The sequence below is a fragment of the Streptomyces sp. JLYT201 genome (assembly GCF_059448825.1).
The window spans coordinates 8,690,938-8,748,453 of record NZ_CM182551.1; the positions used below are offsets into that span (position 1 = coordinate 8,690,938).

General features: G+C 71.4%; 49 protein-coding genes and 2 pseudogenes (2 of these 51 cut by a window edge). 31 read left to right on the forward strand and 20 right to left on the reverse strand.

Going from position 1 to position 57,516, the window contains the following annotated elements; genetic code table 11:
- A protein-coding gene (locus AC5WAM_RS37045) for a LysM peptidoglycan-binding domain-containing protein (protein WP_495520234.1) crosses the window boundary here: on the reverse strand, positions 1–222 show its start. Its footprint begins 270 nt before the window's first position; only the first 222 of its 492 coding nucleotides appear in the window; the start codon lies at positions 220–222; its stop codon lies beyond the left edge, outside the window.
- A gap of 213 nt (positions 223–435) precedes the next feature.
- Here AC5WAM_RS37045 and AC5WAM_RS37050 point away from each other — a divergent pair, with 213 nt between their 5' ends.
- A complete protein-coding gene (locus AC5WAM_RS37050; protein ID WP_495520235.1) occupies positions 436–942 on the forward strand; it encodes a hypothetical protein in 507 nt (168 codons plus the stop codon).
- Between the two features lie 281 nt (positions 943–1,223).
- Here the strand turns inward: AC5WAM_RS37050 and AC5WAM_RS37055 are convergent, their stop codons facing one another.
- Entirely contained in the window at positions 1,224–1,508 is a 285-nt protein-coding gene (locus AC5WAM_RS37055) for a hypothetical protein (RefSeq protein ID WP_495520236.1), read from the reverse strand.
- Between the two features lie 384 nt (positions 1,509–1,892).
- Between AC5WAM_RS37055 and AC5WAM_RS37060 the strand changes: the two genes are divergently transcribed.
- Positions 1,893–2,762: a universal stress protein gene (locus AC5WAM_RS37060; protein ID WP_495520237.1), complete on the forward strand. Its 870-nt coding sequence runs from the start codon at positions 1,893–1,895 to the stop codon at positions 2,760–2,762.
- Positions 2,763–2,790: 28 nt separating this feature from the next.
- Here the strand turns inward: AC5WAM_RS37060 and AC5WAM_RS37065 are convergent, their stop codons facing one another.
- Complete coding sequence (locus AC5WAM_RS37065; RefSeq protein WP_495520238.1) at positions 2,791–3,816, reverse strand: Acg family FMN-binding oxidoreductase; 1,026 nt, start codon at positions 3,814–3,816, stop codon at positions 2,791–2,793.
- A 508-nt stretch (positions 3,817–4,324) separates the two neighbouring features.
- Here AC5WAM_RS37065 and AC5WAM_RS37070 point away from each other — a divergent pair.
- The 6 genes from AC5WAM_RS37070 to AC5WAM_RS37095 all read left to right on the forward strand — a co-directional run bounded on the left by AC5WAM_RS37070 (position 4,325) and on the right by AC5WAM_RS37095 (position 11,286).
- Entirely contained in the window at positions 4,325–4,789 is a 465-nt protein-coding gene (locus tag AC5WAM_RS37070) for an OsmC family protein (protein WP_495520239.1), read from the forward strand.
- A 298-nt stretch (positions 4,790–5,087) separates the two neighbouring features.
- Positions 5,088–5,423: a hypothetical protein gene (locus tag AC5WAM_RS37075; protein ID WP_495520240.1), complete on the forward strand. Its 336-nt coding sequence runs from the start codon at positions 5,088–5,090 to the stop codon at positions 5,421–5,423.
- Between the two features lie 96 nt (positions 5,424–5,519).
- Positions 5,520–6,038: a universal stress protein gene (locus AC5WAM_RS37080; RefSeq protein ID WP_495520241.1), complete on the forward strand. Its 519-nt coding sequence runs from the start codon at positions 5,520–5,522 to the stop codon at positions 6,036–6,038.
- 212 nt (positions 6,039–6,250) lie between these two features.
- On the forward strand, positions 6,251–6,583 hold the full coding sequence (locus tag AC5WAM_RS37085) for a CU044_2847 family protein (protein WP_495520242.1): 333 nt from the start codon (positions 6,251–6,253) through the stop codon (positions 6,581–6,583).
- A complete protein-coding gene (locus AC5WAM_RS37090) occupies positions 6,570–8,480 on the forward strand; it encodes a S1 family peptidase (protein ID WP_495520243.1) in 1,911 nt (636 codons plus the stop codon). Before AC5WAM_RS37085 ends, AC5WAM_RS37090 begins: the two co-directional genes overlap by 14 nt.
- Positions 8,464–11,286, forward strand: a complete 2,823-nt coding sequence (locus AC5WAM_RS37095; RefSeq protein ID WP_495520244.1) for a tetratricopeptide repeat protein — start codon at positions 8,464–8,466, stop codon at positions 11,284–11,286. Before AC5WAM_RS37090 ends, AC5WAM_RS37095 begins: the two co-directional genes overlap by 17 nt.
- Positions 11,287–11,316: 30 nt before the next feature.
- On the opposite strand, the gene AC5WAM_RS37100 is transcribed toward AC5WAM_RS37095, so the two are convergent.
- Both AC5WAM_RS37100 and AC5WAM_RS37105 read right to left on the reverse strand, forming a co-directional pair.
- Positions 11,317–11,706: a DUF2934 domain-containing protein gene (locus tag AC5WAM_RS37100; RefSeq protein ID WP_495520245.1), complete on the reverse strand. Its 390-nt coding sequence runs from the start codon at positions 11,704–11,706 to the stop codon at positions 11,317–11,319.
- A gap of 183 nt (positions 11,707–11,889) precedes the next feature.
- Entirely contained in the window at positions 11,890–12,786 is an 897-nt protein-coding gene (locus AC5WAM_RS37105; protein WP_495520246.1) for a universal stress protein, read from the reverse strand.
- A 636-nt stretch (positions 12,787–13,422) separates the two neighbouring features.
- Here AC5WAM_RS37105 and pflB point away from each other — a divergent pair.
- The 3 genes from pflB to AC5WAM_RS37120 all read left to right on the forward strand — a co-directional run bounded on the left by pflB (position 13,423) and on the right by AC5WAM_RS37120 (position 17,069).
- A complete protein-coding gene (gene pflB, locus AC5WAM_RS37110; protein WP_495520247.1) occupies positions 13,423–15,684 on the forward strand; it encodes a formate C-acetyltransferase in 2,262 nt (753 codons plus the stop codon).
- The gene (gene pflA / locus AC5WAM_RS37115) at positions 15,681–16,427 is read left to right on the forward strand and encodes a pyruvate formate-lyase-activating protein (RefSeq protein ID WP_495520248.1); all 747 of its coding nucleotides are present in this window, start codon (positions 15,681–15,683) and stop codon (positions 16,425–16,427) included. Before pflB ends, pflA begins: the two co-directional genes overlap by 4 nt.
- A 129-nt stretch (positions 16,428–16,556) precedes the next feature.
- A complete protein-coding gene (locus tag AC5WAM_RS37120; protein ID WP_495520249.1) occupies positions 16,557–17,069 on the forward strand; it encodes a DUF2231 domain-containing protein in 513 nt (170 codons plus the stop codon).
- A 14-nt stretch (positions 17,070–17,083) separates the two neighbouring features.
- Here AC5WAM_RS37120 and adhE read toward each other — a convergent pair whose 3' ends face one another.
- Positions 17,084–19,753, reverse strand: coding sequence for a bifunctional acetaldehyde-CoA/alcohol dehydrogenase (gene adhE / locus AC5WAM_RS37125; RefSeq protein ID WP_495520250.1), 2,670 nt, complete (start codon positions 19,751–19,753; stop codon positions 17,084–17,086).
- Between the two features lie 188 nt (positions 19,754–19,941).
- Positions 19,942–22,626 (reverse strand): pyruvate, phosphate dikinase, encoded by a 2,685-nt coding sequence (ppdK, locus tag AC5WAM_RS37130; RefSeq protein ID WP_495520251.1) that lies wholly within the window; start codon positions 22,624–22,626, stop codon positions 19,942–19,944.
- 614 nt (positions 22,627–23,240) lie between these two features.
- Between ppdK and AC5WAM_RS37135 the strand changes: the two genes are divergently transcribed.
- The 3 genes from AC5WAM_RS37135 (at position 23,241) to AC5WAM_RS37145 (ending at position 25,236) form a co-directional block, all read left to right on the forward strand.
- Positions 23,241–24,233 (forward strand): CapA family protein, encoded by a 993-nt coding sequence (locus tag AC5WAM_RS37135; protein WP_495520252.1) that lies wholly within the window; start codon positions 23,241–23,243, stop codon positions 24,231–24,233.
- Positions 24,230–24,664: an Hsp20/alpha crystallin family protein gene (locus AC5WAM_RS37140; protein WP_495520253.1), complete on the forward strand. Its 435-nt coding sequence runs from the start codon at positions 24,230–24,232 to the stop codon at positions 24,662–24,664. Before AC5WAM_RS37135 ends, AC5WAM_RS37140 begins: the two co-directional genes overlap by 4 nt.
- A gap of 155 nt (positions 24,665–24,819) precedes the next feature.
- Positions 24,820–25,236, forward strand: a complete 417-nt coding sequence (locus tag AC5WAM_RS37145; RefSeq protein WP_495520254.1) for a CBS domain-containing protein — start codon at positions 24,820–24,822, stop codon at positions 25,234–25,236.
- On the opposite strand, the gene AC5WAM_RS37150 is transcribed toward AC5WAM_RS37145, so the two are convergent.
- The 5 genes and pseudogenes from AC5WAM_RS37150 to AC5WAM_RS37170 all read right to left on the reverse strand — a co-directional run bounded on the left by AC5WAM_RS37150 (position 25,182) and on the right by AC5WAM_RS37170 (position 29,737).
- Positions 25,182–25,754 carry an STAS domain-containing protein gene (locus tag AC5WAM_RS37150; protein ID WP_495520255.1) on the reverse strand — a complete coding sequence of 191 codons (573 nt, stop codon included), beginning with the start codon at positions 25,752–25,754 and terminating at the stop codon, positions 25,182–25,184. The genes AC5WAM_RS37145 and AC5WAM_RS37150 overlap by 55 nt on opposite strands.
- A gap of 76 nt (positions 25,755–25,830) precedes the next feature.
- Positions 25,831–26,805, reverse strand: coding sequence for a hypothetical protein (locus AC5WAM_RS37155; protein ID WP_495523789.1), 975 nt, complete (start codon positions 26,803–26,805; stop codon positions 25,831–25,833).
- Positions 26,806–27,742: 937 nt separating this feature from the next.
- Positions 27,743–28,207 (reverse strand): annotated as a pseudogene (locus AC5WAM_RS37160) (S8 family serine peptidase); the annotation flags it as partial.
- A complete protein-coding gene (locus tag AC5WAM_RS37165; protein ID WP_495520256.1) occupies positions 28,188–28,643 on the reverse strand; it encodes a S8 family serine peptidase in 456 nt (151 codons plus the stop codon). The gene AC5WAM_RS37165 and the pseudogene AC5WAM_RS37160, both read right to left, overlap by 20 nt.
- Positions 28,644–29,377: 734 nt before the next feature.
- Complete coding sequence (locus AC5WAM_RS37170) at positions 29,378–29,737, reverse strand: hypothetical protein (RefSeq protein ID WP_495520257.1); 360 nt, start codon at positions 29,735–29,737, stop codon at positions 29,378–29,380.
- 520 nt (positions 29,738–30,257) lie between these two features.
- On the opposite strand from AC5WAM_RS37170, the gene AC5WAM_RS37175 reads away from it, so the two are divergent.
- Positions 30,258–30,755, forward strand: coding sequence for a hypothetical protein (locus AC5WAM_RS37175; protein ID WP_495520258.1), 498 nt, complete (start codon positions 30,258–30,260; stop codon positions 30,753–30,755).
- A gap of 1,472 nt (positions 30,756–32,227) precedes the next feature.
- On the opposite strand, the gene AC5WAM_RS37180 is transcribed toward AC5WAM_RS37175, so the two are convergent.
- From AC5WAM_RS37180 to AC5WAM_RS37200, 5 genes are all read right to left on the reverse strand, one after another.
- Entirely contained in the window at positions 32,228–32,596 is a 369-nt protein-coding gene (locus AC5WAM_RS37180; RefSeq protein ID WP_495523728.1) for a DUF190 domain-containing protein, read from the reverse strand.
- Positions 32,597–33,274: 678 nt separating this feature from the next.
- Entirely contained in the window at positions 33,275–33,904 is a 630-nt protein-coding gene (locus AC5WAM_RS37185) for a nitroreductase/quinone reductase family protein (RefSeq protein ID WP_495520259.1), read from the reverse strand.
- 40 nt (positions 33,905–33,944) lie between these two features.
- The gene (locus AC5WAM_RS37190) at positions 33,945–35,453 is read right to left on the reverse strand and encodes a zinc-binding dehydrogenase (protein WP_495520260.1); all 1,509 of its coding nucleotides are present in this window, start codon (positions 35,451–35,453) and stop codon (positions 33,945–33,947) included.
- 263 nt (positions 35,454–35,716) lie between these two features.
- On the reverse strand, positions 35,717–36,304 hold the full coding sequence (locus AC5WAM_RS37195; protein WP_495520261.1) for an Rv1733c family protein: 588 nt from the start codon (positions 36,302–36,304) through the stop codon (positions 35,717–35,719).
- Between the two features lie 60 nt (positions 36,305–36,364).
- Entirely contained in the window at positions 36,365–37,261 is an 897-nt protein-coding gene (locus AC5WAM_RS37200; protein WP_495520262.1) for a universal stress protein, read from the reverse strand.
- A 125-nt stretch (positions 37,262–37,386) separates the two neighbouring features.
- On the opposite strand from AC5WAM_RS37200, the gene AC5WAM_RS37205 reads away from it, so the two are divergent.
- The 14 genes from AC5WAM_RS37205 to hypE all read left to right on the forward strand — a co-directional run bounded on the left by AC5WAM_RS37205 (position 37,387) and on the right by hypE (position 52,061).
- The gene (locus tag AC5WAM_RS37205) at positions 37,387–37,893 is read left to right on the forward strand and encodes a hydrogenase maturation protease (protein ID WP_495520263.1); all 507 of its coding nucleotides are present in this window, start codon (positions 37,387–37,389) and stop codon (positions 37,891–37,893) included.
- Positions 37,890–40,280: a carbamoyltransferase HypF gene (hypF, locus tag AC5WAM_RS37210; RefSeq protein ID WP_495520264.1), complete on the forward strand. Its 2,391-nt coding sequence runs from the start codon at positions 37,890–37,892 to the stop codon at positions 40,278–40,280. Before AC5WAM_RS37205 ends, hypF begins: the two co-directional genes overlap by 4 nt.
- A 6-nt stretch (positions 40,281–40,286) precedes the next feature.
- Entirely contained in the window at positions 40,287–40,544 is a 258-nt protein-coding gene (locus AC5WAM_RS37215; RefSeq protein WP_495520265.1) for a HypC/HybG/HupF family hydrogenase formation chaperone, read from the forward strand.
- Between the two features lie 126 nt (positions 40,545–40,670).
- Entirely contained in the window at positions 40,671–43,457 is a 2,787-nt protein-coding gene (locus AC5WAM_RS37220; protein ID WP_495520266.1) for a bifunctional acetate--CoA ligase family protein/GNAT family N-acetyltransferase, read from the forward strand.
- A 32-nt stretch (positions 43,458–43,489) separates the two neighbouring features.
- Entirely contained in the window at positions 43,490–44,221 is a 732-nt protein-coding gene (locus AC5WAM_RS37225) for a CBS domain-containing protein (protein WP_495520267.1), read from the forward strand.
- Positions 44,222–44,234: 13 nt separating this feature from the next.
- Positions 44,235–44,747, forward strand: coding sequence for a flavodoxin domain-containing protein (locus AC5WAM_RS37230; protein ID WP_495520268.1), 513 nt, complete (start codon positions 44,235–44,237; stop codon positions 44,745–44,747).
- A 167-nt stretch (positions 44,748–44,914) separates the two neighbouring features.
- Entirely contained in the window at positions 44,915–46,093 is a 1,179-nt protein-coding gene (locus tag AC5WAM_RS37235) for a 4Fe-4S dicluster domain-containing protein (RefSeq protein ID WP_495520269.1), read from the forward strand.
- Complete coding sequence (locus AC5WAM_RS37240) at positions 46,090–46,242, forward strand: hypothetical protein (RefSeq protein WP_495520270.1); 153 nt, start codon at positions 46,090–46,092, stop codon at positions 46,240–46,242. Before AC5WAM_RS37235 ends, AC5WAM_RS37240 begins: the two co-directional genes overlap by 4 nt.
- Positions 46,239–47,099 (forward strand): FAD/NAD(P)-binding protein, encoded by an 861-nt coding sequence (locus AC5WAM_RS37245; RefSeq protein WP_495520271.1) that lies wholly within the window; start codon positions 46,239–46,241, stop codon positions 47,097–47,099. The genes AC5WAM_RS37240 and AC5WAM_RS37245 overlap by 4 nt, the downstream gene beginning before the upstream one ends.
- Complete coding sequence (locus AC5WAM_RS37250; RefSeq protein ID WP_495520272.1) at positions 47,099–47,881, forward strand: NADH-quinone oxidoreductase subunit B family protein; 783 nt, start codon at positions 47,099–47,101, stop codon at positions 47,879–47,881. The genes AC5WAM_RS37245 and AC5WAM_RS37250 overlap by 1 nt, the downstream gene beginning before the upstream one ends.
- A complete protein-coding gene (locus tag AC5WAM_RS37255; RefSeq protein ID WP_495520273.1) occupies positions 47,878–49,227 on the forward strand; it encodes a Ni/Fe hydrogenase subunit alpha in 1,350 nt (449 codons plus the stop codon). The genes AC5WAM_RS37250 and AC5WAM_RS37255 overlap by 4 nt, the downstream gene beginning before the upstream one ends.
- A complete protein-coding gene (locus AC5WAM_RS37260) occupies positions 49,220–49,900 on the forward strand; it encodes a CBS domain-containing protein (RefSeq protein ID WP_495520274.1) in 681 nt (226 codons plus the stop codon). The genes AC5WAM_RS37255 and AC5WAM_RS37260 overlap by 8 nt, the downstream gene beginning before the upstream one ends.
- Positions 49,897–51,030: a hydrogenase formation protein HypD gene (hypD, locus tag AC5WAM_RS37265; RefSeq protein ID WP_495520275.1), complete on the forward strand. Its 1,134-nt coding sequence runs from the start codon at positions 49,897–49,899 to the stop codon at positions 51,028–51,030. Before AC5WAM_RS37260 ends, hypD begins: the two co-directional genes overlap by 4 nt.
- The gene (gene hypE, locus AC5WAM_RS37270) at positions 51,027–52,061 is read left to right on the forward strand and encodes a hydrogenase expression/formation protein HypE (protein WP_495520276.1); all 1,035 of its coding nucleotides are present in this window, start codon (positions 51,027–51,029) and stop codon (positions 52,059–52,061) included. The genes hypD and hypE overlap by 4 nt, the downstream gene beginning before the upstream one ends.
- Before the next feature lie 326 nt (positions 52,062–52,387).
- Here the strand turns inward: hypE and AC5WAM_RS37275 are convergent, their stop codons facing one another.
- The gene (locus AC5WAM_RS37275) at positions 52,388–52,975 is read right to left on the reverse strand and encodes an Rv1733c family protein (RefSeq protein WP_495520277.1); all 588 of its coding nucleotides are present in this window, start codon (positions 52,973–52,975) and stop codon (positions 52,388–52,390) included.
- Positions 52,976–54,086: 1,111 nt separating this feature from the next.
- Here AC5WAM_RS37275 and AC5WAM_RS37280 point away from each other — a divergent pair.
- A complete protein-coding gene (locus AC5WAM_RS37280) occupies positions 54,087–54,791 on the forward strand; it encodes a DUF2637 domain-containing protein (protein WP_495523729.1) in 705 nt (234 codons plus the stop codon).
- On the opposite strand, the pseudogene AC5WAM_RS37285 reads toward AC5WAM_RS37280, so the two are convergent.
- Positions 54,771–55,600: pseudogene (locus tag AC5WAM_RS37285) on the reverse strand (IS5 family transposase). The gene AC5WAM_RS37280 and the pseudogene AC5WAM_RS37285 sit on opposite strands and share 21 nt — an antisense overlap.
- A 101-nt stretch (positions 55,601–55,701) precedes the next feature.
- On the opposite strand from AC5WAM_RS37285, the gene AC5WAM_RS37290 reads away from it, so the two are divergent.
- Entirely contained in the window at positions 55,702–56,886 is a 1,185-nt protein-coding gene (locus AC5WAM_RS37290) for an IS701 family transposase (RefSeq protein WP_495523730.1), read from the forward strand.
- 537 nt (positions 56,887–57,423) lie between these two features.
- Here AC5WAM_RS37290 and AC5WAM_RS37295 read toward each other — a convergent pair.
- On the reverse strand, positions 57,424–57,516 hold the final stretch of the coding sequence (locus AC5WAM_RS37295) for an NsdA family TPR-like regulatory protein (RefSeq protein WP_495520278.1). 1,239 nt of this gene lie beyond the right edge of the window; the window shows 93 of its 1,332 coding nt (coding positions 1,240–1,332); its start codon lies off the right edge, out of view; its stop codon occupies positions 57,424–57,426.

Below are 57,516 nucleotides of genomic sequence, written 5' to 3' on the forward strand. Positions count from 1 at the left end.
CAGTTGGTCGGCCTTGAACGAGGCCTTGCGCACGTCGACCTGGACATGGAACTGTCCGTGCTCGCCCGTGCCGCCGCCGACCGTGAAGTGGCCGGTCACCTCGTCGTGACCGTCACCGACGCGGTACTGCAGCGTGGCCTCGTGGCCCGTGCCGATGCCGCCCACGTGGATCAGGCTGGCCACGAGGTCGAGCTTGCGCGGCTGGTCGACCCGGTTCGTCATGAGCCCTCCTGTGAGGAGAAGGAACGTGCTCCTTCCTGCCCACTCAACTCCTTTCCTCGAGTGAGGCAAGGGCATCTTTCGGGCGCGGTGAGGACAACCGCCGAACGACCCGCGGCACGGGCCGGTCGGCCCGCCCCGCTCGTGGCCCCGGCGCGCTGTAGTGGATGGTGAGGAACGCATCCGTTCCGCTTTCGAGAGGGAAGGGGAGACGAAATGGCCACGTCAGGCACGCACCGTCGCGTCACGCTCCCTGCCGTGCTGCTGGTCACCGGAGCACTCGTGACCGTGACCGCGACGAGCGGCGCGGCGCACCCGCAGTCCTCCGGGCGCACCGGAGCCCCGCCCGCGGCGCCCAGCCGCAGTGGCACTCCGATGTCCACCGTCGACCGGGTCGCCGACTTCTACGGCGCGTACGTCGACGTCCTGTACGACGCGGGCAAGGGGCGGCTGCCCCAGGCCCTGCGCGGCCACTACCTGACCGCCGGGCTGCGGCACGACCTGGCCCGCTGGGAATCCACCCATCACAAGGACGGAGTGCTGCGCGTCAAGGGCGTCCCGACCGCCTGGAAGGTCGACTACAACGACAGCGGTATGGGGCGATGCTGGAGCAGGGTGACTCTCACCTGGAAGGACTCCGGCAACCACGTCCACCACACCCGTCTGATGGTCCAGTCCGACCTGACGACCAGGTTGATCTCCGCCATCGAGGCCGATGCGTGACGGTCGCGCCGTGGGGCCGGAGCAGCCCCCGCACCCGCTTCTCGACGGTGTGCGGGGCCTGCTCCGGCGACAGGACAGGCGGCCTTCCGCCCACGTGGACCGCTGCTCCGGCGCGGCGTCGGCGGGGGCGGCGCGCAAAGTGGGGTAGGGGCGGAAGACGCCGCAGAGCCGGGCGACGCGCAGGAGAGCCAGGACGCGCGGACGCGGGCAGACCAGCAGGAGCCGTCCGCGCTGCGCCAAGACACGCGCCCTGGCGCGGCAGAGCGGTCGTCCGCTCGGAGTCACCGGCCGCTCGACGTCGACGACGGGTGCCTGCGGCGGTACTTGCGCTCCCAGCGTTCCTTGCGCTTCCGGCGATCGCTGTACTCGCGATACGTCTTGGGGCCGCTGCCCCGGCCGCCTTCGCCGCGGTCCGTGCTCCTGTTGTCGAGGTCGGTCTTGATGGAGCCCCGGTCGCGCCCCCGGACCAGCAGGTAGACCAGTGCCGCGGCGAGCAGCCAGAGCAGGGGGGCTTTGAAGCCGAGGAGGATCAGGAACAGGAGTAGGGCGATGATCAGAACGGACATGGCTCTCCCTCCGCACTCGGGGCGCGATCCGCCGTACGACGTCGTACGGCGAAGGGTCCGCGCGGGCCGGAGCAGATGTGGCGTCGGCTCGGCCTGCGGTGTCGTACGAGGGCCCGTATCGGCCTCTCACGGCAAGTCAACGCCCGTGTGAAGACCGGCCACAGGACCTGATCGGCCCGGCGAAGGGGCCTGTGGGGCCACCTGTCAGGGGCCGGCTGGTGCCGACGCCGTTGGCGGTCCCGCTACGGAGGTGCCCGCACCTCAGGGGCCGGTCGGCCCCTTCCGCGGCCGGTGAGCCTCTGCCTCGCTGGAGGAGGGCGCCCCGCCGCGCCGCGAGACGTGCGGCGGAACGGCGACGACCGGACGAGGGAGGGACTGAGGGCCGTGGAGCGAGAGTTGATCGTCGGTGCGGACGGCTCGGAGGAGAGCCTGTCAGCCGTCGACTGGGCCGTGGACGAAGCCGGGCGGCGAGGGAGCCCGCTGCGGATCGTGTACGCCTCGGCCTGGGAGCGGTACGAAGGGCACAAGCCGTCCTTCGGCATCCACCGCGGTGCGGCGCGCACCTACACCGAGCACATCCCGGCTCAGGCGGTCGCACGGGCGCGCACCCGCGCGCCTGCGCTGAAGGTCACGAGCGATGTACTCGCGGAGGATCCGGTGGCCGCGCTCGTTCGCGAGAGCGCGGGGGCCGAGGCGATCGTCGTCGGCTGCCGGGGCAGGGGCGAACTGGCGGGGCTCCTGCTGGGGTCCGTGAGCCTGTCGGTGGCCGCGCACGCCGTGTCACCCGTGATCGTGGTCCGCAGTGGCCGGCAGCACCGCGACGGCGGCTTCCAGCGGGTCGTCGTGGGCATCGACGAGGCCGACGAGGCCGAGGCCGTCGTCGCCTTCGCCCTACGCGCCGCCGAGCTGCGGGGTGGCGAACTGCACGCGGTGCACGCCTGGCGGTGCCCCGCCCACCAGGCGCCCGAACCGCCCCGCGCGGCGGACGCGACGGACTTCCACCAGATGCGCGCCGAGATGCGGCTCGACGAGGCGCTGCGGGCCATCGGGCAGCGGCACCCCGCCGTGAGCGTGCGACGGGACGCCGTGGAGGGCCTGGCCCGTGCGGCGTTGCTCGACGCGTCCGCGACGGCCGACCTGCTCGTGGTCGGCGCGAAGCGTGGCAAAGGACGTATCGGCATGCAACTGGGCCTGGTCAACCACGCGGTCCTGCATCACTCCGCGTGCCCCGTCGCGGTGGTACCGCACGGTTGACCGCCGACCGGGGTGCCGGGCGCAGGCCTCAGGCGGTGCGGCCCCCGGTGGAAGCCGCACCGTCGTGGGGCAGCACCTCGGCGAGGGAACGCCGAGGCACGGGCACCTGCCAGTTGACCCGGCCGAGACGCAGGACCATCTGCGGGTGCTGCCCCGAAGGGCCCAGGGTGCGCACCAGAGCCCGCAAGTCCGCGAACTCCAGGGGCTGGGTGTGGAATCCGGCAGCGAACTCGTGGCCCGCGGCGCACAGCAGCACGCGCTGTAGGGCCTGACCCGCGCGCAACCAGTCCTGGCGGGTGTCGTGGGGAGTGGTGAGCACGACCATGAGGCCGGTGCGCGCGGGCCACGCTTCGCGGGGCCCGGTCGTGGCCCGGCGCCGGGTGAGGCCGGTGAAGTCGCGTCCGGCAAGGGCGACGCAGTCCGGATGGAACGCGCAGGCCTCGGCGGGCACACCGTCGCCGCGGTCGTCTCCGAACGGACGGGCCCAGCGGTGCAGCTCCTCGGCGAAACCGGGTACGCGACGCTCGCGCGCCTCGGCCTCGTGGACGAGTCGGCTGAGACGCCCGCGCACCGCTGTGTCCTCCAAGGCGATCAACTGGACGCCCTCGGCCCGTGCGTGCCGCGCGAGGGCCTCGATCAACGAGGTGGGCACGCAGGCACCCGAGAAGGGGCCGCGGTGCGTGTGCCGCCGCCGCAGGGCCTGGTGCATGAGTGCCACGTCAGGCGTCGCCCGAGCATGCGCTCCCCACTCCACGCGTGCCAGCAGCCAGGGCGTCCTCATATCCGGGAAGAGGTGGATCACGGGCCTGAAGCCCAGGTGCCGCATGGCGAGCCGAAGGTTGAACAGCGCCGCACCACAGCTGATCATCAGTTGCCGCCCGTAGGGGTCGCAGAGCCGCAGCCGCCGTCGGTAGTCGGCGTACAGCAGCAACGCGTTGTCGGAGCACGCGAACAGCCAGGGCTGGGAGTTGTGCAGCGAAGGCGCCAGTACGGCGGCGCGCACCAGGTGGCGGGCCGCATGGACATGGGGCGAAGGATTTCGCTCGGTGGTCACAGCCTGCCACCCTTCTCCCGGCCCACGTCGCGATGGGCCACTCCGTCCGAGCTGGTGCCTTCAGCGTGAGGTGAGCCCTGGAACCGGATGAGGGGCCGAGTGTCCCCGGACTCGGCCCGAGCGGCCTGTCCGGTGCCGAGGGGCGCCAGCGGGAGGATGGAGGAAGGGAAGAGGGGGCGTATTGGGCACCCCCCCCGGGGATGGCTGGTTCGGCGGGCCTCCTTGGGGCCCGCCGTGGGGTTCCCGCATCCGGATCACCGCCGTTCATCGGCGGACGGCGTGGGGCAATGGCAGCTCCAGGGCCTGAGGAGGCGAGGCGCGCGGTGTTCGTGATGGGCCCATCGGCACCAGCGCGGGCCGCCCGGCCCGTGGCGGATCGAACCCCCACGCGCTGGGCTGGAAGCAGGAGGAGCTGAACGTGTGCGGTACGGCCGACAGACAGCTCCCGGACCGCGACCGGGCCACCGGCCGCACGTCGTGAGACGTCGTGTGTGAAGGAGGCACAGAGATGAACGACCAGGCCACCGTGGCTGCGTCAGCAGAGCCGGGCCGCACGCCGCTGTTGTCGGTGCCGACGGCACAGCACGTCGACATCACCCACATCTCCGGGCAGGCGTACGGGGTGTTCATCCGTGACCACGAGCTGACCGTCGACCAGCCCTTCGCGGCAGGCGGTGACGACGACGGGCCCACCCCCGTCGAACTCTTCGTCTCTTCGCTCGCCACCTGCGTCGCCTACTATGCTGGCCGGTTCCTTCAGCGCCACCACCTGCCGTACGAAAACCTCCGCGTGCGCTGCGAGTTCGACATGGCCGACGACCGGCCAGCCCGCGTCGCGGCCGTCCGCATGCGGATCGTGCTGCCCGCACGACTCACAACGACCGAGCGCAGGGCACTGCTGGCGGTGGTCGACCACTGCACGGTCCACAACACTCTGCGCCAGCTGCCCGACGTCAGCGTCGCCGTGGCCTGAGTCCGAGCTCGGGCGCTCGGGGCGGAAGGCCGACAGCCGGGGGAGGAGTGGCGCACGCTGCCGCAGTAGGCACGATCGTCAGCGCGCGTGGACTGACGGCGACGGCCCAGCGGTGTCTCCATCAGGCCTCGTTGGTCCTCCGGATGGGGCCAGGAGGCCCTTGCCGAGCTCGTCCGGCCCGCGCGACGCTGGAACCGGAACGTCAGCTTGCGGCCAGACCGGGCCCCGCGTGGGTCCGCGCGTCCGGCGCCGCACCTTGGAAACGCCAGGTACCGGAAAAGGAAAGGCGGAAGACCTCATGTACGGGTTCGGAATGCTGGTCCTTCTGGGCCTTGCTGTACTGGTCGTGGGAAACGTGGTGCACCGCTACCTGTCCGTGGCCCAGGAGTTCTGGGCGTTCGCGCTGACAGCGCTGGGGGTGGGTGTGGCCTGGCTCGCCGACTTCAGCCTCTTCGAGGCCTGGGGGCTCGACGTGCGCACCGGGGCCATCGGCACCACGCTCACCGGATTCCTCATCGCGGGAGCGGGTTACTTCTGGCACGAGGTACTGCGCTTCTTCGCCGGCCTCGCACGGAAGTTCACCGACGAGGCGAAGACCATCGAGAAGACCGAGCAGCTGCGGCGCGTCGCCTGAACCGGAGCTGGAGGACGGGGCGGGGGCCGGGGCGACGAGCCCCGGTCCTGCCCGAACGGTTCGTACCCAGAGTCAGGAGGGGAAGTGAGGCTGGCCATGGTGGAAGACGTGGCCAACGCGGGACTGGTCGTGGGCGTGGACGGCTCGGCCGCCGCGCTCGCCGCGCTGCGCTGGTCGGCGGAGAGGGCCCGGCTGCTGCACACGCGGGTGCTGGCGATTCACGCCTGGCTGCCCTGCGGCTCCCTGCGTGCGCCCTACGCGTCCGCACTCGAGCGGTCCACACCCGAGGAGGACCGTGCCCGTGCTGCGGCGACGCTGGAGGAGAACGTGGCCCGGCTGCTTCGCACGCACCCCGACGCCGACGTTGCGATGCTCCTGCACGAAGGTCCTGCCGCCGCGGTCCTGCTGAGGTTCGCCCAGGACGCGTTGTTCCTCGCTCTCGGCCGCAAACCCAGGACGGACGTCACCCAGCCCGCGCTCGGCGCGGTCGCCCGCGCCTGCGTGAGGCTGGCGCCATGTCCCGTGGTGACCGTGCCCGAGCCGCCGCCGGATGCCGAGGAGTCCGGACTTCCGTGGCTGCGGGACAACATGGCGGTCGGCTCGGGACGTGCCTGAACCCCACGGTTCCGCCTGGGTGCGGCGCCTGCTTCGTCCCGGCCCGTCGGAGGCACGTGCCACGGCGGGCCGGGATCGTCCGCATCCATACGCTTGATCCGTGCTGGGACAGGACCACTGACACAGAGCAGAGCCCTTCGGCCCCTCGCAGGTCGCACTCGCGCCTCCTACCGTCAGCAGAGACAAGGCCCCGCGGGTGCCGGAGGTGCGCCATGGCCGGTGAGCAGAGAGTCGTAGTGGATCTGGGCGACGCTGGCACGATGGTCGTCGTGGCGGAGACCATGGGCAGCACGCTGGTCGCCGACAGGAAGGTGGCCGGAAAGTTCGGCGAGATCACCTCCTCCATCGAGCGGGTGGGCCAGGACGTCCTCAAGGCCGCCCGTCGTGCCGGTCCGTCCAAAGCCGTGGTGGAACTGGGATTCGGCCTCGCCGTCGAGTCCGGTCAGCTGGTGGCGCTCCTCGGAAGGGGCCGGGGCGAGACCACCATCAAGGTGACCCTGGAATGGGAGCGTGACGGACGGGAGGCGCCCGATGTCTCTGCCTGATGCGACGATCAGTCGACTGAAGGACGTGCTGAAGAAGGCGACCGCCCGTGTCTACGCCGACGGAGAGTTTCGCGGGACGGCGTTCTACGTGGACACGCATCTCCTGCTCACCTGCGCACATGTGGTCGGCCGGGAAGCGGGGATCGAGATCCGGCCCGACGGCCGTGACCGCCGCGAAGCCCAAGTGGTCGAATGGGACGACGCCATCGACCTCGCGTTGCTGCGGGCGCAAGCCCGTGATGAACCCGCCGTACCTTGCGCGGTGCTGGACACGACGTTGCACGACGGCGAGTACTGGCTGGTCGGCTTCCCACGTGAGGAGGGGACGAGCCCGGGCTACGAGCCGCGCAAATTCACGGGGCACGGCCGCGAGGACCCACGAGGCGGGTACCAGATGCTGCAGCTCGGCGCCGGCGAGATCATCACGTGGGGGATGAGCGGCGGCCCCGCCCTCAGCACCGAAAGCGGCGCCGTGGTCGCGGTGACGCGCGCGAGTCGGAACACGGACGACGCTCTCGGCGGCAACGCGGTGCCGATCGGCTTGGCGGCCGCGAAGTTCGAGGAAGTCGCCCGTGTCCTTCAGGAGTCGACTCCGCAGATGGTGCCGTGGCGCGAGGCGCTCGGTCGCTCCGACTGGCAGCGCCTCGGCCGGTCCCGGACCGTCGACGCCCTCTTCGACCTGTGGATCAGCGGCAGCCGAAACTCCTGGCAGGTCTCCCTGGAGGAGCCGGGGCGCGGCCACGAGCTGACCGGCCGCGACCTCGGTGAGGGCGTCGCGGAAGCGCTGTTCCGATGGGTGCAGCGGCGACGAGTTCACTCCAACGAGGAGGTTGAACTGATCGGCCCACTGCTCGCGAGTGCCCTCTTCCCCAGCGAGGTGGCCCGGCGGTTCGAGCAGGTCCGGTCGGCCGACGACCTGCTGGTCCGGCTGCACTTGAAGAGCGGCTGCGACCTGGCCGACATTCCGTGGGAGCTCGCTGCTGCCCCTCGCGCACGAGAGCGGGCGCGGTTCCTGGCGGCCGAGGAGAAGTTCGGGTTCGTTCGGGTCCCGGACACGGATCGTGTGAACGGTGGCACGCCGTCGTCTGCCGCCCCTGCCCGCGTCGCCTCCGATGTCCGGGTGCTGGCTGCTGTCGCACAACCCAAGCACTGGCGCAACAGATACCCCGTGATCCTTCCCCGGCACCGGGGCCCGCCCTACAAATGGGTCGGCCTGACGGAGATGCGAGCCTCACTCCGGGAGAGCATCGAGCGTGCCGGATTCACCCCCGAACTCGACTTGCTGAACGCGCCGCCGCGGTGGAGCGTCGTCAAGGACGCGCTCAAGTCCGGAAGCTTCTCCGTGCTGCACTTCATGGGAGTGGGCCAGCGTGAGATCGACGGAACCCCCCTCATCGCCTTCGTCGACGACGACGGCAACGGAGAGGCGTGGCAGGACCCACGAGAGGTGATAGACACGGCAGCGGCCAGCGGGGTGCGTCTCGTGGTCCTGGAACTGCTGCTGCCTCCCATCGACTGCGATTTCGAGCCGCTGTCCCCCAGCGCGCTCGGCGAGATCATCACCCGGAGCGTGACCGCGGTGGTGCTCACACAGCTTCCGGTCCATCCCGTGCAGTGCCGCGCGTTCAACTCCTCCTGCTACGAGGCGCTGGGCCGTGGCGAGCGGATCGAGAGCGCCGTGCAGGCGGGCCGCAGGACCCTCAAGCTCGACCGGCCCGTCGAGGACGCGGCCGGCTTCGGCTGGTTCGCCCTCACCACCGGCTCCCAGTCGGACATGCGGCTGGTGAGCCAGGAGCCGCCTGATGCTACGAAGCCCGCTGTCCAGCCGCCCGTGGCGGAGCGGCCCGTGCGACACGAGCCTCACCCGAGGGAGCCCCTGGATGTCCTTCATCGCTGAGATGATCCGGCGCGCCGACGGACACATCCGCGAACGGTGCGGCGTGGACGCCGGGCTGAAGGAGGTGGCCGCCCGTGCGGACGGCATCGCGCACACGGACGGCAACGGGCAGGAGGCGATGTTACGACTGCTGGCCGAGCGACGCAGGGACATGGAGAAGGCCTCCGCGAGCCTGGACCAGCTCTCCGCTGATGTGCAGCACCGCCTCGCGGTCCTGCCGTTCCTCCCTGAAGGCTGGCCCGAGCAACGCGACCGGCTCCAGGGAGCGCTCGCCTCCGACGTGCGCACAGGCCGGGGCCACTGGCTGGGCTATTGGTTCACCGCCGCGAGCCGATGTCGCGTCGAGGCGATGGATCGGCTCCGCACCGGCGTTCCACCGCCCGTGGGTGTGCTGTTCACCCGACGTGTCTCCCTGGCCACCCGCGCTCTGGCCCGCAGCGACTGGGACCTGTGTCACGAGGTGCTCGAACTCGGCTGCCAGGACCTGGGCATCGGTCATGGGAAAGGCCTCGACGACGGTGTGCGGGACGACATCCGGCTGCTTCTGGCACGACTGGCCCTGCTGCACCACCTCCCCGACGAGTCCGACAAGGCTCTCAGCGGCTCCCAGTCGTCCAGCGCGGCCCACTTCGCCCTGCGGTCACGCACCGCACGCCTACGGGGCGCCACGGAGCAGTCCGACCGGCTGTTCAGAGAGGCCCGTGAGCTCGACCCTCGCGATCTTGACACCACCGTCGAAGCGATCACGCGAGCCCGGCAGAACGGCATGCCCGAACTCGCGCTCGACGAGGCGAGGACCGCGGCTGAGGCGTTCTCCTCACTCAGCGACGTCGAGGGGGACATCGACCGCCTCGTGGATATACCGGGCGAGTTGTACGTCGCGCTCGCCGAGCGCTTGCGTCGCGAGGGCAACCTGTCCTCTGCACTGCATCTCCTCGACCGTGCGGCCGAGGACCGCGACGACAAGACCATGGCCATGGTGCAGGAGCAGCGAGCCGACCTCCTCAGCTCGACTTCCGCGCGTCGCCGCGCCCTGCTGTGCGCGGGAAGGTGGCATCTGGGCGCGGGCCGTCTGGAACGCGCACGCCGGGACTTCGACGCTGCCGTCCGGAGCCGACCGGAGAGCCGGGAGGACGAGCGCACCCGGGCCATGGCGCAGATGCACCTGGCGGACATCGCCGCACGGACCGGGAGCCGCTGGCCCGCGCGGCAGCGCGCGGCACGCCTGGCGGACGCCCTGGCGAAGCTGCTCGACGCGCGTCAACAGGCGGGCGCCGCTGGGGGCGAGTCCTGGAACTACCTCACCGAGAGCCACCTGAGGGACCAACTCGCCGAGGCATCGGACGCCGACAGACAGCGTCAGGGGTGGTGCGCACTGCTCGCGGCGGCTCGTGCGGTGGCACTGGACCCCCAGTGGGCGCCGCCCTGGCAACAACTGGCCCACACCGCCCAGAAACTCCGCCTGTTCCGGCTCGGCGAGACCGCGGCCGGACGCAGTTACCGGATCAGCCAGGACCGACCGGCGGTAGCCCGCCGCGTCGAGGCGCTCGCCAACGTCGGCCGCTACGACGAAGCACTGGTGCTCCTGCACAACGCCCTGCACGACGACGATCTCCACGACTGGAGCAGGTGCGTGCGCGGCTACACGGCCCTGCAGGTCGGCAAACCGGACGAGGCGGTACGATACTTCGCCGCCGGGGCCATCGACCCCAGTTGGCACTGGGCCTGGCACCCCTACGTGGTCGCCTTGCTCCTCACCGGCGACACCGCCTCCGCACGCCATCAGTCGTGTTCCTTCCTGCAGGCCTCAGCGGGCATGCTGTCCCCACGGGAGCACCTCAAGGCGACTGCCTACGACGCCTGTGTCCAGGGCCGACCCGCCGACGCGGTGCGGCCGGCCCGGCTGCTCCGGGAGACGGATCTGCCGGGGGAGACCGAAGGCGCGATGGCGCTCGGGGTCACGCGGGCCCTGTTGGGCGACCCGGCGGCTTGGGACCTGCTCGCCACGGCGATCGAGACCGATCAGCAGCCGACAGCCGTCGACACATGGGAGCACTGCGTGCGCCCGCTCCTCATCGTCCTCGCCGACGCATGCGGCAGCGCGCTCAGCCTCAGTCGCACGGACGCGGCGGTGGAGCGCGCCCGGCTCCGCGGAGGAGACGCGCTGTCCGAACTGCGGAATGCGGCAGCACACCGCGTACCCTGCGAAGCAGGCCCCGCCGTCCGCCTCACGGAAGCCGTTCTGCGCTCCTCCGGTACACCCGAAGGATGGGACGAGCTGCTGGACACGCTCGCGACCGAGGACGGGCTGGCCGCCGAGGCGGAGTCACTCCGGCGTCACCGCTCCACTGACGAGGACACGGCGGACGCGCCTCAGCCCCCACCGCTCACGCTGCGGCTGCGGCTGCCCGGTTCGTGGTTCGCCGAGTACGACGACCCCGTCCGTCAGCACCCTTTGTTCACCAGGCACTTGCCCGCGCTGCGGAGCAGGGCCGACTGGGAAGTGCCCCCGGTGCAGGTGGAAGCGGGAGATGATCTGGAACCGGACGGCTACCAGATCCTCGCCGGTGGCGAACTGCTGGCAGAAGGCCACGTGGATCCGGAGCTGCGCTACTGCGCCGAGGAGGTGCTGGCACTGTTGCCCACGGTGCTCGACGACATGCCGACCGTGATCCGAACCGAACACGGTCCGGCTGTGCGCGCGGAAGCGATCGCGGCCATGGGCGGGCTGGCGGAACTGCTCACCGAGTCCGCCGACGAAGTGGTGGTGGACCACTTCGGCGACGTGGTGCGAGGGCACGGGTGACGCAGGGACTCCGAGCTGCTGGTGACGGAGTCACCAGGCCCGGAGCCCGTCTTCGGACGCAGAGGCACGCGACTCGGCCGCGTGCCAGTCGGCCTCCGGATCTCCGTCCACCCGCCCCCGCCGCAGCCACTCGTGGTAGGCGGCCACCTCAATGGCCTCCCGACGCACGTGGCCGGGGGCGAACACATCACCCACAGCGGCTGTCTGCTGTGTGTACTCCGCCTCAGCGGCGAACCAATCGGCCCACGCGTCGCCCATCGGTCTGCCCCTGTTCAGCCAGCGGAAGTAGGCGGTTTCAGCGACCCACCGGCGGTGCATCTCCAGGCTCTTGGCCACGTATTCGTCGGGCGTTCGGCCCTGCCGTCCGCCTGCCGTCCACAGGGCCTGAGAGAGCTCGTGCACATCGAAGGTCACCTGCATGCGTTCGTCCCCCTCCCCTCGGCTGCGGCCTCGGGACTTTCCACGGGCAGAAAGCCGCACGTTCAACGTCGCAGAGAGTGATGGCCGCGCCTATACGCTTTCGGGTCACGTCGGCCTGGTCCAGGGGCCGAAGAAGACCACGCTCGGCGGCTCGATCGCCTGTTCCGTGCTCGGCGCGCACCGTCACGCGTGCGGCACCACGACGACCGGGCAGGTGGCATGGTGCATGACCGCGTGCGTGACCGGCCCGGTGCGAGTGCCGATCCGTGGCCGACGCCGCCTGCGGCCCACAATGAGCAGACCGGCACCGCCGGCTTCCTTGGGCACCTCGTGCGCGGGGCGCCCCTCGGTCAGCGTCTCGCGGACGTAGACCGCGGGAAACTTCTCCCGCCAAGGCTCGATGGCCTCGGCCAAGGCGTGCTCCACGGCGGCGCGGACGCGGGCGCGTTCGTCCGCGTCCGGCAGACCGAGGCCGTGGGGGTGGTGCCAGGCATGGATCACGCGGAGCGGCGCCCTGCGATATTCCGCGGTGCGGAAACCGAACTCCAACAGTTCGTCGCTGGGGCGCGACAGATCGACGGCCAGGGCCACGTCTCGGTAGGGGGCTCGTGCGGAGGCTGAGCCCGTGCTGTCCGGGAGGCGTTCGTCGGTTTCGGAGCACCCCGCCCGGACGAGGGCGACCGGGCAGGAGGAGTGGGCCACGGTCGTCAGGGCGACGGAGCCGGCGAACACTCCGCTGACGCCGCTGTATCCCTGACTGCCGAGCACCAGCAGCTCCGCCTTCTCCATCTCGGCGCGAAGCGCCGGCTCCGGCGCCTTCCTGACCTGTTCCGCGGACACGTACAGCTCGGGGTGACGGGAGGTCAGGCGGTCGAGTGCGGCGCGCAGCACACGACGCGCCCAGTAGTGCGGGGCGCACAGCTCGCTGGGCGACGGGGACGCGGCCGACTCGGACGGTCCTTCCCAGGCGTGGACGACGCGCAGGGGCAGACCGCGCCGCAGGGCCTCTCTCGCGGCCCACTGCGCCGCGTCCGTGCTTTCCCGAGAACCGTCGACGCCGACGACGACGGGCTTGGGCATGGTGGCCACTTCATTCACCCGCTCTCGCTGGAGCACTGAGGGTCGTGCGGTGGGGGCGTGGGGTCCGGCCCGCCCCCGGGGCCGGGCGGGCCGAGCGGAGTCAGGAGCCCGGACGTGGCAGGGCTCGGTTCTCGCGTCCCTTCGCCCGCTGTCGCGGCGGCCCGTCCGTACCGCGCTGCCGCAGCCGGACCGCGAGAGCATCGAGTGTGGCACTGAGCGCCACGGTGGCCGCTACCGCGACGGTCAGAAGGACGACGAAAATCCTCCAGAATTCCGGCGTCAACGACGTGCCCATCACGCCCTCCGTTCGCCGTGCGTCCGTGTTCTCTTCCGTTTCCATCGCACCGCGTGGGGGCTGACGGCACAGGGTGCCGAAGGGCTCGAGCACGGTGCCGATCGGGCAGACCTGGTCGGCCCGAGGCTCTGATCCGCAGAGCCTGACCGCTTTCCCTCGTGGACCCGTAGAGATATGGACGCACTGGCACATGGGCCCGGCGCCCCTTCGAAACCGGGGCCGGTCGGCCCGTGAAGGGCCCCCACGGACCCTGCCGGCGCCTCACCACGGGGACGAGTATCGACACCGGGACGCCCGCGGACCCCCGTGGGCGGCGATGCCAGTCGATGCGGAGGCAAGTGATGACGACGGTTGCTCCGACGAACGCGGCAGCTCCCGTGACCGCGTGGCGCGGCTTCACGGGCCGGCGGTGGCGCGAGCGCGTCGACGTACGCGACTTCGTCCAGGCCAACTACACGCCGTACGAGGGCGACGCGGCCTTCCTGACCGGCCCCACGGGCCGCACCCGCGCGGTGTGGGAGAAGGTCAGTGCCCTGTTCCCCGAGGAGCGGCGCAAGGGAATCCTGGACGTCGACACGGCCACGCCCTCGACGATCACCTCACACGCTCCCGGCTACATCGACCGCGACCTGGAGCTCGTCGTAGGTCTGCAGACGGACGCCCCGCTGAAGCGAGCGATCATGCCGAACGGCGGCCTGCGCATGGTCGAGAACGGGCTGCGCGCCTACGGCCGCGAACCCGATCCGTTCGTGACGAAGGTCTTCGGCACCTACCGCAAGACCCACAACGACGGCGTCTTCGACGCCTACACACCCGACATGCGAGCGGCCCGCAAGGCCGGAATCATCACCGGCCTGCCGGACGCCTACGGCCGCGGCCGCATCATCGGTGACTACCGGCGCGTGGCCCTGTACGGCACCGACCGGCTGATCGCCGCCAAACGTGCCGAACGCGCCTTCCTGGACACCCGCCCCTCCACGGAACACGTGATCCGCGACCGCGAGGAGCTCGCCGAGCAGCTGCGGGCGCTGACGGAGCTCGCGGCCATGGCGGCCACGTACGGCTGTGACGTCACCCGCCCCGCCGTCACCGCGCACGAGGCGGTGCAGTGGCTGTACCTCGGCTACCTCGCCGCTGTGAAGGAGCAGAACGGCGCCGCGATGTCGTTGGGCCGCACCTCGACCTTCCTGGACGTCTACCTCCAGCGGGACCTGGACGAAGGAACCCTCGACGAGCGCCGCGCCCAGGAACTCGTCGACGACTTCGTGATCAAGCTGCGGATCGTACGGTTCCTGCGCACGCCCGAGTACGACGCCCTGTTCTCCGGCGACCCGACCTGGGTGACGGAGTCCATCGGCGGCATCGGTGTCGACGGCCGCCCACTGGTCACCCGCACCTCCTTCCGCTTCCTGCAGACCCTCTACAACCTCGGCCCCGCGCCCGAACCCAACCTCACCGTGCTGTGGTCGTCCCGACTGCCCACCGGCTTCAAGGAGTTCTGCGCCCGCGTGTCCATCGACACCAGTGCGGTGCAGTACGAGTCCGACGAGCTGACGCGGCCGCGCACAGGTGACGACACCGCGATCGCCTGCTGCGTGTCAGCGATGGCGGTGGGCCGGCAGATGCAGTTCTTCGGGGCACGCGTCAACCTCGCCAAGGCCCTGCTGTACGCGATCAACGGCGGTCGCGACGAGTTGACCGGTGAGCAGATCGCCCCCGAGGCGCCCGCGCTGCGCAGCGAGTACCTGGAGTACGCCAAGCTGCGGGCCGCGTACGACCGCATGCTCGACTGGCTGGCGCAGACCTATGTCGACGCGCTCAACGTCATCCACTACATGCACGACAAGTACGCCTACGAACGCATCGAGATGGCGCTCCACGACCATCCCGTGCACCGCTTCATGGCCTGCGGGATCGCCGGGCTCTCGGTGGCCGTCGACAGTCTGTCCGCCGTCAAGTACGCCCGGGTGAAGGTGATCCGGGACGCCACCGGGCTGGCCGTCGACTACGAGACGGAGGGCGAGTACCCGGCCTACGGCAACAACGACGACCGCGCCGACGCGATCGCCGTCGACCTCGTGGAGTCCTTCATGGCGAAGGTGCGCAAGCACCCCACCTACCGCGGAGCCGAGCACACCCAGTCCGTCCTGACCATCACCTCCAACGTGGTCTACGGCAAGCACACCGGCAACACCCCCGACGGACGCCGCGCCGGACAGCCCTTCGCGCCCGGCGCCAACCCGATGAACGGACGCGACCGGCACGGAGTGGCTGCCTCCGCGCTCTCCGTGGCGAAGATCCCCTACGAGCACGCGCGCGACGGCATCTCCCTGACCACCACGGTCACGCCCGAGGGCCTGGGCCACCACCCGGACGACCGGCCCGGCAACCTGGTCGGCATCCTCGACGCCTACACGGCCTCCGGCGGCTTCCACATGAACGTCAACGTCATGGACCGGGCCGTGCTCCAGGACGCCATGGACCACCCGGAGAAGTACCCCGAGCTGACCATCCGCGTCTCCGGCTACGCGGTCAACTTCGTCCGTCTGACCCGCGAGCAGCAGCTCGACGTGATCAGCCGCACCTTCCACGGAGCGCTGTGAGCACCGAGACCGACCAGGTGACGGGGCGCGTCCACTCCTGGGACCTGTCCACGGGGGTGGACGGCCCCGGCACCCGCTTCGTGCTCTTCGTCAGCGGATGCCCGCTGCGCTGCCTCTACTGCGCCAACCCTGACACCTGGCACCTGCGCGACGGGCGGCGGACCACCGTCGACGACGTCATGGCCCGGATCGACAGCTACCGGGCGTTCGTCACCGTCGCCGGGGGAGGGGTGACGCTCACCGGCGGCGAGCCCCTGCTCCAGCCCGCCTTCACCGCCTCGGTCCTGCGTCGCTGCAAGGAGGCCGGGCTGCACACCGCCCTGGACACCTCCGGCTTCCTCGGCGCCCGCGCCGACGACGCCCTGCTGGCCGCCACGGACCTGGTGCTCCTGGACATCAAGTCCTTCGACGCCGCGGTGTACCGTCGGCTCACCGGAGGCGAACTCGCTCCCACCCTCCGCTTCGCCACCCGCCTGGACCGCCTCGGCGTCCCGATGTGGATCCGCTACGTCCTGGTCCCCGGCTGGACCGACGACGAGGCCTGCGTGGACGGCCTGGGTGCCTTCCTGGCCGGCCTGGATCACGTCGACCGGGTGGACGTCCTTCCGTTCCACCATCTCGGGTCCCACAAGTACTCTGCCCTCGGCCTTCCGTTCCCCTTGCATGACGTGTCCGGGCCGGCTCCCGAACTCGTCGAGCGGGTACGCCACCAGTTCCGGAAGCACGGGCTGCGGGCGCACTGACTCCGCGCGAGTCAACGCTTCATCACGAACACCCCCGCATTGTCCCTTGCCGTCGACTCGTGCCGACTCGGTCGAGTTGACTGTCCGCAATCGCTGTGGAACGTGCCGTGAAGGGTTGGGTGAACTGCCATGGGACCTGTTGAGATCAACGGACTGCCCGCGCACGTGCTGTTGGTGCACGCCGTCGTGGTCCTCCTCCCGCTGACCTGCCTGCTGCTGGTCGGCGGAGCCGCGTGGCCGCCGTGGCTGCGGCGGATGGGCCTCGCACTCCCCCTGCTGGCTGCGGCCTCGCTGGCTCTCGTGCCCCTGACCACGCATGCGGGCGAGTGGCTGGAGGAACGGGTTCCCGAGGACCCGCTGGTGGAGCGGCACGCCGACCTCGGGGACACCCTGCTGCCGTGGGCGGTGGCCGTGTTCGTCGTGGCTGCCCTGTTGTGGTGGGCAGGGAGGACCTGGCTCCTGCCGACGGTCGGGGAGGGACGCGAAGGCCCTTCCGCTGCCCGGTACTTCGTCGCGGTACGCGTCGCGGCCGTCGTCGTCGCGCTCGTCGTGGCCGTCGGGTGCTGCGTGCAGGTGTACAGGATCGGCGAGTCCGGATCGAAGGCCGTTTGGCACGACAGCGTGTCCAGCACGTCCAGCTGACGGCCTGTGCCCGGCTACGGGCAGGACGCCGTGGTTGTCCCGTAGTAGGCCGCTCGCATGAGCCCTTGCATGTCGTCCAGCATCGGCATCCGCGGGTTCGCGGGCGCGCACTGGTCCTCGTAGGCGTTCAGGGCCTGTTGGGGCAGTGCGTCGAGGAAGGCCTGCTCGTCGACGCCGAGGGACTGGAAGGACGGTTCGATGCCCACGGCGTCGCGTAGCCGCTCCACCGCGTGAGCGAGCGACTCCACGCCCTCCTGCGGGGTGGCGGCGGGCAGGCCGAGGGCACGGGCGATGTCCTGGAAGCGCTCGGGGGCGCGGTAGTGCTCGTACTTGGGCCAGCCGGTGAGCTTCGCGGGGACCGTGCCGTTGTAGCGGATGACGTGCGGCAGCAGCACGGCGTTGGTGCGCCCGTGCGCGATGTGGAAGGTGGCGCCCAGCGTGTGCGACATCGCGTGGACGATGCCGAGGAAGGCGTTGCCGAACGCCATGCCCGCGATGGTGCCCGCGTTGTGCATCTTCTCCCTGGCCTCCGGCTGTCGGGCACGGTCGTTGACCGCGGCCTCGATGTGGTCGAAGACCATGCGGATCGCGTGCAGGGCCAGGCCGTCGGTGAAGTCGTTGGCGTACACGGACACGTACGCCTCGATGGCGTGGGTGAGCGCGTCGAAGCCGCTGTCCGCAGCCAGCGCGGAGGGAAGTTCGGTGGTCAGCAGCGGGTCGATGATGGCCACGCTGGGGGTGAGTGCGTAGTCGGCCAGGGGGTACTTCTTGCCGGTGGCCGGGTCGGAGATGACCGCGAAGGGGGTGACTTCGGCACCGGTGCCGGACGTCGTGGGGACGCACACCAGCCGGGCCCGTTCGCCGAGGACCGGGAAGCGGAAGGCGCGCTTGCGGATGTCGAAGAACTTGTGCCGCATGTCGGCGAAGGCGATGTCCTTGCCGTCGGCCTGCTGCTCGTACAGCAGCCACATCACCTTCGCCGCGTCCATGGGCGAGCCGCCGCCCAGCGCGATGATGGTGTCCGGGCGGAAGTCCCGCATGAGGCGCGCGCCGCGCTGGACGGAGTCGATGCTCGGCTCGGGCTCGACGTCGTCGATGACCTGGACGGTGACGGTCTGGGGGCGGCCGCGCAGGACGTGCCTGATCCGGTCGACGAAGCCGAGGCGGGTCATGGTCGCGTCGGTGACGACGGTGACGCGGTGGACGTCCGGCATGTCGGCGAGGTAGCGGATGGCCTGCGGCTCGAAGTAGATCTTCGGCGGGACCTTGAACCACTGGAGGTTGTTGCGGCGCGTGGTCAGGCGCTTGACGTTCAACAGCTGCCCGGCGGAGACGTTGTTGGACACCGAGGTGCTGCCCCATGAGCCGCAGCCGAGGGTGAGCGACGGCAGGAGGCTGTTGTAGACGCCGCCGATGGCGCCTTGCGAGGACGGGGCGTTGACGATGATCCGCACGGCTCGCAGGCGCCTGCCGTACGCCTCCGCGAGTTCCTGGTCCTCGGTGTGGATGACGGCGCTGTGCCCCTGGCCGTGGAAGGCGACCATGGCGGCGGCCAGGTCGAAGCCCTCCTGCTCGGATCCGGCCCGCAGGACGGTGAGCACCGGGCACAGCTTCTCGCGCGTCAGCGGCTCCTGAGGGCCGACCCCTTCGGCCTCGACCAGGATGAGCGAGGTGTCGGCGGGCACATTGAAGCCCGCCTGCTCGGCGATCCAGACCGGGCTCTGACCCACGGCCGCGGGGTTCACCTTGGGCGAGCAGCCCGTCCCCGCGGCCCCCGCGGGGAACAGGAACGCTTCCAGCTTCCTCTTCTCCTCGGCCGTGGCCAGGTGCGCGTGCAGGGTGCGGAACTCCGCCAGTGCCGCGTCGTGGACCGCGTCGTCCAGGATGACGGCCTGCTCTGAAGCGCAGATCATGCCGTTGTCGAACGCCTTCGACAGCACCAGGTCGTTGACGGCCCGGCGCAGCCGCGCGCTCTTGTGGACGTAGGCGGGTACGTTGCCCGCGCCCACGCCCAGAGCCGGCTTGCCCGCGGAGTAGGCGGCCTTGACCATGCTGTTGCCGCCGGTGGCCAGGATCAGTGCCACGTCTGGGTGGCGCATCAGCGCACCGGTCGCATCGAGCGACGGATCCTCGATCCACTGGACGCAGTGTTCCGGCGCACCCGCGGCGACCGCCGCGTCGCGCACGATCCGCGCCGCCTCGGCGCTGCACCGCTGGGCGGCGGGATGGAAGGCGAAGACGACGGGGTTGCGGGTCTTCAGGGCGAGGAGCGCCTTGAAGATCGTGGTGGAGGTGGGGTTCGTGACGGGGGTGATCGCACACACCACACCCACCGGTTCCGCGATCTCGACCATGCCCTCGGTGTCGTCACGGGAGATGACACCCACCGTCTTCATCGGGCCCATGCTGTGCGTGACGTGCTCGCAGGCGAACATGTTCTTGACGGCCTTGTCCTCGAAGACGCCGCGCCCGGTCTCCTCGACCGCGAGCCGCGCCAGCGCGGTGTGCTGGTCCAGGGCGGCGACGGAGGCCTTGTTGACGATGTGGTCGACCTGTTCCTGGGTGAGGTGCTCGTACGCGGTGAGGGCGGTGAGCCCGGCCGACACCAGTCGGTCGATCGTGGCAGCGGTGCCCGACGGCTCACCCGTGCCGGAAGCGGTCGCGGAGTCGGTGTGGAGAGTCATGAGAGGGGGCCTCCGTCGTCGAGGGCCGGGCCGCGGCGCGGCTGGCGAGAAAGGTGGGGCTCCGGGACGCCGGAGCCCCACCACCAGCAGCGTCGTTCATGTCCCGGGCCCGAGCCGATCCCCCCTTGGGCCACGAGTGATGGGCTGACGGCCCTGAGAGGAAGGGCCGATCGGCCCCGTGAGGGACGTCACCTGCTGTCGCTCGTGTCCGTACCGGCGAGCGCCGCCCGGCCCGCCTCCAGACGGGCCACCGGCACGCGGAACGGGGAGCAGGACACGTAGTCGAGCCCCGCCGCGTGGAAGAAGCCGACCGAGTCGGGGTCGCCGCCGTGCTCGCCGCAGACACCGATCTTCAGTCCGGGCCGGGCCGCCCGGCCCTCGGCGACGGCGATCCGGACCAGTCGGCCCACGCCCTCGCGGTCGATCGTCTCGAACGGGGAGACCTTGAAGATGCCCTTGTCGAGGTAGGCGGAGAAGAAGGCCGCCTCGACGTCGTCGCGGGAGAAGCCCCACGTGGTCTGGGTGAGGTCGTTCGTACCGAAGGAGAAGAACGCGGCCTCGCGGGCGATGCGCCCCGCGGTGAGCGCCGCCCGGGGAAGCTCGATCATGGTGCCGACCGGGCACGACACCGGGACGCCCGTGGCCGCCGAGATGTCGGCGAGCACCTGTTCCACTTCCTCGCGTACGAGGCGCAGTTCCTCGACCGTGTCGATGAGGGGGACCATGATCTCGGCCTGCGGGTCTCCTCCGGCCCGCTTGCGCTCCACGACCGCTTCGGCGACGGCCCGCACCTGCATGGCGACCAGGCCCGGAGCCACCAGACCGAGGCGTACGCCGCGCAGGCCGAGCATCGGGTTCTCCTCGTGCATGCGGTTCACGGCGTCGAGCAGTTCGGCGTCGTGTTCGCTGCATCCGTCACCGTGCGCCTCGGCGGCGGCGATGCGGACGGCGAGGTCGGTGCGGTCGGGCAGGAACTCGTGCAGCGGCGGATCGAGGAGGCGGATGGTGACCGGCAGGCCGTCCATGGCCTCCAGAATGCCGACGAAGTCCTGCCGCTGCAGCGGCAGCAGCGCGTCGAGGGCTCGCTCGCGGTCCTCCTCGGTACGGGCCAGGATCATCGCCTCCACGAGCCGTCGCCGGTCACCCAGGAACATGTGCTCGGTGCGGCACAGGCCGATCCCCTGCGCACCGAAGCGGCGGGCCCGCGCCGCGTCCTGAGGGGTGTCGGCGTTCGCCCGCACTTCCATGCGCCGGGCACCGTCGGCCCGCTCCAGGGCGCGGGCCACGGCGTCGACGAGCCCGGCGGAGCGCTCGCCCGTCTCGAAGTACCGCATGACCACGGAGTCGACGAGCGGGACCGCCCCGGCGTACACGGCCCCCGTGGAGCCGTCGACGGAGATGACGGTGCCCTCCTCGACGGTGACGCCGCTCACCGTGAAGCGACGCTCCAGCGGGTCCACGGCCAGTGCCTCGGCGCCGCACACGCAGACCTTGCCCATGCCGCGGGCGACGACGGCCGCGTGGCTGGTCTTGCCGCCGCGGCTGGTCACGACGGCCTGGGCCGCGACCATGCCCGGCAGGTCGTCCGGGGTGGTCTCCTGCCGCACCAGGACGACGTTCTCCCCCGTAGCGGCGCGGCGCACGGCTTCGGCGCAGTCGAAGACCGCCACGCCCACCGCGGCGCCGGGCGACGCCGGAAGGCCGTGCGCCAGCGCCTCACCGACGGCCGACGCGTCGAACCGCGGGAACATCAGCCGGGCCAGGCCTTCGCCGCCGACGCGGGCCAGCGCCTCGTCAGGAGTGATCAGCCCCTCGTCGACCAGTGCGGCGGCGATGGCGAACGCGGCCTCGGCGGTCCGCTTGCCGACCCGGGTCTGCAGCATCCACAGCGTGCCGCGCTCGATGGTGAACTCGATGTCGCACAGGTCCCGGTAGTGGGCCTCCAGGGCCGCCAGGTGCTGGCGCAGCTGCGCGTACGACGATGGGTCCAGGCGCTGGAGCGCGGTCAGGGGCACGGTGTTGCGGATGCCCGCGACGACGTCCTCGCCCTGAGCGTCGCACAGGTAGTCGCCGTACGGTCCGCTGCGCCCGGTGGCCGGGTCACGGGTGAAGGCGACGCCGCTGCCGGAGTCGGGGCCGAGGTTGCCGAAGACCATGCGCTGCACGTTGATCGCGGTGCCCAGGTCGTCGGCGATGCGTTCGCGGCGGCGGTAGAGGCGGGCCCGCTCGCCGTTCCAGGACGCGAAGACGGCACGGATCGAGCGGCGCAGCTGCTCGGCGGGGTCCTGGGGGAAGTCCTGACCCGTCCGTTCGCGGATGAGGTTCTTGTACGTCTCGACGAGCCGGGCGAGGTCGGAGGCGTCCAGGTGCAGGTCGTCCGGAGCGCCCCGGGACTTCTTCAGGTCGGCGAGGGCCTCCTCGAACGGGCCGGCGTCGACGCCCATCACCGTGCTGCCGAACATCTGGATGAGCCGGCGGTAGGAGTCGAAGGCGAAGCGCTCGCTCCCCGACACCTTGGCCAGGCCCCGCACGGAGTCGTCGGTGAGGCCGATGTCGAGGACGGTCTCCATCATGCCGGGCATGGAGAAGCGCGCCCCGGACCGCACGGAGAGCAGCAGCGGATCGTCCGCCTGCCCGAGCCGACGCCCGGCCTCCCGCTCCAGGGCGGTCAGGTGCGCGGCGATCTCGTCGTCCAGGCCGTCGGGCTCCACCCCGGTGGCGAGGTAGGCGCGGCAGGCCTCGGTGGTGACGGTGAAGCCGGGGGGCACGGGCAGGCCGAGCCGGGTCATCTCGGCCAGGTTGGCGCCCTTGCCGCCGAGCAGGTCGGCCATGTCGCGGGTGCCCTCGGTGAACGCGTACACGTACTTGACCATGGCGGTGTGCTTCCTTCCTCCGGGGGGGGCGGGGGAGTGGCGCTGGCGGACGGTCCGCCTGATGCCGCTCCAGCGTTCGATGAGGGCCGAGCACCGTGCCAGGTGCTGAACGTCCTCGATGACGGACCGCCAGGCCCACCGGCCGTCCAGCAACCGACGCACGGGGGAAAGGGACTTCCCGCGCGGACTCCGGACGCGTCTCAGCACGCCACGATGCCTTCTCAGGCCCATCGGCCCCCGCCACTGGCCTCATCGGCCTCCGCCACTGGCCTCATCGGCCCTGCCCGCACCAGCGCGTGACGGCGACACTGGACATGACCGCAGAAGACGCTCCGGAAGGCCGTCCGGGCGGTGACGTGGGAGCCGACGATGACCGTGGCAGAAGGCCCCGCTGCGAGCGGGAGGCGAAGCGATCAGACGGCGCAGGACGGTGTGGAGACGCGCCAGGAGCACCTCGAGGAGAGCATGTTCACGTCGGCCTGGGCCCTGAGCGCGCCGGTCCGGGGGTGTGAGCGCAGTCCGGCCCAGGGCGCGGACAGCGGCTCGCCCGCGGCACGCGGGGCCTACCGGGCCCAGGAGCTCCTCCTCTCCCGCGGTCTGCGAGCAGGTGTGCGATGACACTGACGATCGCGCTGGCGGGGGACACCGTGCTCGGCGGCGGGGTGGCCGAGGAACTCCGACGGCCCCGGCCCCGACCGCTGTTCTCGGAGCGGATCCGGGACCTGACCACGCAGGCGGACCTGTTCGTGCTCAACCTCCAAGGCGCCGTCTCGGAGCGGGGCACCGCCGCCCCCACACCGGGCAGGCCCTTCCCGTTCCGCGCCCCGCCCGCGGCAGCCGCGGCCCTGACCGACCTCGGCGTCGACGCGGTCTCGCTCGCCAACGACCACGCTCTGGACTACGGCGCGGAGGCCTTGGCCGACACCCGGTTGCTGCTCGCCGGAGCCGGCATCCAGACGGTGGGCGCCGGAGCGGACACCGACGACGCCCGAAACCCCGTGATCCTCAAGGCGGGTGGGCTCACCGTCGGGCTGCTCGCGGTCACCGATCACCCGGCGGACTGCGCCGCCGGCCCCGGCAGGCCCGGCGTGGCCCACGCCGACCTCAGGCGCGGCACACCCGACTGGCTGACCGACCGGATCCGCTCCGTACATCACGAAACCGACATCACCGTGGTCAGCGTGCACTGGGGACCGAACATGGTGGGCCGCCCGGTGCCGCACGTGCGCCGCGCGGCCGACGCCTTCGTCGACGCGGGGGCGACGCTGGTGGCCGGCCACGCGGCCCACCTCTTCCACGGCTTCACCCGCCACGTCCTGTTCGACCTCGGCGGCTTCATCGACGACTACGCCACTCACCCCGTACTCCGCAATGATCTGGGGCTGCTGTGGCTGGTGACCCTGGACGAGGACGGCCCGCTGCACACCGAGGCCATCCCCATCGCCCTGGACTACGCCCACACCCGCCTGGCCGACCAGGCCCAGTACGCCTGGATCGCCGACAGGCTCACCGGAGCCTGCGCCCCCTTGGGCACCAAGGTGACGCGTCGGGACATCAGTCTCAGCACGGACTGGCCGTCCGGGCGCTCGAAGGAGGGAACGAGATGACCAACCTGCTGGAATGGCGGCCACCGATGCTGCCGGACGTCTTCGACTGGCTCGAATCAGGCCTCACGGGGCGTCCGACGTGGCGGACCGCCCCGTCGCTGCACGGCATCCGGATCGAGGAACAGCTCACTGACGACGCCTACCGCGTCCTGGCCGAACTCCCCGGTCTGAACCCGGACGAGGACGTCGAGATCAGCGTCACCCAAGGCGTGCTCACTCTGCGCGCGGAGCGCAGCGAGCAGACCGAGCACAAGCACCACAGCGAGTTCCGCTACGGCTCCTTCGCTCGTGCCGTACGGCTGCCCGCCGGAGCACGGGAGGACGAGATCCAGGCGGAGTACGAGGACGGCATCCTGACCGTGACCGTCCCGCTCACCTCTGTGAAGAAGACCGAGGGGAAGACGATTCCGGTCAACCGCGTCACCGGCTGACGCGGTTGCCGCGTCGACCGTGGTGTGTGGCCGCCGGACGCCCGGCGGCCACACACCACGGGGCCCGTGCCTCGGCCGTACGTCCAGTCGGCTGCGCCGAAGGCAGTCCTTCGGCATGCTCACCCTGGAGGCGCGCCATGCGGATCCAGCACGCAATGTCCGCACCCGCCGTCGCCGTGCCGGCCACGGCTTCGGTCCAGGACGTGGCCCGGCGCATGAGGCGTTCGGGCGTCGGAACCGTGTTCGTCGTCGCCGACGACCGTCTGCTCGGCACGGTGACCGACCGCGACCTGGTCATCCGCGTCCTCGCGCGAGGCGCATCGGCGCAGGTCCGGGTGGGCACGGTGATGACCGGGCGGCCGGTCGCCGTCGACGTCGAAGACGACATCATGGCCGCCTACCGCACCATGCGCGCACGGCGGGTGCTGTGCGTTCCCGTCGTCTCCGAAAGCCGACTCGTGGGGGTGGTGACCTTCGACGAGTTGGTCCGGCTCTCGACGCGGGGGCTCGCGGACCCTCAGGGCGCGGTGGACAGCCTGCCGGGGCTGGCCGCTCCGTTCCGGGCCACGTGATGCCGCCGTAGGCTCACGTGCTCAGTGAGCAGCCGCTGCCCGTCCTGTACACGGTGCTGCGCGGCGGACAGCGAGTCGAAGATGAGGAAAGCGCGGTCGAGCTTGCACATCCGCAGCATGCGTAGGGTGAACGGCCGGTCCACCACGAGCCGTAGTCGCAGCCCCCGCGCGGCCAGCTGGTTGTGCGCGGCGCACAACACCCCGAGGCCGCTGCAGTCGATGAACGTCACGTGGCGCAGGTCCACGATCAGTTCCCGTTTCTGGTCGCCCGTCAGCTCGTGCAGGGTGTACGCCAGCGCCTTCACGGCGGCGATGTCCACTTCGCCGTGTAGCTCGGCCACCAGGGCTTGGCCCGCTTGCCGTCGTCTCATTCGGAAGGCGTCCCGCTGGGGCATGGGTCCTCGACTCTGCCGTTTCGACCTCATGACGGCGGCCGGGCGGTCCCGGAGGGCGAGGCGGCTGCCGACGTTCGCACTATTGCCGCTGTCACGTGCCGCCACACACCCGGAACCGGCCATTCTCTCGTCCGTGGAGTCGCACGCAGCCCTGAACGCGCCGCTGGTGGCGGCACGCTCAGGACGCCTGGCTCCGGTACTACTTGGTGGTGGTGTAGGCGCGGTAGACGGTCTGGGTGAGGGTGTTGCCGTGCACGTCGGTCACCTTGGCCCGCAAGGAGACCGAGCCGGGGACCTTGGGGTGCGTCAGCGTGGTGTACGCGCCGTTGACGACCTTCGTGGCCTTCCAGGTCGCGCCGCCGTCGTACGAGACCTCAAGCGTGAGCTTCTTGAGGTTATTGCCCTGGGCGCTGCCCTGGACGGCGAACGGGACCTTCAACGTAGCGCCCGCCGTGGCCGTACCCGCCAGGCTCAGGACGGGGCTGAACCGCACCGCCGAAGCGGCGAGCCGGGTCGCGTGGCCGGGAGGCGTGCGCTGAGAGGTGAACGTCCAGGCCCCCGTGACGCGGGTGGTGACGGCCGTGACGGCCGACGGCCGGTACACGTCGGTCGCCAGTCGGTAGGCCGCCTTTGCCGCAGGAACCGGGATCCAGTCGGTCTCCGGCAGCCAGTCGCTCCGCCGGACCTGCTTGCCGTCCTGGTAGAGCGCCGTCTTGGCGGTCCGGAAGGCGGAGTAGCCGGAGTGCCCCTTTCCATCGGTGAACAGCGGGATCGAAGCGCGAATGCCGTCACCGGAGCGGAGGATGCCGGCCTCGCCCGACAGCGACGGGCCGAATACCGCCGTATTGAACCGGTCGGCGTAGCTCTTCCCGGCGGTGTAGGCCGTGGGGCCGCGGCTGTACGAAGTGTCCGGCTCCTGCCATGCGTTGAGCTGCTGGAACTCGAAGCCCCACCGGTCCCCGGACGTCTTGAGGTACTCGACCGACGTGCCGGGCAGGCTGTGACGAACACCGAGACCGCCGGTCCAGACGCGGTCCAGGTACGGGGTCGCGATCAGCGCTCCGAACCTGTTCCGCACCGAAGCACCGAGGCCGAGGGTGACCTTGGCCAGTTCCTTGACCGACGTCTTGCGGCTGAAGCCGGTGTAGACGGAGCCGGTGCGGGTGTACGGCACACGGTAGTTGACGACCGCGCCGACCGAGGCCGCGCGCTGCCAGACACCACTGATGTGCGCGATCAGGTCTCCGGCGGGCAGCTGGGGGCCGAGGTGTGCGGTACGCAGACCGCGGAAGTCCTCCAGCCACTGGGAGGCGGCGAAGCCCGTGGCCGTTGTAGGAGCCGTTGTAGCCGACGGATCCCCACCGCTGTACCGCTTCGGCGTCGGGCACGGTGACGCTGATCGGCTTGGCCTTGCGTGCGTCCAGCCGCACGGTGGTGTCCTTGGTGAGGTTGAGAATCGGCTGGGCGAGCCAGTCGGTCCCGGTGATCCGTCCTCCGGCCATGGTCAGCAGGGTGCTGTCCAGCGTGTAGTGGCCCCTGCGCAAATGCAGGGTGACCGTGCCGTCCGGGTCGTAGGGGAAGCCGTAGTAGTCCTGGTCCAGGCCGGAGAGGGACGTCGAATAGTCCCCGGTCGCTTTGCCGGAGCGCCCGGTGTGCCGGAGCGTCAGGCTGTATGACTCGTGCTCGCGGTCCACGGCCAGCGCGGTCCGCACCGACTGGCCGTCGCCAGTCGCCTGAAGCACCCCGGAGAAGACACCGGTCACGGCGCCCGCCCTGGTGTCCGCGGTGACGGTCGCCGTCGCGGTACCGCCCGCGGGCACGGTCAGGGTCGTCGGTTCGACGGTGAACAGGCTCGTGGGCTGAGGGCTGTTGTCCGGCGCGTACGTGGTGGCGGCCAGGTCCAGCCGGTCCGCCGCGGTGCCGTCGTTGCGGTAGGTGAGGGACTTGCGCAGCGGCTTGTCGTCGTCGTGCAGCCAGCGTTGGAGACCGAAGTCGAGCGCGCCGGGCTCGGCCACCGTGCTCTGCTCGACGGCTCGGGCGACGTCCAGCCGCCCCGTGCCCTGCTGGAACGGTGACAGGGGTGACGACGCCGCGTCGCCCCGAGCGGTGGCGGCGAGCACCGCCTTGATGCGCGCTCCGGACCAGGACGGGTGCTGCTGGGCCAGGACCGCGGCCGCGCCGGTCACGTGCGGGGTGGCCATCGAGGTGCCGGACAGCGATACGTAGCCGTCGACGACCGGGTCTCCGATCTGCCCGTGAGCCGACTTCGCCGCGACGATGCCGACGCCTGGTGCGGTCAGATCGGGCTTGAGCGCGCCGGCTGCCGCCGGCCCGCGGCTGGAGAATTGGGCGAGCCCGTTGGCCCGGTCCACCGCGCCCACGGTCAGCGCCGCGTCCGCGCTGCCCGGGGTCAGGACGCTCCGCTCACTGGGCCCGTTGTTCCCGGCCGCGATCACGAACAGCGTGCCGCGCTCGGCGACAGCGCGTTGACGGCCTTCTCCATCGGATCGGTCTGCGGTGAGTCCCCGCCGCCGAGGCTCATGTTGACGACCTTCGCTACCTCGTCGGTGGCCCACTGCATCCCGGCGATGATCCAGGACTCGTATCCCATGCCCCGTCGTTGAGGACCTTGCCGTCGAGCACGCGCGCGCCTGGTGCGACGCCCTTGTAGGTGCCCTCCGACTTCGCACCGGAGCCCGTGGCGATGGACGCGACGTGCGTGCCGTGCCCGAAGCGGTCGAGGCGGTCGGGGGTCCGCCTGCCAGGCCTTGGGCGCGCCGACCTGCGGCACGCTCCTGTCGATGGTGGCCCGTCGCTTGCCGTCCAGCCACAGAGTCTCGAGCCCTCCGACCGCGCGGCGGTCGCCCTCGTGCTTCTCATCGGTGAGGGCTTCCCACACGCTTCCCGCGTCCCTCCTACGGACGCTCGCGGTTTCGGCGTTGATGGCGGGCAGGGCGCGACCGACCTCGGCGGGGGAGTCCCGCAACTTCTTCTTGGCGGTGCCGCCCGCATCCCGATAGCCGACGATCAGCGGGAGTCGTGCCCGGCTCCCGTCGTCGTAGCCGGATGTGACGAGAGCGCGGACATCGAAGAGGCGCAGGTGGAGTCGGCCCGCGCGGATCAGGTCGACGGCGTCCCTGGGGATGACGTAGGTGTGTGCCCCGGAACGGTGGACGGACACACGAATGTCCTCCCGGCCCTTCGCAGGGCGGAACCCGGTGAGGGCGCCCCTCGGCATTCGTGGTGACCCGGTCGCCTGTGATCAGGGTCAACTGCTTCGGCGCGTCCGTACGGGCCCCGGCGGGGATCGCTGTTGACGGTGCGGCTTCAGCGGTGTCAGCCTCTCGCCCCCCGCCGACGGCACTGGCCCCGGAGGGCGCCACCAGCGCCGTCGTGGTCAGTGCCACAGCCAGCGATGCTCTGAGGAGTCCTTTCGTCGTCTTGCGCATGTCCCCTCCCAACCGGCGCTCCCCATCGAGCGCACAGCACGAACAGCGCGGCGCCTGACGGCCTCGTACCTCCCCGTTCGGGGCCCGGTTCCCTGCACCGCAGGTGTCCAGCGGCGGTGCCTGACACCGATGGCGAACAAGCTGCCGCCGAACACCGGACAGACGACCGCGACCAACGACCCGATCGGAGCGCATTACGCCAGTCCTTCAGACGGGATGCTATCGGCGGTTCGCGGGCAGACGGTGAGCAGTCGTCCAAGGACGTGCACGCCGCGATCCGACACGGCGGCCTCGGCCTCATCGCACGGGGCGCCCGGCTCCCCCTCCCCACGAGTTCTCCCGGAACCGGGCGCTCCCTTTGTGTGGTCTCGCGGCACTGCCATGACGCGAAGGCGGCGTGCGGCAGGGGCGCCCGGGTGCGTCGGCTGCCCTGCCTCGCTCGCCGAAGCCACCGGTCGGTTCTCCGCCGGTGTCGTCCTCTCCGTCGGCGCGGGCCGGGTTCTGGCCGATGGTCTCGGCCCAGGCGTCGATCTGCTTCCAGTCGCCGTAACGGCCGCCGAGCGCGCGGAACACCGAACGCCCCAGGAGGTCGTAGTGGCTGCGTTCCACGACACCGGCGAACAGATGGTAGCCGCGCGGTTCGAGGGGGGCGAGCACGTCGGTCGCCTGCCCGGGAGCGGCACGACGGGGGACGCGGGCCGCGCCCGGGGGGCTCTTCCTCAGACCCGCGTGGGGCCGGGTCCCTGGCGTTCTCTCGGTTTCCCGAGGGCACACTCCTGTGACGAGGGGCACCCGGAGAAGAACAAGTGACCAGCGGTGTGCGGCCGGGCGTTCTCCAGGTGCAGAAGCCGTGGTGGTGCGGGTGCCCGGGGACCTGGGCACCACACCGCGCACCTCAGGACAGGCGGCCGTGCCCGAACAGGCACGCGTCGGTCAGGGCCGACGCGCCCGTGGCGGAGTCGCCCTCACCTCGTTCTTCCTTCCGTCACCGAAGCCGATGCTGTCGGTCGGTGCCTGGGGCCGACCCCTCGGGAAGCCCGACCGACCGAGGGTCAGGGGCCCCACAGTCGGCAGGCGCTGCGCACAAGTCCCCTTTGGGGCGGATTCATGCACGGAAGGGCCCTTCATGCGGCTCTCTTCTGAAGTGACCATGAGAGGGCACATGTGAAGGTGGGAGGTGAGCATGAACCACGGACATGAGTGCGACCTCAGCCGCCTGGCGGCGGAGCTTCGAACTGAGGTGACGCATCACGCAAAGCGGCATAGAGGAGCCGCGCGGAGTGATTCCTTCTTCCACAACGGAGGGACGGCGCTCGCGCTCGCCGCCACGACCGCGGCCACCGTGGTTCCTGAGGGACACGGGCCGTGGGCGCGTGTCTCCGCAGGGGTGGCAACATTCTTGATCGCCTTGCTTCGGGCGCTGGACATCGGAAGCCGGTGGCGGTGGAACGTCAGCATGGAGTCCCGGTACGAAAGCATCGCCTACGAGATCGACGGCCTGTGCCTGCTCTCTCCGGGCAAGCGCGAAGCGGGGCTCGAGCATGCGTACGGCGAGTTGGCCAGGATCCGAGCCGCGGAGGCTTCGATCCCCGGCACGGGTACTCCAGCGGTAGCGGAGGGCGAGGCTTCCAACACGTCTGCTCTCTCCGGTCGGAGGAAGGAAATCCAGTCCTGACCCAGGCCGTCTGCACATCCACCGACTGGCCGTGCCGATGGCCGGGGTGGACGAACGACGGACCTATGGCCAGTCCGAACCTGAGGAGTCCAAAAGACGCGCTGGTACCGGTCACTGGAAACGTCCTACTGTCTCAGACGGAGGACTTGTTCCCCAGTCGTCCCGGCCCTCGGGCACGGCAACTCGTCGGCCCCGGTCGGCCGGAGACTCGGCCTCTTGGGACGGGACGGCGAACACCGGCCCCCGTCCTCGCGGCGTTTCAGGATGGGGTGGACTCCCGCACGCCCCGACCCGCTGAGGACGTTCCCGCGCGAGGGCTAGCGGCAGGGGAAGACGCAAGTTCTCGCGCAGGGCGGCCGTCGGCCCGGGCCCAGGGAGGCGGCCGCCTCTCCTGCTCACGGGCAGAGGGGTGTCCGCGCGATCAGCCTGCACGGACAGGTGGCCCGTTGCCCTCCCGCTTGCATCCGGCCACCACCACGATGGCAGCTTCATCACCGTGGTCCCCGGCGGGGCCGGCACGCGGGGCCTCCGTGGGCGGCTCCCGCGTCCACCCCGCCGCCAGGGGTGGGGAGGCAAGTCCAGCGTCGTCTCGGGCAGCCCCCGGCCCCGCGGCGTGTGCTGTTCTCTTAGACATCGATGAGGGAGTGCGCCATGCAGGGAGAGCAGAGTCCGCCTCCCTACATGACGCACGCGGTCATCGCCCGCCCAAAGTGCGACGGCCGCCGTTCCGAGAGCCATCGCGACCTCTTCGGAACGTCCCCGCAAGGTGGCGCCGCCGACGCGGGGAGCCCGGCGTCGTATCGGACGCGACGCCACCGGGTCGTGAAAACCATCGTTCCCACACTTTCGGCATAGCACGGGACGGACATGGTGGAACAGGGTGCTATGGCCCTTCTGTGGGCCATATGGCCCAGACCCTGACCCGGGCCGCTGAAGGGGCAGTGTTCGGGCGCGCGACTACGGGGGCACGGCGAGTCGGCCCGCGATTTCACGATCATGGCGAAGTTCAGTTCCTCACCCAGTGACGGGCCTCCCTGGACTGCAACTGGAAGAGAAGGGGAGGCACGTGGCCACGGTCGCCACGGTTGCCCGTCACCGAGGTGGTAGCGGCTCATGGCCCGGCGGAACTCGACTCGCAAGACGGCGACGGGCGCCGTCTCTCCGAGTGAAAACGTATCGTCCGGACCCGACGGCATGAGTACCCCAGACCCGTCGGAGGGTCGGGCCGAAGGGCTCCACGGTTCACGTCGCCGCTCGGACATCGCTCAGGACTCGATGGCCACGGCATAGCGGGACACACCTGTGGGATCGGGCGGTGGCACTTCTCCTGGGGGCTCGCCGGGCCGCACGCGCGGCATCGCACGTCCACGTTCAGTTCGACGGCGAACCGGCCCGGAGGGAGAGCGGCGTGTCGGTTCCGGGTCGCCGGACCAGTACCGCGCCACGACGGTGCGCCATCTGCTGATCGGCGGTCATCGGCGGCCGGTGCGCTCCGTGCGTCCCTCGGGCCCGGCGGCATACCGGATGGTCTCGCAGGCGTCGAGCATCACCAGACCTTCGACGATGAGGTCGTCCAGCTGCGGCAAGAAGGACCGGACGCGCTGTTCGTCGTCGACGATGACCACTGCGACGGGCAGGTCCTCGCTCAGTGACAACAGCCGGGTCGTGTGGATCAGCGACGAGGCGCCGAACCCCTCGATGCCGCGGAACACCGACGCCCCGGCGAGGCCGGCCTTGTGCGCCCTGTGCACGATCTCGGTATACAGCGGTCGGTGGTGCCAGCCGTCGTGCTCCCCGGTGAAGATCGTCACGCGCAGCGCGCGCCTGGTCAGTTTGGCCATGATCGCCTCCTCGACAGGATCTGCGTGTTGGCCATGCCGCGGCCCATACCGCCACCAAGACCGACGCGCGTTCCTGGGCGCGACGGCGGTGAGGGGGTCGGAGGACACGCGCTCCGTGGTCGCCGAGCGCGCCGAAGCCTTGGCCCGGCTGCCATGAGATCCGAATTCTGTGTGTGTGACGAGGCCGTTCCCTGGCGGGTCGAGCGCCCGGACCACCTCGGAAGCCACCGGTGCCACGTCGCGCGGAACACCGAGCACGACGACGTCCCGGTCGCGCAGATCCTTGAGGCGTCGCGCGAGCCGTCCCGCGGCCGCCCTGCGATCCTCGTCGAACATGAGCCGCCTCCCCGGCCTGCGCCGCGGCGGTCCGGGACACCGCCTCCGGGCCGCCGCGGTGAGTCATGGCTCTTTGCGGGGCCGTTGCTCTCGCTCTGCCACGGCTGCTCTCGCATTCCATTGGAGCGCGTTGGTGAGTGTCAGGGGAGGGGCTGTCGGTTCCGGCCGGGGGCCATCATGCCCTGCCGTCGTGGCCATAGGGGCACCGAGCAGCCGCGGGCCGGGGCCGGTTACGTGAGGCAGCGCTCAAGTGTCGGTGGTGATCGGTCCGGGGACGATGGTCGGCGCGGGGGCCCTTGCCGCCTTCGCCCCGGCCGGATGGCAGGTCGGACAGTGCTTTCCTCAGTCCCGCCCGCTGACGGTCGTACGAACCGCGTTCGGTACGTGCCCGCGCAGGGCGCGTGCCAGGAGAGCGGCCGTGACCAGGGGCCAGACCCACCACAGGCCCCCCGGTCCGCCGGGGCCGGTGCGGGGAGCGATGCGGCGCAGGCGGATCAGGCGGTACTCGGCTGTCGCTTCGGCCAGCTCCTCATCGGTCATCCTGCGAGGGCCGAGCCCCACGGTGTGGGCCGCGAATCCGCTCGCCACCAGTACGTCGCGCAGACCCGCGATCCGCTCTTGCGGGTCGGTGACCTCCTCGGCCCGCGCGGACCACCTGCCGTCGGGCAGCCAGACCTCGACCTCGGGGTGGGCCCTCACGTTGCGGTACCAGTCCGTTGCCGCGCTGAATCCGGCGGTGCAGTAGAGGTCCGGTGGGTGGCCGGGACGCCCGGACCCCTCCTCGGCGACTGCGTAGTCGACCGGTCTCCGGTGGGGTGCGCCGGATACGCGTCCGACGCGGGTGAGGACCATGATGTGGCCGATCACCGGTGGCCAGATGTTGATCCACGGCCCCCAGCCGAAGCGCCACATCAGGACCATGGCCTTGTTCATGTGGTGGAGGCGCCGGCGCGCCTGAGCGCGAGCGGTCACGGCGATTCACTCCTCCCGTGTCCCTCTCGAAGTCAAGCCGTCACGTGGGTGTTCGGAACGGCCCGGCGGGACGGGCGGGGACGAGCACGTACTTGCCGGTGAGGTGTCCCTGCCCGAGGCTCGTGTGGGCCCGGGCTGCCTGGTCCAGGGGCAGGGCCGTGGCCGGCGGCGGAGTGATTTCGCCGGCTTCGAGCAGGTGCAACAGTCGACCCAAGTCCTCGCTGTACCAGTCGGGGTGGAGATCGCGGAGTGCCGCGATCCGATAGATCGTCACCTGCCTGCGCCCCGGAAGTGCGGCGGCCGCGAAGACCGCGGCCCCGACCAGGTAGAAGCCGAGGGCGCGGGGGAGGCTTCGCCGTCCGTGGGAGAGCGCCGAGTGATGACCGAACAGGATCAGCCGCCCGCCCGGGCGCAACGACCGGAGCGAGTCCCATGCCGTACGGCCGCCGATGCCGTCGAGGACGACGTCCACACCACCACCGGTCTGCGCGCGCACCCGGGCGGGCACGTTCCCACGCGTGTGGTCCAGAGCCGTCGCGCCGAGTTCGGCGACGCGCGCGACGCCTTCGCCCGCGGCCGTGCCGTACATCTCCAAGCCGTCGCGCAACCCCAGCTGCAGCGCGGCGGTGCCGACCGCACCGGCGGCCCCCTGGACCAGGACGCGCTCGCCCTTCGCCGCGTCGGCGGCACGGTACAGGAGCTGATGTGCCGTCACGTAACTGAGGACGAGGCCGACGGCCTGGAGCGGGTCGATATCCGCAGGCACGCGCACCAGGCTGCGAGCGGGCAGGCAGACGTAGTCGGCATAGGCGCCGTACACCGTCAGAGCCGCCACCTGCTGCCCGACTGTCCAGTCCATGACCCCCGGGCCGATGGCGTCGACCGTGCCGACCAGGTCGTAGCCGGGGGTGAAGGGCGGCCTCGGGCCGCCTGGGTAGACGCCCTCCCGTAGCAGTACGTCGGTGAAGTTGACCTCCGCCGCGGCGACGGCCACCCGTACCTCGCCGAACCCGGGCTCCGGCAGCGTCTCCTCCACCAGGCGGAGCGTGCGTGGTCCGCCGAAGCGCGGGACGACGATCCGCCGGTTCGTCTCTTCTCCTGTCCGCGGCGCGGAACCGGACCGACGAGGCCGCAGACGCACCATCACCACACCGCCGTGAGCGACCCCGGCCCGGGGGCGCCGTTGCCGGTAGACCGTCAGAGCGGCCCGGGCCTCCTGCGGCAGCAGGGCGCTGTCCAGTACCTCGGCGGTCGCGTCGACCGTGCGTCCGCGCAGCCGCAGTCGCACCGGGGCGGCCGGACGTAGGCTGCGCCACCAGTTCTCCCGCCGGGCGTCTTCGACGAGAACCTGGATGTCCTCGCCATCGGCCGAGCGGCAGTAGCGGACGGGGAGCGTGTGCACGCGTGCGGTCTCGGGATCCGTGTAGGTGAGCAGTAGTCGTGTGCGGCTGAGCGGCCAGTGCGCGCTGGAACGCAGTGCGGTGCGGACGGCGGCGCGGGACAGTTCCGTGCGCAGCGCACGGAAGGAGCGGAAAGCGCTGTCTGCCATGGCTGATGTACTCCCTTCCTCCCGGTCACTCTCAGCCTTGCGGGTCCGTCGGGTCGCTGTCCTGGGGCCAAGGCGCCTCCTACTGGCGACAGATGGGTACGGACCCGTCGGCCCGTGTGCCGTGTGGGTCCGCACGTCGATGCCGCCCCGGGGACTGGCTGCCCGTGGGGGGCGGGGACCCGAGCCAGCGAGTCCGTCTCCGCCGAAGGGAGAGGCCGTGACGGCTGCGGTTCTCGGGAAGCGCGCTGTCCTAGGCGCCGCCGTCAGCCGGCCGCGCGGCCCCATTGCGGTCCCAGCTGGTCCCACTCCTGCCCCCATCGCTCGGTGGCCTGGTGCTCGACGCGCAGTCGCGCCAGGCGCCCGCCCGCGAGGAACACCAGGCAGGTGACCGAAGCGGTGCCGGCGCCGGTCACCACCACACGCGTGGTGCCGTCCGTACGGCTGATGGGGGCGGAGACCAGACGGCCGTGCGGGTCTGCCCAGAGAGTCAGCTCCGTGCCCTTCTTGGTGCCGGGCCGCACGGATGCGCTCCCTTGGCGGAGCGTGCCGCCGTCATCGGCCCAGCGCACCCGCGCCCGTACGCGGTCGAACTCGGCGCCGGTGTTCGCGTCGCGTGCACCGGTAGGCGCCGTCTCCGACAGGACGGCGTGGACCGGCTGCCGCCCGGAGCGCTGCCGCTCGACGGCGTCCTCCATGGCGTGTGCGCCCACGAGGCCGACTGCGGTGCCTGCGCCCAAGCCGACAAGCCACGCGAACAGGAAGATCCAGGCCTCCACCACATCGCTGCGGCGGCGCAGCGGGTTGTTCCGCCACCGCCAGCCCGGGCTCCTCGCACCTCGAAACGTCCGCATCGATCCCACACCACCCCGGTCCATCGCGCGACACCCACCGGTTCTCCGGCCTGTCGCTCCTCACTCGTGCGCGACGACGGCGACGGGACAGCTCACCTGGTGAATGGCCATGTGCGTGACGTGGCCGGTATGGCTTCCCAGGTGTCCGTGCCGGATCTCACGACCCAGGACGAGGAGCCCCGCGTACCGCGCGGCACGGGACACCGCGGGGACCGGGCGGCCGTACTCCGCCGTCGCGTGGACAGCGACCTGGGGGTACTTGTCCTTCCACGGTTCGAGTACGGACTCAAGGACCCACTCGGCGTCGCGCTCGGTCGGCACGTGCCCCTGTTCGTCGGTGCCGCCGCGCGTGTTCGGCAGCCGCCAGGCGTACAGGACGTGCAGCGGTGCGGCGCGGTGGCGGGCCGCCTCGAAGGCGAAGGTGAGCAGTTCGTCGCAGGCGTGGCGCAGGTCGAGTGCGACCACCACCGGTCGGTACGGGTTCCCGGCCGAGGCTTCGCGGTCGCCGTTGAGCACGTGCTCGTCCACGGCGTCGAACCCGGCCCGCACGAGTACGACGGGAGTGCGCGCGCGAGCCACCACCGCCATGGCCACGGACCCGGCCAGGAGCCCGCCGAGACCCCCGAAGCCCTGATTGCCGAGCACCAGCAGCTCCGCCGCCTCTGCCTCGGCCAGCAGCGCCGGTACCGGTGGCCTGCGGATCTGCTCGGCGGACACCGAGACCTGCGGGTGATCCTCGTCGAGCCGGTCCACGGCGGAGCGCAGGATCCGGCGCGCCCAGAACCGGGGAGCCGCCAACTCGGGCAGGCTCACCGGTTCGTCGTCGCCCGGCAGCCCCTCCCAGGCGTGCACCACGCGTAGCGGAAGACCGCGACGCAGCGCTTCCCGAGCCGCCCAGTCCGCGGCCGCGACACTCTCACCTGAGCCGTCCAGACCCACCACGATCGGCTGGAGCATCGACCTCACCTCCCTGTGCTGCAAGCGTCGCGCGGTGCGCGTGGCGGGGACACGGGCGCACCGGCCTCCGGAAGGGACCGTTCGGCCCCTGCTTGCCGCCGGGCGCGGACGCCGACGCTGGGGACATGAAGGAACGGACACGCATCGCCGTGGTGGGCGTCGGCAACGAGTACCGGCACGACGACGGGCTCGGCCCGGCGGTCGTCGCACGGATCCTGAAACGCAGCACGGCGCGGCCGCTTCCGCCCGGGACGACGCTCGACACCTGTGACGGCGAGCCCGGTCGGCTCATCACCTTGTGGGAAGGTGCCGATCTCGCGGTGATCCTGGATGCCGCGCACGCGCATCCCGGAACTCCCGGCCGCGTGCACCGCATCGAGCTGGACGCCCAACGGCTCGCGCAGCCCTCGGCCGCAGGTTCGCACGGGCTGGGGCTCGGTGAAGCCGTCGAACTCGCCCGCGTGCTGGGCAGGTTGCCCGGCCGCCTCGTCGTGTTCGCGGTCGAGGGATCCGACAACTCGCTGGGCACAGGCCTGTCTCCCGCGGTCGCGGCCACCGTCGGGCCGCTCGCCGAGTCCGTCGAGCGGGAGATCGTACGACACCGCGACGCCGCGGCCCGGGGCGCACCGTGAACCGTGTGACGCGCGGCTTCGTGGTCCACGGGACCGTGCAGGGCGTGGGCTTCCGGCCGTTCGTGCACCGGATCGCCGGGGAGCTCCGGCTGACGGGCTGGGTCGCGAACGTGGACGGCCACGTCGAGGGGGTGGTCGCGGGACCTGAGGACGCCGTCGTGGAGTTCGGACGGCGGCTGCGCGCGGACGCGCCGGTGCTCGCGCGCGTACGCGACGTCGTGTGGACGACGTCGGACGCCGCCGGTCCGCCGCGTTCCGCGGGAAGCGACGACGCGGCGAGGTCGAAGGCCTTCACGGTCCGCCGCAGCGGGCCCCTGCGGCGCGGCGCCCCCGCTCCACGAGAAATCCCGCCCGACGCGGCGATCTGCGCGGCCTGTCTGCGCGAGTTGTGGTCCCCGGACGACCGCCGGTACCGGTACCCGTTCGTCAACTGCACCGACTGCGGGCCGAGGGCCACCATCATCGAGGACCTGCCCTACGACCGGATCCGCACCACCATGCGCCGGTTCCCGATGTGTGCCGACTGCGCTGCGGAGTACGCCGATCCCCGTGACCGCCGCTTCCACGCCGAGCCCGTGGCCTGCCCGGTGTGCGGGCCGACGCTCGCCTGGGGCGATCTGCGCGGCGAGCGGGCTCTGAAGGCCGCCGTGGGTGTCGTCGCCGACGGGGGGATCGTCGCCGTGAAGGGGCTGGGCGGATACCAGCTGGTGTGCGACGCGACGGACTCGGCCGCCGTGGCCGAGTTGCGGCGGCGCAAGCGCAGGCCGGTGAAGCCGTTCGCCGTGATGGTGCGCGATGAGCGGACGGCCGGGCGACTGGCCCGGCTGAACAGCACGGAGCGGGCGTTGCTGACCTCGCCCGCGCGGCCCTTGGTGCTGCTGCGGCCCCGGACCGTGCGCGGCGGGGGAGCATCGCCCGTCGCGGAGGGCGTACACCCGGCGCCCAGTTCCAGCAGCGGGACGACGGGGCCAGGGCCGTCGGCCGTCACCGGACGCCTCGGCCTCTTCCTGCCCACGACAGGGCTGCACCACCTCCTGGTCCAAGAGCTGGACCGGCCCCTCGTCGTCACCAGTGGCAACCTCTCCGACGAGCCGATCGTCATCGACGACGCCGAGGCCCGACGCGCTCTCGCCTCCGTGGCCGACGGCTTCCTCACCCACGACCGGCCGATCCGCGCCCGCTACGACGACTCCGTGGTCCTCGCCGCCGGGCGCCTTCCGCTCACCCTGCGCCGTGCCCGTGGCCTGGCCCCCGCACCGCTGCCCCTCGCACCCAAGGCGCCCGTGCCGATCGCGGGCACCGGAGCGCAGCTCAAGCACACCGTGACGCTCGCCGGGGGAGATCGGGCCCACCTCGGTCCGCACCATGGCGACTTGGCGGACGCGGCCACGTTCGAGGCCTTCGAGGGCGGGTACGCCGACCTGTGCCGCCTCACCGGCATCACCCCGTGCGTTCTCGCGCACGACCTGCACCCCGGCTACCTGTCCACCCAGTGGGCACTCGCCCAGCCGCTGCGACACCTGCCCGTACAGCATCATCACGCACATGTGGCGGCGTGCGCCGCCGAACACGGGCTTCGCGGGCCGTTCCTCGGCGTCGCCTACGACGGGCTCGGCCTCGGCGATGACGGAACGCTGTGGGGCGGCGAAATCCTGGTGGCCGACCTGCGGAGCCACCGGCGCGTGGGACGGTTCGCGACCGCGCCGCTGCCCGGCGGCGACGCGGCCGTGCGCCACCCGTACCGCATGGCGCTCGGGTACCTCTTCGGGGCCGAGCCGCTCGGTTCGCCCTCTCCTGCCGAAGCCGCCGGCGCGTTCCTCGGCCGCATCGATCCCCGGCAGGCCGACCTGGTCCGTGCCATGGTCGCGCGCGGAGTCAACAGCCCCCGCGCCTCCAGTGCCGGACGGCTCTTCGACACCGTGGCAAGCCTCCTCGGGCTCGTCGACACCAACAGCTACGAAGGGGAAGCAGCCGCCGCTCTGGAAGCGGTGGCCGGGCAGGAGCACGCCGTGCCCCTGCGCCACCGCGTCGTGCGCGTGGGGGACCTATGGGTGTACGACTGCGCGACGACCCTCGGTGACCTGCTGGAACGCCAGGCGAGCGGCGAACCCGTGTCGCGGCTCGCCGCAGCCTTCCACCTCGCCCTCGCGGCCGCCACCGCCGACCTGGTGGCCAGGGCCGTCGAGGCGGGCGCGCCGCGCACGGTGTGCCTGGGGGGCGGCTGCTTCGCCAATGTCCTGCTGCTCACCCACGTGCGCAGACGACTGCGCGCCCTGGGCCTTCGCGTGCTGGTGGGCAGCGACGTGCCCGTCGGCGACGGCGGCATCAGCTACGGCCAGGCGGCGGTCGCCGCCGCACGCCTCGCCCACGAGCGGAAGGGGAGGTGAGCCGCAGTGTGCCTGGGGATTCCCGGCCGCGTGCTCGACCTGTACGACGACGCCGGACTGCGCATGGCGACCGTCGACTTCGGTGGCGTGCGGCGCGAGGCGTGCCTGAGCTACACGCCGGGCGCCGCCGTCGGCAGCTATGTGATCGTGCACGTCGGCTTCGCGATCGCCGAGGTCGACGAGGCGGAGGCGCACCGCACGCTGGAGGTGCTGCGGTCGATGGCCGCCGCGGTCGAGGGCGAACTCGGCGAACCGCTGCCCTGAGGGCCGTTCGGCCCGCCCGCCGGCCCCGCCCGGCCCCGGCTCCTGCCCGCCCGGCCACTGCGCCGCACGTCTGCGGAGCTGGACGCTGAAGACGTCAACCGACCGAACAGAGGCGCGAGGTAGGCCATGACCGGCAGCACCGCATCCCGTTCTCCCGCTCCACGTACCACCGTCGACGGCTCCACGCACGCCCTGCTCGCCGACGGCACCACCGTCCGCATCCGGTGCGCGCGGCCGGAAGACCACGACGCGGTGCTGCGCCTGTACGAGGCGATGTCCCCGGAGTACCTGCGGTTCAGGTTCTTCGTGGCCAGCTCGCGCTCGGCCGCGCAGGCCGCGGCCCGCGTGCGCAGGTGCGCCGCGTCGGGTGGCCCGGGGGCCGAGAGGGCTGCCCGTGCCGACTATCGCGTGCTCCTCGCCGAGTACGAGGGCCGCCTGATCGGGATCACCGAGTACGAGATCACGGAGGCGGATGCCGCGACGCCCGGCCAGGTCACCGCCGAGATCGCGTTGGCCGTCGCGGACGAATGGCACCACCGGGGCGTGGGCACCCTGTTGCTGGAGCACCTGGTGTCCGCAGCCCGTGCCGAGGGGATCACGGCGTTCACCGCGGACGCGCTCGCCGAGAACCACGAAGTGCTGAAGGTGTTCGCCGACCTTGGGCTGAGCACCGCGCGCCGCTTCGAGGGCGGGGAGGTGCGGTGCGTCGTCCGACTCGACCGGACGGACGCCTATCTGACCGCGGTCGAGGCCCGCGGCAGCACTGCCGACGTGGCGAGTCTGCGGCCCCTGCTGCGCCCGGAGTCGGTCGTGGTCGTCGGAGCCGGCAGCAAGCCGGGTTCGGTGGGCCGGGCCGTGCTGCGCAATGTGCGCACCGGCGGTTTCCAGGGCCGGGTGTTCGTGGTCCACCCGCGCGCGCTCATGGTCCTCGGCGTCCATGCCTACCCCAGCGTGGGTTCGTTGCCCCAGGTCCCGGACCTGGCCATCCTCGCCGTACCCGCGAACCGCGTCCCGGAGGTCGCCCAGGAGTGCGGCAAGTTCGGCGTACGCGCCCTGCTCACCGTCTCCTCCGGCCTCGACGCCGCCCAGGCGCGGTCCCTGCTGGACACCTGCCGCGTCCACGGCATGCGCCTGGTCGGCCCCAACTGCCTGGGCCTTGCCAATACCGAGGCGGACATCGCCCTCGACGCCACCTTCGCCGCCGCGCATCCCGCGCCCGGCACGGCAGGAGTGGCCGTGCAGTCCGGCGGCGTGGGCATCGCGCTGCTCAGCGGCCTCGCCCGGCTCGGCGTCGGCGTGTCCAGCTTCGTCTCGCTGGGCGACAAGTACGACGTGAGCGGCAACGACCTGCTGCAGTGGTGGGAGGACGACGGAACCACCGACCTGGCGTTGCTCCACCTGGAGTCGTTCGGCAACCCCCGGGCCTTCTCCCGCACCGCACGACGCGTGACCCGCAAGTTGCCCATCCTGACCGTCGACGCCGGCCGCACCGAGGCGGGCCGCACCGCCGCCGCGTCACACACCGCCGCGGCCGCCACCCACACCATGACGCGCCGTGCGCTGTTCGCCCAGGCTGGGATCACCGCCACCGACTCCGTCTCCGAACTCCTCGAAGCGGCAGCCTTGTTGCACGCCCAGCCGCTGCCTGCGGGGCGCCGCGTCGCGGTGGTCACCAACGCGGGCGGCGCCGGCGTTCTGGCCGCCGACGCGTGCGCCGAGGCCGGCCTCGCCCTGCCGCCGCTCGGCGCCCGTCTGATCGACGACGTGCTGGACGTGCTCCCCGCCGGGGCGGCCGCCACCAACCCTGTCGACACCACCGCCGCCGTGAGCGAAGCGCAGCTGCGTGCCTGCGTCGACCGCATCGCGGACAGCGGGTGCGTCGACGCGATCCTGGTGGCGCTCGTGCCCACCGCGGTCGCCGCGGCGACCGGCGACGTCCTGGTCCGGTCCCTCACCCACGCCCCGGACCGGCGTCGTGACAAGACGGTCGCCGCGGTGCTCATCGACCAGGAGCAGCCGGTACGCCTCCTGTCCACCGCCACCTCCACCGCCACCGTCCCCGCGTACGCGGAGCCGCAGGGGGCCGCCCGCGCCCTGGCCCACGCGGTCGAGCGCGGCCGGTGGCTGGCCCGCCCGCCCGGCACCACGCCCGACCTCACAGACGTGGACGCGCCCCGCGCCCACGCGGCCGTCGAGGCCTACCTCGACCGGCACCCCGAAGGCGGCTGGCTCGACCCGGCCGAGTGCGCCGAACTCCTGGACTGCTACGGCATCCCCCAACTGCCCTGGGCCTGGGCCGAGACCGAGGACGACGCGGTCCTGGCCGCCGAACGGCTCAAGGGGCCGGGCGGCCTCGTGGTCCTCAAGGCGCACTGGCCGGGCCTGCTGCACAAGGCGGAGCAGCACGCGCTCCACCTCGACCTGCGCGGCGACTCCCAGGTCCGCGCCGCCTTCCGGGACCTGGAGACCCGCTTCGGGCACCTGATGACCGGCGTCGTCGTCCAGCCGCTCGCCGCACGCGGCACCGAACTGTTCGCCGGCGTCGTCCAGGACGAGATCTTCGGGCCGCTGGTGCTCTTCGGTCTCGGCGGCACCGCCACCGAGGTGCTCGCCGACCACGCCGCCCGGCTCGCCCCGCTCACCGACCACGACGTGCACGACCTGATCACCGCGCCGCGCTGCGCCCCGCTGCTCTTCGGGCGCGGCGGTGGCGGTCCGGTGGACCTCGAAGGCCTGGAGCACCTGCTGCTGCGGCTCTCGCGGCTCGCGAGCGACCTGCCGCAGCTCGCCGAGGCCGACCTCAACCCGGTCCTGGCGCGGCCCGAGCGGGTCACCGCCCTGGACGCGCGGATCCGGCTCCTGCCGCGTCACTCCGACGACCCCTACCTGCGACAACTACGACGACTCCGCTGAATCCGAGCGGTGCGCCGAGGAGGCGAACGTATATGAAGCACAGCAAGGTCGGCTCGGTCATGACGCGTGACGTCGTCACCGCCGCGTACGACACTCCGTTCAAGGAAGTGGCCCGGCTCCTGACCGGCCACGGCATCAGCGGCCTGCCGGTGGTCGACGGCGACGGACAGGTCATCGGCGTGCTCTCCGAGACCGACCTCATGATCCGGCAGGCGGAGAGCGAGGACCCGTACGCGCCCGCCCGTGCCGTCCGCTGGCGCAAGCTGCTGCCGGGTGCGCGCAGGCGCGAGGCCAAGGCCCACGCGCGCACGGCGGGACAGCTCATGTCACAGCCCGCCCTCACGGTGTACGCCGACGGCACCATCGCCGAGGCCGCCCGCACCATGGCCAGGCACCGCGTGGAACGGCTCCCGGTCGTGGACGACGAGGACCGGCTCGTCGGCATCGTCACCCGCCGCGACCTCCTCCAGGTCTTCCTGCGGCCCGATGACGAGATCCGCCGGGAGATCGTCGAAGAGGTCCTGGTGAACACGCTCTGGCTGGCCCCGCAGACCGTGGACGTGGAGGTCCTCGACGGCGTGGCGACCCTGTGCGGGCAGCTGGAGCGGCGCAGCGAGGTGCCCGTCGCCGTGCGCATGACCCAGCAGATCGACGGTGTCGTCGCCGTCGTCGACAAGCTCATTTACCGCTTCGACGACTCCCATCTGCGGCCCAGCGACGAGGCCCTCAAGGGCGTCGCCGACGACTGGCTGCGCAAGCTGTGAGGGTGGTGCCGCGATGACATCGACAGTCCTCGTCGCCTACGGATCGACGTACGGATCGACCGCCGAACTGGCCCGCACGGTCGGTGACGAGCTCCGCAAGGCCGGTCTGCTCGTCGAGGTGCGGTCCGCCGACGCAGTACGGGATCTGACGCCGTACACCGCGGTGGTCCTCGGCGGCGCCCTCTACGCCGGGCGGTGGCAGCGCGACGCCCGCCGTTTCGCGCACCGCCACCGGCGGGCCCTGGCCCGGCTCCCGCTGTGGCTGTTCAGCAGCGGTCCGCTGGACTCCTCAGCTTCGGAGCGCGAGATTCCGCCGCCGCCTCCGATAGGTCGCCTGGCGCGCCGACTCGACGTCCGCGGCCACGTGACGTTCGGCGGGTGCCTCGACGAGCGGGCCGACGGCTGGGTCGCGCGGAGGATCGTCGCTTCCGGCAAGGGCGGCGACTTCCGCGACTTCGAGGCGGTGAAGACCTGGGCGGACGGCGTCGCGCGAGAGCTCCTGTCGCTGACGTCCCGCACGGGGTGACCGGAGCCCGGGGCGGGGCCCGCCAGGCCCTCGGGCCGACTCCCGTCGGAGCCCCGTCCGGGGCCCGAGCGGCATCTGTTCCGTTCTGCGTTCCGGCAGGACGCCGGACACGCACGGCACGTCCGGCAGTAGAGCGAAGACGCGAAGCCCGGCACGAGGAGGACTCCATGGACGTCATTCGAGCCACGGCAGTGATCGACCGGACCGGCCTCGCCGCCTTGGTCACCGCGCTGGTGGCGGACGGCCGTACCGTCGTGGGCCCCACGGTCCGCGACGGCGCGATCGTCCTCGACGCCCTGGAGTCCGCCGACGCGCTTCCGTTCGGCTGGGGGGTCGAACTCGGCGCAGGGCGCTACCGGTTGGTCCGCCGCAAGGACGGCGCGGCTTTCGCGCACAGTGTTGGACCGCAGTCGTGGAAGGCGTTCCTGCACCCGCAGCGCGAGCAGTTGTGGAGCGCCCGGCGCGGACTCGACGGCACGCCGCGGTACACCGTGGCGCACCGTGACGCACCTGCCTACGCGTTCCTCGGCGTGCGGCCCTGCGACCTGCGTGCCATCGCCATTCAGGACCGCGTCCTGGCAGGCGGTCGCTCCCCGGACGTGTGCTATCAGGAGCGCCGGAGGGGGGCGTTGCTGATAGCCGCGGAATGCACCGAACCGGGCGCGACCTGCTTCTGCGTCTCCACCGGCGGAGGCCCGGCAGCCGATGCGGGCTTCGACCTCGCGCTCACCGAAGTCGTCGACGACGACGGTCACCGCTTCTTCGTCCGGGTGGGAAGCGAGCACGGCGCGCGCGTGCTCGCCGCGGTTCCGCACCGAGAAGCGGACCTGACGACCGAGTCCGTGGCCCGGGGAGCTGTCGATGCCGCCCGCGAACGGATGGGCCGGTCCCTGCCGCCCGTCGACCTGAAGGCCCTGATGGGCGCGAGCATGGACGCCGAGCGCTGGGACGACGTCGCGTCCCGCTGCCTGACGTGTGCCAACTGCACCATGGTGTGCCCCACGTGCTTCTGCACCACCACCGAGGAGGTCACCGATCTCACCGGGGACCACACCGAGCGGTGGCAGCGCTGGGACTCCTGCTTCGACCTCGACTTCTCCCGCCTCCACGGTGGGCCGGTGCGGGCCTCGGGCCGCAGCCGCTACCGCCAGTGGCTCACGCACAAGCTCTCCACCTGGCACGGCCAGTTCGGCACCGGCGGCTGCGTGGGCTGCGGGCGGTGCGTCGCCTGGTGCCCGGCCGGCATCGACATCACTGAGGAGGCCGCCGCCCTTGCCGCCGCACACGAGGCGAGGGCCACCGGGGACGCCCCGACCGCGCACAGCGACGGAAGGGCACGGCCATGAACGACACCACCACGGCCCCGGTCCGCTGGACGCGGGCACCGAGCACGGACCACCTCGCCCGGCTCACGAGCGTCGCCCATGAGGTCGCCATCCCGCAGGAAACCAGCCTGCTCGGCTTGTACGCCCCCACCGTCGGCGGTGCGCCATGACCACGCAGAACGCCCCCACCCGGCACCGCGCACCGGCGGCGGCGCGCGCCGAACCGCGCCTGCCCGTGCCCCATCGCGTGGTCGCCCGCTGGCACGAGACACCCGATGCGGTGACGCTCCGCCTCGACCCCGTCGACGTGGCTCTCCCGGACTTCGTGCCCGGCCAGTTCGCGATGGTGCACTGCTTCGGTCGCGGTGAGATCCCCCTGTCGGTGAGTTCCATCCCCGCCACCGGAGGCCTCGCCCACACCGTGCGTGCCGTGGGTGCCGTCTCCGCCGGGCTGTGCGCCTCCCGGGTCGGGGACGTCCTGGGACTGCGCGGCCCGTACGGCACCGGCTGGGAACTGGAGCGGGCGCTGGGGCAGGACGTGGTCGTGGTCGCGGGCGGCATCGGGCTCGCCCCGCTGCGCCCGCTGATCCGCGACGCGGTCGCCGCGCCGCGCCGCTACGGCCGCGTCAACGTCCTCATCGGCGCCCGGACCCCGGCCGACCTGCTGGCCAAGTACGAGACGCGCCGGTGGCCGACCGCGTACACCGGCGTCACGGTCGACCGTGCGGAGTCCGCATGGGCCGGTGAGGTCGGCCTGGTCACCCGCCTCCTGGACCGCGCGCGGTACGTCCCGGAGCGGTCCTGGGCCTTCGTCTGCGGCCCCGAACCTATGATCCGCGCCACCGCCCGCGACCTGGTCCACCGCGGAGTCGCCGCCGACCGCATCCGTGTGTCCCTGGAACGCAACATGCGCTGCGCCACCGGGACCTGCGGCCACTGCCAGCTCGGCCCGCTGCTGCTGTGCCGGGACGGCGCGGTCGTCGACTGGGACCGGGCCGAACCGCTGCTGTCGATACGGGAGCTGTGATGTCCACCTCCGCTCCGCCCGCCACGCCCACGCTCGCCGTGTTCAAGCTGGCCTCCTGCGACGGCTGCCAGCTCACCCTCCTGGACTGCGAGGACGAGCTCCTCGGCCTCGCCGGACAGGTGGAGATCGCCCACTTCCTGGAGGCCTCCAGCGCGGTCCGCCCCGGACCGTACGACGTGGCCCTCGTCGAGGGCTCGGTCACCACCGCCGAGGACGCCGCCCGCGTACGGCGCATCAGGGCCGGGTCCCGGTACCTGGTCACCATCGGCGCCTGCGCGACGGCGGGCGGCATCCAGGCGCTGCGGAACCTCGCCGACGTCGAGGAGTTCGCTCGCATCGTGTACGCCCGGCCCGACTACCTCGACACCCTCGCCACCTCCACCCCGGTGTCCGCACACGTGGACGTCGACTTCGAACTCCGCGGCTGTCCCGTCGACCGCCGCCAGCTCCTGGAGGTCCTCACCGCCCACCTCACCGGACGCAAGCCCGACATCCCCGACCACAGCGTGTGCTTCGCGTGCAAGCGACGCGGCGCCGTCTGCGTCACCGTGGCCCACGGCACCCCTTGTTTGGGCCCGGTCACCCATGCGGGCTGCGGCGCCGTCTGCCCGGCATACGGGCGCGGCTGTTTCGGCTGCTTCGGCCCCTCCGGCTCGGCGAACCTGCCCGCGCTGGTGTCCCGGCTGCGCCGCGACGGCCTCGACGAGAAGGCCGTCGAGCGCCTCCTGCACACCTTCAACGCCCCCGCCTTCGACGCCCTCGGAGAGGAGCGACGGCCGTGACCCACCGAGGATCCCGTGTGCTGCACGTCGGCTCCCTCTCCCGGGTCGAGGGCGAGGGCGCCCTCCGGCTGCGTGTCCACGACGGCGAAGTGACCGAGGCGCATCTGAACATCTACGAACCACCGCGCTTCTTCGAGGCGCTGCTGCGCGGCCGCGCCCACACCGAGCCACCCGACATCACCGCGCGCGTCTGCGGGATCTGCCCCGTCGCCTACCAGATGAGCGCCTGTGCGGCCATCGAGGACGCCTGCGGCATCGACATCCCGCCCGGGATCCGCGCGCTGCGCCGCCTGCTGTACTGCGCGGAGTGGATCGAGAGCCAGACCCTGCACATCTACTTGCTGCACGCCCCCGACTTCCTCGGCTGCGACGGTGCGATCGACCTCGCCCGCACCCGGCGTACGGATGTCGAGCGCGGCCTGCGCCTGAAGCAGACGGGCAACGCCCTCCTCGAACTGCTCGGCGGACGAGCCGTCCACCCCGTGAACATCCGCCTCGGCGGCTTCCACCGCGCGCCGCCCCCCGGTGAACTGCGGCCGCTGGCGGAGCGGTTGCGGCGGGCTCTGGAAGACGCCTGGGAGACCGTGCGGTGGGTGGCGGGCTTCGACTTCCCCGATGCCGAGGTGGACGCCGACTTCCTGGCGTTGGCGGCCCCGGGAACGTACGCCGTCGAGTCGGGGACACCAGCCGTCCTGCGCACCGACGGCACGCTCACCACTTTCCCCGTGTACGACTTCCCGCTGCGCGTCCGTGAGGAGCAGGTGCCGCACTCCACCGCCCTGCACGCCCGGCTCGACGGACGCCGCCATCTCACGGGCTCCCTGGCCCGGTTCGCGATCAGCGGCCGGTGGCTGTCCCGCACGGCGACTCAGGCGGTCCGGGAGGCCGGACTCGGCGACCCGTATGACGGGGGAGTCTGCCGCAACCCCTACCGCTCGATCCTGGTCAGGGCCGTGGAGGTGGTGTACGCCGTCGACGAGGCGCTGCGGATCATCGAGACGTACGAGCCGCCGGAGCGTCCCTACGTCGAGGTCCCGCCCACCGCCCGCACCGGACACGGCGCGACCGAGGCGCCGCGCGGACTGCTCTACCACCGGTACGCCCTCGACGCCGACGGCACCGTCACCGACGCGCTGCTCGTGCCGCCGACCGCGCAGAACCAGGGAGCGATCGAGGACGACCTGCGCCGCACCGCGTCCCGGGCGCTCGCCGCACGGGACACGACCGACGAGGAGCTGACGGACCTGTGCGAGCGGACGATCCGCAACCACGACCCGTGCATCTCCTGCGCCACCCACTTCCTGGACCTGACCGTCGTCCGTACCACTGGAGGCTCCGATGACTGACGCACCGCGCACCGACCCGCCGCCTGTCCACCACGCGTACCGCGTGAGCGACGTGATGACCCACACGACCATCGCCATCGGCCGTGACGCCTCCTTCAAAGAGATCGTGGAACTCATCGAGCAGTGGAAGATCAGTGCCCTGCCGGTCCTGGAGGGCGAAGGCCGCGTCATAGGCGTCGTGTCCGAAGCGGATCTGCTGCCCAAGGAGGAGCTCCGCGACGCCGACCCCACCCGCTACGACGTCCTGCGCCGCCTGTCCGACATGGCCAAGGCCGGCGCGGTCACTGCCGCCGAGCTGATGTCGAGCCCGGCCGTCACCGTCCACGCCGACGCCACCCTCGCCGAAGCCGCCCGGATCATGGCCCGGCGCCGCGTCAAGCGACTGCCCGTCGTCGACGGCTCCGGCCTGCTGCAAGGCGTGGTGAGCCGCAGCGACCTGCTCAAGGTCTTCCTGCGCGAGGACGAGGAGATCGCCGAGGAGATCCGCAGCAGCGTCCTCGCCCCGCTGCCGTTCTCGGCTGGGGTCGAGGTCCGCGTGCAACAGGGCGTCGTCACGCTCGGCGGCACCCTTCGGGACAAGGCGCTCGTCCCCGTCCTCGCCCGGGCCGCCCGCGCGGTCGAAGGCGTCGTCGACATCCGCCTCGACCTGTCCCACCCCGTGAGCGAGCCGTGAAGTACCTCGACGAGTACCGCGACCCGGCGCTGGCGCGCCGCCTCCTGGACGAGCTGCGCCGCGTCGCCACCCGCCCCTGGCGGATCATGGAGGTGTGCGGCGGGCAGACGCACACCCTCGTCCGCCAGGGCATCGACGAACTGCTGCCCGCGGGCATCCGCATGATCCACGGACCCGGCTGCCCGGTCTGCGTCACCCCGCTGGAGATTCTCGACCGGGCGATGGCACTCGCCGCGCGCCCCGAGGTGATCCTCACCAGCTTCGGAGACATGCTGCGCGTGCCCGGCACGACGACGGACCTGCTGTCGCTGCGGGCGCGCGGCGCGGACGTACGCGTGGTGTACACGCCCACGGACGCGGTCCGCACCGCTGCCGCGCACCCGGACCGCCACGTCGTCTTCCTGGCCGTCGGGTTCGAGACCACCGCTCCCGCCAACGCCATGGCCGTCCTGCACGCCGAGCGCCTGGGCCTGGACAACTTCTCGCTGCTGGTCAGCCACGTCCTCGTACCGCCCGCGATGACCACGCTCCTCACCTCCGACGACTGCGAGGTCGAGGCGTTCCTCGCCGCAGGACACGTGTGCGCCGTCATGGGTTGGCACGCCTACGAACCGATCGCCGCCACCCACCGCGTGCCGATCGTGGTCACCGGCTTCGAACCCCTCGACCTCATCGAAGGCATCCTCATGGCGGTGTGCCAGCTGGAGTCCGGCCGGCACGAGGTGGAGAACCAGTACGCGCGCGCCGTACGCCGCACCGGCAACGCCGCGGCGCAGGACGTGCTGCGCCGTGTCTTCCGCATCACCGACCGGGCCTGGCGCGGCATCGGCACGCTGCCCGCCAGCGGCCTCGACCTCGCCCCGCGCTACGCCCACTTCGACGCCACCCGCCGCTTCGACCTCACCGACTTGCACTCCATCGAGGACCCCGAATGCGTCGCGGGAGCGATCCTCACAGGCGCCCTGTTGCCCACGCAATGCCCGGCGTACGGGGTGCGTTGCACACCGCGTACGCCGTTGGGCGCACCAATGGTGTCGGCGGAGGGAACATGCGCGGCGTTCCATGCGGCAGGCCGCCCCCGCGTCCTCGCCCCCAATCCGGCCGCACCGAGTGAAGAGAGCCCCGCATGAGCCTTGACTGCCCCGTCCCGTACCAGGAATCCGAACGGCTGCTGCTCGGCCACGGCGCGGGCGGAAAGCTCACTGCCGAACTCCTCAACGCCTTGGTGCTTCCCGTGGTGGCGGAACACACCGGTGGCCCCTTGGAGGACGCGTCCCCCATCCCCACCCAGCCTCAACTGATGATGTCCACCGACGCGTTCGTGGTCAGCCCGCTCACCTTCCCAGGAGGTGACATCGGTGCTCTCGCCGTCCACGGCACGGTCAACGACCTCGCGATGCGCGGAGCGCTGCCGCTCGCACTGAGTTGCGCGGTGATCGCGGAGGAGGGCCTGCCCCTCGCCGACCTGAGGGCCGCCCTGAGCTCCCTGGGCAGGGCCGCCCGTGCCGTGCCGGTGCCCGTCATCACGGGAGACACCAAAGTGGTCGGCCGAGGCGCCGCCGACAAACTGTTCCTCACCACCACCGGGGTGGGCCGCCGCATCGCGGGCCTCACTCCGTCCGCGGCCCGCGCCCGCCCGGGCGACGCGATCCTGCTGTCCGGCCCCATCGGCCTGCACGGCACGGCAGTCCTGTCCACCCGCGAAGGCCTCGGCTTCGAGTCCGACATCGCCTCCGACACCCGCCCCCTGCACCATCTCGTCGCGGCGCTCGGCCCGTTCGGCCCCGGCCTCCACACCCTCCGCGACCCGACCCGAGGCGGCCTCGCCGCCGCCCTCAACGAGATCGCCCTTGACGCGAAGGTGTCGATCGAGATCGACGAGCGTGCCGTGCCGGTCCCCGAACCGGTCGCAGCTGCCTGTGACATGCTCGGCCTCGACCCCCTGACGGTCGCCAATGAGGGCTGCCTGGTGGCCTTCGTCGCCCCCAGCGTCGCGGAAGGGGCCTTGGCCGCGCTCCGTGCCTGCTCCGAGGGGGCGTCTGCGACCCGGATCGGTACTGTGACGGACGGGCCTCCCGGCCGCGTTACCCTGCGCACGCTGGTCGGCGCCCGCCGCGTTGTGGACATGCCCCTCGGTGAGCAACTGCCGCGCATCTGCTGAGAGGTTGCAGGCGAGGCCGCAGAGGACCGCGCTTTGCGCGCGGGCCGCTACGGCCGGGCAGTGTGGACATGCGGCGCTACCGGTCGGACCTCCCGCCCATCGAGGAGCTGAGACTGCGTACACCGGTCACGCGCGGCGCGGAGAACACCGACGTGGAGGGCAGGCTCACGACGGCCGTCACTTCCTTCTGCCCGATGGAAGCGGAATACAGGTGAACAACGGGCACGACCTGCCAGGAAACCTTCGAGGCCCGGGCCGAGGGAGACCACGCTCCGGCGGAGCGGCCTTCGACAACGAAGGCAGGCCCCCTCGCCCGTGCCAGGCCCTCAGCCGGCCGCCCGCCCCCACCCGGGGCCGACCCGCTCCCACTCCTTGCCCCAACGCGCCGTCGCCCAGCGTTGCACCCCCAGGCGCACCGCCCGCCCACCGTTGAAGACCAGCAGAAAGCTGACCGAGGCGAGGCCGACACCGGCCAGCGCGCCCTTCCTGGTGGCCTCTTCCCGGCTCGTGGGAGCGGACACCAGCCGGTTGCTCCGATCCGTCCACACCGCCAGTGTGGAGCCCTCGTTGGCCCCGGGCCGTGCGGGCGCGGTGGCCACGTGGTGGGTCCCGTCGACATCGGTCCAGCGCACCCGTACGCGCACGAACCGGGACTCGGAACCGGTGTTCCCGTCGCCCGCGCCGATCAGCGCGTCCTCCAGAAGCACCGCATGGACCAGCCGACGTCCCTGCCTCTCCTGCTCCGCGAGCCGTTCGACCGCGTGTGCACCACCGACGCCGACGGCTGTCCCTCCGACCGTCGCGGCCGCCCACACGACCACGACGACCCACGCCTCCACCACGTCGCTGCGCCGTCGCAACGCATTGCGCCGCCACCGCCAGCAAGGGACCCGTTCACCTTCGAACTTCTGCATCGGCCACACCACCCCACGGACACTCCACGTCTGAGCTCTGTGAGGACCGTCCCACCGCAGTCGTTGAAGCCGGAAGGGACTGCTGGCCCAGAGAAAGAGCCCGGTCAGGGGCACATCGTGCGTTCGAGTGGGTTCCGAACGGGGAAGCGCCTGTGCCGCCGTGCACGGCCGCACAGGCCCGAGGTCGAGAGGTGGGCCTCCCCGGCCACCCCGACCGGCATGGCCAGCGGTTGCCCGTCCGGGTCTGCCGCGCAGCAGCCCGGACGTCTTGTAAGGGGGAGGGACAGCGCGGCGGCGGGAAATCCCAGTGGATCCAAGAGTCCGGGAAACGCGGCGTCCTTCCCGCCTGGCTGGCAGCGCCTTACGTGCCGGGCTGGAAGGCTTCTCGTCCGTCTCAGGCATCAACGGTTGCGGGTGGGCATGGAGGCTCATGTGGGAGCTCCTGCACCCGAAGAGACCGGCCCAGGTGGCACCTTTGGACAGTCGGCCGAGGCGGGCACGGAGCGTGACGATCGCAGTGCCCTGCGGCGACGCCGACGTGGCGCCGCCGAGCGAGGGAGGTCGCCGTACGCGCTACGGGATCCTCGGAGTCGGCAGTCCGGGTACTGCCGATCAGGTCCGCCCCGGTCCGGCTCGGGACTCCCGTGCGGACCGCGGAGGCCGCTGGTGGACCGGGAGAACGCGCCAGCCCATTCGAGGAGCTGTACGGCGTTCTCCTCCTCCCGGGCTTCCGGAGGCCGTGCTGGCGCCTCGGGCCGAGAGGAGGAGGTGGAGCCGACACGGGTACATGTGCCCGTGCTGTGCGCCCACATGGAACGAGTCACACGTACCCGCAGCTCAACAGGCGTAGGGACGTTAACCCGCCGGGTCCCTGCGGTTCAGGCTGAGTTGACCCTTTGCGGGGCTCTGACCTGGCCCTTCGGTAGCTCCGGAGCGCTTTCCGGCGAAGGAGGACTTCCGGCCTCTACCTGGGACTTCCTGAGAGTTCCTGTGGGGGTGTGCACGCGATGTGCACGCGTTCTGCTCTCGATCCTGCGGCAAGGGTGCACGCGAGGTGGTTGTTCGGCCGTCGAGTGGTACAACAGGTGGCTCGAGATGAGTGACGGTTGCGATGAATGAGACGCCTGTGGCTGGCGAGGAGACTGCCTGCAAGGAGAGCCCTTCCATCGACACCTGGATCCGGCCGACGTGCGCTCTTGTCGTGGCGGGGGTCGCTGCATACGCCTCGTACGTGCATCAGCGGGTCTTCGCTCTGCAGGGGGGAGCGGACGCGGTCAGTGCCTCCTTGTGGCCTCTGTCGGTTGACGGCCTGTTGCTTCTGGCGACGGCAGGCCTGCTGAGGCCCTCTACGACTGTCACACGTCGAGCGCGCAGCGCGGTGTGGTCGGCCTTCATGCTGGGGATCGCGGTCTCGCTGGCCGCGAACATCGCGGCTGCTCCGGCCCTGGAGTGGCAGCCTGTGCTGGTCGCTGGATGGCCTCCGGTCGCGCTGCTGCTGGCGGTGGAGCTGCTGATCCACCGCCCCAGTGTCCCGGTAGACGGCAAGGCTGGGCCCATGGAGAAGAGCGTCTCCACAGACAGTGAGCGGATGGACGAGGACGAGGATCCGCTGCTGGTGAAGGCGCAGGTGCTGGATGCCCGACATCGGGAGGCGCATCAGCGTCCTGTGTCCGCAGAGACCCTGCGCAAGGAACTACGCGTCGGCGCGGCTCGTTCCAGGCGCTTGGCCGCTCTGGTGCGGTGGAGTCAGAGCGGCGGCGTACATCATGGTGGGGCTAGGGCCTGTCGTCAAATGTCACGCCCACATCAGGAGTGACGCGAGGGTGACTGCTGCGTTGTAGGACTCGGTGGTCTTGTCGTACCGGGTGGCGATGCCACGCCACTGCTTCAGGCGGTTGAAGCACCGTTCCACGATGTTGCGGTGCTTGTAGATCACGCGGTCGAAGGCTGGCGGGCGGCCTCCGCGGCTGCCTCGTCGGGCCCGGTTGCGGATCTGATCGGCCCGTTCGGGAATCGTGTGGGCGATGCCCTTGCGGCGGAGCCAGGTGCGGATCTCCTTCGAGCTGTAGCCCTTGTCGCCCAGGACGTGATCGGGCCGGACCCGGGGCCGCCCCGGTCCGATCCGGGGCACCCCGATCGCCTCCATCACGGTGGTGAACCGGGTGCAGTCGTTGGTGTTGCCGCCCGTCACGACGAAAGCGAGCGGACGGCCTCGCCCGTCACAAGCCAGGTGGATTTTGCTGGTCAGACCGCCTCGGGACCGGCCAAGGGCCGGGTCACGGAGCCCCCTTTTCGAGCCCCGGCCGCATGCTGGTGAGCCCGCACGACGGTGGAGTCGACCGGCACCAGCCACTCGACATCGCCCGCCGCGTCGGCCTTAGCCTGAGCGGCCCTCAGCATCCGGTCGAATGTTCCATCCGCCGCCCACCTGCGGAAACGCGTATGCAGCGTCGCCCACGGACCATAGCGCTCGGGCACGTCCCGCCAGGCCGTCCCTGTCCGGAACTTCCACACGATCCCGTTCAGGACCCTGCGGTCGTCCAGCCGCTTGCGCCCTCGCAACGACTCCGGCAGCAGCGGCCGGACGAACTCCCACTCGGCGTCCGACAGTTCATGGCGACGTATCACGACACCATGATCCACCAACAGTGATCATTTGAAGACACTGCCTAGTACTGCAACGGTGCTTGCTGTGATTGGTGGCCAGTTCGGTCGTTGGTGTGGTTATGGGTGGAGACCTTGCTGATGTCAGGTTGTGGGCGGGTGAGCTGGAGGTGGTGCATGAGCGGTTCGTGCATCGGTTCAGCCGGGAAGAGCCGCGTCAGTCGGCGCTGGCGTATCTGCGGGGGCTGGTTGCTCCGCTGGAGCGTAAGAACGGCTGGACGCTGGCGGAGGAGGCTGGGCATAGCGGTCCCGATCGCGTCCACCGGCCGCTGAACCGCATCGAGTGGGATGCCGACGAGGTCCTGGACGACGTTCGTGACTACGTCGTCGAACACCTCGGAGACGAAGGCGCCGTTCTGATCGTTGATGACACCGGCTTCCTCAAGAAGGGCATCCGCTCGGCCGGGGTCCAGCGGCAGTACTCCGGCACCGCGGGACGCACCGAGAACTCCCAGATCGGCGTGTTTCTCGCCTACGCCACCGGCCAAGGACGCACGTTGATCGACCGTCGCCTCTATCTGCCCACCTCCTGGACGGACGACCGCGAACGCTGCCGCCGGGCCGACGTCGGCGACGACGTCGCCTTCGAGACGAAGGTGGCCATGGCCAAGGCGATGGTCCACCGCGTGATTGCGGACCGGGTTCCGTTTCGGTGGGTGACCGCGGATGCCGCCTACGGCTTTTCCAAGGGCTGGCGTTTTGAGCTGGAGCAGGCCGATGTCTTCCACGTCATGGCTACCACCCGGCACGACACCGTCGTCACCCGCTGGGCGATCGACCACCCCGTCCACGACCTGTTCACCGGGCTCCCCCGCCAGAAGTGGAAGCGCCGGTCGTGCGGCAGCGGGGCTCACGGCCTGCGGATCTACGACTGGGCACGCGTCGAGGCCAGGCCCTGGCACCGGCCCGATCGCCGCCACTGGGTCCTCGCGCGCCGCAGCGTCAGCCGGCCTGGAGAGCTCTCCTACTACGTCGCCTACTGCCCCGCCGGGACCACCCTCGACGGCCTGATCCGCATCGCGGGCAGCAGATGGGCGATCGAGGAATGCTTCCAGAGCGCGAAGCAGGAGTGCGGCCTGGACGACTACCAGGTCCGCCGCTACCCCGGCTGGCACCGCCACATGACCCTGGCCATGGCCGCCCACGCCACCTTGACCGTCATCCGGGCCCGCGGACTCGACACGGACAAAGCAGAAACGGATCCTCCGACCTCATCCACCTCAGCCTCGCCGAGATCAGACGCCTGACCTACCGCCTCACCCACCGCCGGCCCGTACCCATCGAGTGCATCCTGCACTGGTCCCGCTGGCGCCGGAAAAGGCAGTACCAAGCCCGCCGCAGCCACTACAAACGACGCGGCCACACTTCACCAGAAACTGCCCACCCGTCACAGCAAAGACCGTTGCAGTACTATAGCTGCGGCCGCAACGGCAGTTCGGGTCGCCCGGCAGCCGGCCCACGGCAGGGTTTCACGGTCCGCGCGGCCGCTCGATTCACGGCGCCAGCCGGAGCATTCGGATGGGGATGCGCTGCGGAGCATGTAGAGCGGCTCCGTGATCCACAACGTGGTCACCCTTCAGCAACAGCACCGCCACGCATTCGCGTCCTGCTCCAGTAGCTGGCACCCCGGTCGCAACCGTGGTCGGCCACGTCCTCGGGGGATCACCGCGAACGGGCGACGGGCTGGAGTCCTGTGCCTCCAAGACCCCGTGACGCCTGAGGAGCGGGTTCCAGTCGGCAGACCGCAGCCCTTCATACCTACGGTGGCGGGCTTGGGCGATATGTCAGTGTGATGCGAGGAGGTCGTTGAGTTGGTCGACGGCGGGGCTGCCGCGAAAGGCGGAGAATCGCCCCGCATATGTGCGGGCGATCTGCGG

Coding starts and splice junctions, on each gene's coding strand:
- AC5WAM_RS37100 (WP_495520245.1), bottom strand. CDS start 11,706: ATGCAGGTGACCTTCGATGTGCACGAGCTCTCTCAGGCCCTGTGGACG.
- AC5WAM_RS37165 (WP_495520256.1), bottom strand. CDS start 28,643: ATGCGGGCGGCACCGCCAAGAAGAAGTTGCGGGACTCCCCCGCCGAGG.
- hypE (WP_495520276.1), top strand. CDS start 51,027: ATGAGCCTTGACTGCCCCGTCCCGTACCAGGAATCCGAACGGCTGCTG.
- AC5WAM_RS37095 (WP_495520244.1), top strand. CDS start 8,464: ATGTCCTTCATCGCTGAGATGATCCGGCGCGCCGACGGACACATCCGC.
- AC5WAM_RS37225 (WP_495520267.1), top strand. CDS start 43,490: ATGAAGCACAGCAAGGTCGGCTCGGTCATGACGCGTGACGTCGTCACC.
- AC5WAM_RS37190 (WP_495520260.1), bottom strand. CDS start 35,453: ATGGCAGACAGCGCTTTCCGCTCCTTCCGTGCGCTGCGCACGGAACTG.
- pflB (WP_495520247.1), top strand. CDS start 13,423: ATGACGACGGTTGCTCCGACGAACGCGGCAGCTCCCGTGACCGCGTGG.
- AC5WAM_RS37180 (WP_495523728.1), bottom strand. CDS start 32,596: ATGGCCAAACTGACCAGGCGCGCGCTGCGCGTGACGATCTTCACCGGG.
- AC5WAM_RS37075 (WP_495520240.1), top strand. CDS start 5,088: ATGTACGGGTTCGGAATGCTGGTCCTTCTGGGCCTTGCTGTACTGGTC.
- AC5WAM_RS37240 (WP_495520270.1), top strand. CDS start 46,090: ATGAACGACACCACCACGGCCCCGGTCCGCTGGACGCGGGCACCGAGC.
- AC5WAM_RS37235 (WP_495520269.1), top strand. CDS start 44,915: ATGGACGTCATTCGAGCCACGGCAGTGATCGACCGGACCGGCCTCGCC.
- AC5WAM_RS37250 (WP_495520272.1), top strand. CDS start 47,099: ATGTCCACCTCCGCTCCGCCCGCCACGCCCACGCTCGCCGTGTTCAAG.
- AC5WAM_RS37120 (WP_495520249.1), top strand. CDS start 16,557: ATGGGACCTGTTGAGATCAACGGACTGCCCGCGCACGTGCTGTTGGTG.
- AC5WAM_RS37290 (WP_495523730.1), top strand. CDS start 55,702: ATGGGTGGAGACCTTGCTGATGTCAGGTTGTGGGCGGGTGAGCTGGAG.
- AC5WAM_RS37280 (WP_495523729.1), top strand. CDS start 54,087: ATGAATGAGACGCCTGTGGCTGGCGAGGAGACTGCCTGCAAGGAGAGC.
- AC5WAM_RS37085 (WP_495520242.1), top strand. CDS start 6,251: ATGGCCGGTGAGCAGAGAGTCGTAGTGGATCTGGGCGACGCTGGCACG.
- AC5WAM_RS37050 (WP_495520235.1), top strand. CDS start 436: ATGGCCACGTCAGGCACGCACCGTCGCGTCACGCTCCCTGCCGTGCTG.
- AC5WAM_RS37145 (WP_495520254.1), top strand. CDS start 24,820: ATGTCCGCACCCGCCGTCGCCGTGCCGGCCACGGCTTCGGTCCAGGAC.
- AC5WAM_RS37090 (WP_495520243.1), top strand. CDS start 6,570: ATGTCTCTGCCTGATGCGACGATCAGTCGACTGAAGGACGTGCTGAAG.
- AC5WAM_RS37275 (WP_495520277.1), bottom strand. CDS start 52,975: ATGCAGAAGTTCGAAGGTGAACGGGTCCCTTGCTGGCGGTGGCGGCGC.
- AC5WAM_RS37140 (WP_495520253.1), top strand. CDS start 24,230: ATGACCAACCTGCTGGAATGGCGGCCACCGATGCTGCCGGACGTCTTC.
- AC5WAM_RS37150 (WP_495520255.1), bottom strand. CDS start 25,754: ATGGCCGGTTCCGGGTGTGTGGCGGCACGTGACAGCGGCAATAGTGCG.
- AC5WAM_RS37230 (WP_495520268.1), top strand. CDS start 44,235: ATGACATCGACAGTCCTCGTCGCCTACGGATCGACGTACGGATCGACC.
- AC5WAM_RS37055 (WP_495520236.1), bottom strand. CDS start 1,508: ATGTCCGTTCTGATCATCGCCCTACTCCTGTTCCTGATCCTCCTCGGC.
- AC5WAM_RS37135 (WP_495520252.1), top strand. CDS start 23,241: ATGACACTGACGATCGCGCTGGCGGGGGACACCGTGCTCGGCGGCGGG.
- AC5WAM_RS37105 (WP_495520246.1), bottom strand. CDS start 12,786: ATGCCCAAGCCCGTCGTCGTCGGCGTCGACGGTTCTCGGGAAAGCACG.
- AC5WAM_RS37195 (WP_495520261.1), bottom strand. CDS start 36,304: ATGCGGACGTTTCGAGGTGCGAGGAGCCCGGGCTGGCGGTGGCGGAAC.
- AC5WAM_RS37080 (WP_495520241.1), top strand. CDS start 5,520: ATGGTGGAAGACGTGGCCAACGCGGGACTGGTCGTGGGCGTGGACGGC.
- AC5WAM_RS37220 (WP_495520266.1), top strand. CDS start 40,671: ATGACCGGCAGCACCGCATCCCGTTCTCCCGCTCCACGTACCACCGTC.
- AC5WAM_RS37205 (WP_495520263.1), top strand. CDS start 37,387: ATGAAGGAACGGACACGCATCGCCGTGGTGGGCGTCGGCAACGAGTAC.
- AC5WAM_RS37200 (WP_495520262.1), bottom strand. CDS start 37,261: ATGCTCCAGCCGATCGTGGTGGGTCTGGACGGCTCAGGTGAGAGTGTC.
- AC5WAM_RS37070 (WP_495520239.1), top strand. CDS start 4,325: ATGAACGACCAGGCCACCGTGGCTGCGTCAGCAGAGCCGGGCCGCACG.
- AC5WAM_RS37245 (WP_495520271.1), top strand. CDS start 46,239: ATGACCACGCAGAACGCCCCCACCCGGCACCGCGCACCGGCGGCGGCG.
- ppdK (WP_495520251.1), bottom strand. CDS start 22,626: ATGGTCAAGTACGTGTACGCGTTCACCGAGGGCACCCGCGACATGGCC.
- adhE (WP_495520250.1), bottom strand. CDS start 19,753: ATGACTCTCCACACCGACTCCGCGACCGCTTCCGGCACGGGTGAGCCG.
- AC5WAM_RS37260 (WP_495520274.1), top strand. CDS start 49,220: ATGACTGACGCACCGCGCACCGACCCGCCGCCTGTCCACCACGCGTAC.